Source organism: Occallatibacter sp. (genome assembly GCF_035317045.1).
GTDB lineage: Bacteria > Acidobacteriota > Terriglobia > Terriglobales > Acidobacteriaceae > Telmatobacter.
This window is the reverse complement of sequence record NZ_DATHHT010000032.1, coordinates 1-45,199: the sequence shown is the minus strand read 5'-3', so window position 1 is coordinate 45,199 and position 45,199 is coordinate 1. Positions and strand designations below refer to the sequence as shown.

34 protein-coding genes are annotated in these 45,199 nt (G+C 59.1%); 21 read left to right on the top strand and 13 right to left on the bottom strand.

The annotated features are described in order from the left end of the window. Positions 1-124: 124 nt before the first annotated feature. Positions 125-1,675 (bottom strand): S10 family peptidase, encoded by a 1,551-nt coding sequence (locus VK574_RS15695; protein ID WP_472800803.1) that lies wholly within the window; start codon positions 1,673-1,675, stop codon positions 125-127. Positions 1,676-1,745: 70 nt separating this feature from the next. On the opposite strand from VK574_RS15695, the gene VK574_RS15690 reads away from it, so the two are divergent. After that, complete coding sequence (locus VK574_RS15690; protein WP_472800802.1) at positions 1,746-2,822, top strand: TonB family protein; 1,077 nt, start codon at positions 1,746-1,748, stop codon at positions 2,820-2,822. Between the two features lie 91 nt (positions 2,823-2,913). Next, positions 2,914-3,444 carry a peptidylprolyl isomerase gene (locus VK574_RS15685; RefSeq protein ID WP_472800801.1) on the top strand — a complete coding sequence of 177 codons (531 nt, stop codon included), beginning with the start codon at positions 2,914-2,916 and terminating at the stop codon, positions 3,442-3,444. A gap of 16 nt (positions 3,445-3,460) precedes the next feature. On the opposite strand, the gene VK574_RS15680 is transcribed toward VK574_RS15685, so the two are convergent. Further along, the gene (locus tag VK574_RS15680) at positions 3,461-5,587 is read right to left on the bottom strand and encodes a RecQ family ATP-dependent DNA helicase (RefSeq protein ID WP_472800800.1); all 2,127 of its coding nucleotides are present in this window, start codon (positions 5,585-5,587) and stop codon (positions 3,461-3,463) included. A gap of 144 nt (positions 5,588-5,731) precedes the next feature. Here VK574_RS15680 and VK574_RS15675 point away from each other — a divergent pair, with 144 nt between their 5' ends. The 3 genes from VK574_RS15675 to VK574_RS15665 all read left to right on the top strand — a co-directional run bounded on the left by VK574_RS15675 (position 5,732) and on the right by VK574_RS15665 (position 8,143). Then, a complete protein-coding gene (locus tag VK574_RS15675) occupies positions 5,732-6,124 on the top strand; it encodes a DUF302 domain-containing protein (RefSeq protein WP_472800799.1) in 393 nt (130 codons plus the stop codon). Between the two features lie 275 nt (positions 6,125-6,399). Further along, positions 6,400-7,149, top strand: coding sequence for a Crp/Fnr family transcriptional regulator (locus VK574_RS15670; protein ID WP_472800798.1), 750 nt, complete (start codon positions 6,400-6,402; stop codon positions 7,147-7,149). A 277-nt stretch (positions 7,150-7,426) separates the two neighbouring features. Then, the gene (locus VK574_RS15665) at positions 7,427-8,143 is read left to right on the top strand and encodes a hypothetical protein (RefSeq protein ID WP_472800797.1); all 717 of its coding nucleotides are present in this window, start codon (positions 7,427-7,429) and stop codon (positions 8,141-8,143) included. 331 nt (positions 8,144-8,474) lie between these two features. Here the strand turns inward: VK574_RS15665 and katG are convergent, their stop codons facing one another. Further along, positions 8,475-10,736: a catalase/peroxidase HPI gene (katG, locus tag VK574_RS15660; protein WP_472800796.1), complete on the bottom strand. Its 2,262-nt coding sequence runs from the start codon at positions 10,734-10,736 to the stop codon at positions 8,475-8,477. A gap of 238 nt (positions 10,737-10,974) precedes the next feature. Between katG and VK574_RS15655 the strand changes: the two genes are divergently transcribed. The 4 genes from VK574_RS15655 to solA all read left to right on the top strand — a co-directional run bounded on the left by VK574_RS15655 (position 10,975) and on the right by solA (position 18,186). Then, positions 10,975-11,895, top strand: a complete 921-nt coding sequence (locus VK574_RS15655) for a LysR substrate-binding domain-containing protein (RefSeq protein WP_472800795.1) — start codon at positions 10,975-10,977, stop codon at positions 11,893-11,895. 309 nt (positions 11,896-12,204) lie between these two features. Continuing rightward, positions 12,205-16,056 carry a chromosome segregation protein SMC gene (smc, locus tag VK574_RS15650; protein WP_472800794.1) on the top strand — a complete coding sequence of 1,284 codons (3,852 nt, stop codon included), beginning with the start codon at positions 12,205-12,207 and terminating at the stop codon, positions 16,054-16,056. A gap of 220 nt (positions 16,057-16,276) precedes the next feature. Next, on the top strand, positions 16,277-16,915 hold the full coding sequence (locus VK574_RS15645) for a DUF1801 domain-containing protein (RefSeq protein ID WP_472800793.1): 639 nt from the start codon (positions 16,277-16,279) through the stop codon (positions 16,913-16,915). A 134-nt stretch (positions 16,916-17,049) separates the two neighbouring features. Beyond that, positions 17,050-18,186 carry an N-methyl-L-tryptophan oxidase gene (gene solA, locus VK574_RS15640; RefSeq protein ID WP_472800792.1) on the top strand — a complete coding sequence of 379 codons (1,137 nt, stop codon included), beginning with the start codon at positions 17,050-17,052 and terminating at the stop codon, positions 18,184-18,186. A gap of 241 nt (positions 18,187-18,427) precedes the next feature. Here the strand turns inward: solA and VK574_RS15635 are convergent, their stop codons facing one another. Then, positions 18,428-21,163, bottom strand: coding sequence for a M16 family metallopeptidase (locus VK574_RS15635; RefSeq protein WP_472800791.1), 2,736 nt, complete (start codon positions 21,161-21,163; stop codon positions 18,428-18,430). A gap of 312 nt (positions 21,164-21,475) precedes the next feature. On the opposite strand from VK574_RS15635, the gene VK574_RS15630 reads away from it, so the two are divergent. Further along, positions 21,476-21,856: a hypothetical protein gene (locus VK574_RS15630; RefSeq protein ID WP_472800790.1), complete on the top strand. Its 381-nt coding sequence runs from the start codon at positions 21,476-21,478 to the stop codon at positions 21,854-21,856. A 164-nt stretch (positions 21,857-22,020) separates the two neighbouring features. On the opposite strand, the gene VK574_RS15625 is transcribed toward VK574_RS15630, so the two are convergent. Further along, positions 22,021-22,542, bottom strand: coding sequence for a DUF3738 domain-containing protein (locus VK574_RS15625; RefSeq protein ID WP_472800789.1), 522 nt, complete (start codon positions 22,540-22,542; stop codon positions 22,021-22,023). 877 nt (positions 22,543-23,419) lie between these two features. Between VK574_RS15625 and VK574_RS15620 the strand changes: the two genes are divergently transcribed. From VK574_RS15620 to VK574_RS15600, 5 genes are read left to right on the top strand one after another with little or no spacing between them, the layout of a single operon-like run. Continuing rightward, positions 23,420-24,319 carry a phosphoribosylaminoimidazolesuccinocarboxamide synthase gene (locus VK574_RS15620; RefSeq protein WP_472800788.1) on the top strand — a complete coding sequence of 300 codons (900 nt, stop codon included), beginning with the start codon at positions 23,420-23,422 and terminating at the stop codon, positions 24,317-24,319. A gap of 2 nt (positions 24,320-24,321) precedes the next feature. Then, a complete protein-coding gene (locus tag VK574_RS15615; RefSeq protein ID WP_472800787.1) occupies positions 24,322-24,873 on the top strand; it encodes a CvpA family protein in 552 nt (183 codons plus the stop codon). Positions 24,874-24,929: 56 nt separating this feature from the next. After that, positions 24,930-25,217 carry a helix-turn-helix domain-containing protein gene (locus tag VK574_RS15610; protein ID WP_348261622.1) on the top strand — a complete coding sequence of 96 codons (288 nt, stop codon included), beginning with the start codon at positions 24,930-24,932 and terminating at the stop codon, positions 25,215-25,217. 17 nt (positions 25,218-25,234) lie between these two features. Continuing rightward, positions 25,235-25,972, top strand: a complete 738-nt coding sequence (locus tag VK574_RS15605) for an HAD family hydrolase (RefSeq protein ID WP_472800786.1) — start codon at positions 25,235-25,237, stop codon at positions 25,970-25,972. Beyond that, positions 25,969-27,900: a hypothetical protein gene (locus VK574_RS15600; RefSeq protein WP_472800785.1), complete on the top strand. Its 1,932-nt coding sequence runs from the start codon at positions 25,969-25,971 to the stop codon at positions 27,898-27,900. The genes VK574_RS15605 and VK574_RS15600 overlap by 4 nt, the downstream gene beginning before the upstream one ends. A gap of 75 nt (positions 27,901-27,975) precedes the next feature. Here VK574_RS15600 and VK574_RS15595 read toward each other — a convergent pair whose 3' ends face one another. From VK574_RS15595 to VK574_RS15570, 6 genes are all read right to left on the bottom strand, one after another. After that, positions 27,976-28,959, bottom strand: coding sequence for a DsbA family protein (locus tag VK574_RS15595; protein ID WP_472800784.1), 984 nt, complete (start codon positions 28,957-28,959; stop codon positions 27,976-27,978). A gap of 43 nt (positions 28,960-29,002) precedes the next feature. Beyond that, positions 29,003-30,646 (bottom strand): NAD+ synthase, encoded by a 1,644-nt coding sequence (locus VK574_RS15590; RefSeq protein WP_472800783.1) that lies wholly within the window; start codon positions 30,644-30,646, stop codon positions 29,003-29,005. 154 nt (positions 30,647-30,800) lie between these two features. After that, positions 30,801-32,318 (bottom strand): sugar transferase, encoded by a 1,518-nt coding sequence (locus VK574_RS15585; protein ID WP_472800782.1) that lies wholly within the window; start codon positions 32,316-32,318, stop codon positions 30,801-30,803. A 524-nt stretch (positions 32,319-32,842) separates the two neighbouring features. After that, positions 32,843-33,742 (bottom strand): ABC transporter ATP-binding protein, encoded by a 900-nt coding sequence (locus VK574_RS15580; RefSeq protein ID WP_472800781.1) that lies wholly within the window; start codon positions 33,740-33,742, stop codon positions 32,843-32,845. A 4-nt stretch (positions 33,743-33,746) separates the two neighbouring features. After that, positions 33,747-34,427: a molybdenum cofactor guanylyltransferase gene (gene mobA / locus VK574_RS15575; RefSeq protein ID WP_472800780.1), complete on the bottom strand. Its 681-nt coding sequence runs from the start codon at positions 34,425-34,427 to the stop codon at positions 33,747-33,749. Next, entirely contained in the window at positions 34,424-35,794 is a 1,371-nt protein-coding gene (locus tag VK574_RS15570) for a dipeptidase (RefSeq protein ID WP_472800779.1), read from the bottom strand. The genes mobA and VK574_RS15570 overlap by 4 nt, the downstream gene beginning before the upstream one ends. A gap of 86 nt (positions 35,795-35,880) precedes the next feature. Between VK574_RS15570 and VK574_RS15565 the strand changes: the two genes are divergently transcribed. Further along, complete coding sequence (locus VK574_RS15565; protein WP_472800778.1) at positions 35,881-36,663, top strand: acyloxyacyl hydrolase; 783 nt, start codon at positions 35,881-35,883, stop codon at positions 36,661-36,663. Here the strand turns inward: VK574_RS15565 and VK574_RS15560 are convergent. Then, positions 36,660-37,001 (bottom strand): rhodanese-like domain-containing protein, encoded by a 342-nt coding sequence (locus tag VK574_RS15560; RefSeq protein WP_472800777.1) that lies wholly within the window; start codon positions 36,999-37,001, stop codon positions 36,660-36,662. The genes VK574_RS15565 and VK574_RS15560 overlap by 4 nt on opposite strands. 260 nt (positions 37,002-37,261) lie before the next feature. Here VK574_RS15560 and VK574_RS15555 point away from each other — a divergent pair, with 260 nt between their 5' ends. The 4 genes from VK574_RS15555 (at position 37,262) to VK574_RS15540 (ending at position 43,092) form a co-directional block, all read left to right on the top strand. Continuing rightward, positions 37,262-39,076, top strand: a complete 1,815-nt coding sequence (locus VK574_RS15555; protein WP_472800776.1) for an ABC-F family ATP-binding cassette domain-containing protein — start codon at positions 37,262-37,264, stop codon at positions 39,074-39,076. A gap of 83 nt (positions 39,077-39,159) precedes the next feature. Then, a complete protein-coding gene (locus VK574_RS15550) occupies positions 39,160-40,560 on the top strand; it encodes a sigma-54-dependent transcriptional regulator (RefSeq protein WP_472800775.1) in 1,401 nt (466 codons plus the stop codon). A 91-nt stretch (positions 40,561-40,651) separates the two neighbouring features. Continuing rightward, the gene (locus tag VK574_RS15545; RefSeq protein ID WP_472800774.1) at positions 40,652-42,556 is read left to right on the top strand and encodes a sensor histidine kinase; all 1,905 of its coding nucleotides are present in this window, start codon (positions 40,652-40,654) and stop codon (positions 42,554-42,556) included. Continuing rightward, positions 42,553-43,092: a hypothetical protein gene (locus VK574_RS15540; protein ID WP_472800773.1), complete on the top strand. Its 540-nt coding sequence runs from the start codon at positions 42,553-42,555 to the stop codon at positions 43,090-43,092. Before VK574_RS15545 ends, VK574_RS15540 begins: the two co-directional genes overlap by 4 nt. A 68-nt stretch (positions 43,093-43,160) precedes the next feature. Here the strand turns inward: VK574_RS15540 and VK574_RS15535 are convergent, their stop codons facing one another. After that, entirely contained in the window at positions 43,161-44,018 is an 858-nt protein-coding gene (locus tag VK574_RS15535) for an NAD(+)/NADH kinase (protein WP_472800772.1), read from the bottom strand. Positions 44,019-44,134: 116 nt separating this feature from the next. Between VK574_RS15535 and VK574_RS15530 the strand changes: the two genes are divergently transcribed. Further along, entirely contained in the window at positions 44,135-45,199 is a 1,065-nt protein-coding gene (locus VK574_RS15530; protein WP_472800771.1) for an IS630 family transposase, read from the top strand.

The following is a 45,199-nucleotide window of genomic DNA, read 5'->3' as shown; positions in this document are numbered from 1 at the left end:
CTGACCTGGCCCGCAAGCTGCTTCGCTACATCAATGCCTACTCCGCAAATGCTCGGCCTTTTCAATGGAAATACTCAGACCCAACTCGACGCATCCGCAGTAACGAATTCACTCAGACAGGCCACTAGTGCTTTGCGTACATGTCCATTACGTCTTTGCGGAGGGCGATGCGGCTGTCGGTGCGGGTGTAGAACATGTGGCCGCCGGGGAATTCGTGCACGGAGATACGGGATGGATCACCCATGAGAGGCATCTGTTCCGCAGTGAGCACCGAGCCCATGAAGGGGCAGGACAGGTCGTTCCATCCGTGGACGATCATGACGCGCAGTTTGGGGTCAGCAGCAACGGCTTCGCGCAAATCCGGCACCGAGCCGCGACGCAGTTCTTCGTCACGGTTCCACTGACGGCCCACGTCATAGGAGAGCGCGTTGTAGCGGGCATCGACCTTCCAACCCACGGTGCGCGTGACGAAGTCGACCATGGCGGTGGTGAGCGGGGCAACGATGCTGGCGAGGAGGGGATCGTTGGCGCGCTGCTCGGGCGCAAAGGGGAAGGGATCAAATGAAGTCACGTTGGAGTCGTAGACGGAACCGAGCTTGCCTTCTTCGCGATGGACTTCGCGGAGGTAGGCGCCCGTTTCGATGCGTCCGCCGGAGAACTTGACGAACGCGGGATCGAGGCCGGTGAGTTCGGTGACCTTGGCGATCATCTTCTGCGTGGCGGCTTCGTCGGCGTGGCCCTTGATCAGAGTAGTCGCGTATTCACCCTGGGTGTAGGCGATGACGTCGGCCATGGCTTCAGGCGTCAGCTTCTTCTCGCGTTCGAAATGGGCAGCGGTGATGGAGGGCAGCGTCATCATCCATGGAAGAGGCGAGAGGTCGCCGTCATTCTCGATGGTGGGGTTGAGATAGGGCGAAACGAGGACGACGCCGTTCATGGCGACGCCGAGCTGCGATTGCAGATAGTGGGTGATGCGGGGTCCGCGGAAGCCACCGTAGCTCTCGCCGACGAGATATTTGCGCGAACTGAGGCGGTCGTTTTTCACGAGCCAGTCGTAGACGATGCGGGAGAGATATTCGATGTCGGGCTGGGTGCTGTAGAAGAGCTTTTTGGCGTCGGCTTCGGGGACCAGCGAACGGCTGAAGCCCGTTCCGACGGGATCGATGAAGACGAGGTCGGTGAAGTCGAGCCACGTGCCGGCATTGTCGATGAGATTGGTGGGATCAGAGGGGCTGTCGCCTTCGTTGCCGGCGTCAAGATGCTTGGGGCCGATAGCGCCGAAGTTGAGATACACCGAGGACGCGCCGGGGCCACCGTTGAAGGCGAAGGTGACGGGTCGATTTGCGCCTTCCACGGTGTAGGCGGTGACAACCACGTTGCCGGCGATTTTGCCGTCGCCGTCGCGGACCGGGAGCGCACCGACGTTGACGGTATAGTGCAGCGGCTTGCCATCGAGCTGGATGGATTGCTGGGCGTGCGCCTCGGGGGGCAGAGGGGGCAGGCCGGCTTTGTCGTCGGCCGGTTTGGGAGCGGGCTTGTCTTTGTCTTTATCGGTTGCGGCTGGCGCCTTGTCGGCCTGCGCTACAGCGGGCACAGGTGCGGTCCCAAGGCACAAAAGCGCGAACGCCAGAAGAGCGAGGCGCCCGGGGAAGTCTTTAAGGTGTGCAAAGCTCATTCGATAAACATACATGGCCGGTGGCGGGCGCTGGCAACCGAGACGCGGGATGATTTACCCTCGAAGCTGCATGAGACTCAGAACTAACTTGTTGATTTCAACCTTTGCGATCGCAGTCGCGACGATTGCTTCGCATGCGCAAGACGCTCCAAAACCGGTGGAACCGGCGCTGCCGGATGCGCCGCAGGCCACTGCGGCGGCGATGATTCGGCCCAATGGGCCAACCATCGTAATGGATACGTCGATGGGACGGATTACGTGCCAGTTCTTTCAGAAGGAGGCGCCGAAGACGGTCGCCAACTTTATCGCGCTCGCCCAGGGCACCAAGGACTGGACCGATCCGCAGACCAGCAAAAGGATGCACAACAAGCCGTTGTATGACGGGACCACGTTTCATCGTGTGATTCCGGAGTTCATGATCCAGGGCGGCGACCCGGCGGGAACGGGTGCGGGCGATCCTGGATTCACGTTTGAAGATGAGTTCAATCCGGATTTGAATTTCGATGTGCCGGGGCGGCTGGCGATGGCGAACTCTGGTCCGAATACCAATGGCAGCCAGTTCTTCATCACCGAGATACCGACGGAGCATCTGAACCAGAAGCACACGATTTTTGGGCAATGCGACGAAGTGAGTGTCAACCTGGTGAAAGCGATTGCGCGCGTGCAGCGTGACGAGAACGACAAGCCGGCAACGCCGGTAGTGTTGAAGAAAGTAACGATTGTTCCGGAGGGTCAGGCAGTTCCGCCGGGTTCGGGCGCCGAGAGGGAGCAGAACTCCTCGATCCAAGTCGCAGGCATGAAGGCCCCTCAAGAAGGTGAATCACTGTTTCAACAGAGCGAGCCCCCTTCGAATGCCGTCAGCATTTCGGCGGGCGTAGCGCAGGGTCTCCTCGTTTCGCATGCAGCGCCTGTCTATCCACCTGAAGCCAAGCAAGCCGGCATTTCCGGGACCGTAGTACTGGCCGCCTTAATCGGACCGGATGGAGCGGTGACGTCTCTTAAACTCGTTAGCGGGCCTGCGCGCTTGCAGGCAGCCGCCATCAATGCCGTCAAATCTTGGCGCTATCGGCCTTACCTGCTCAATGGTCAGCAAGTCGCGGTGAGGACACAGGTCAACGTGGTCTTCTCACTCGATTCGCAACAATAGTAAGCACTCGGCGGCAGGCGCAGATAAAACTTCTATCACCCATAACGCCGCCGGCCCGCCCACTCAGCTAATTCGGTCAAAAGGAGTATTTATGGCACAGGCACTAGGAACTTATGCAACTTTCAACACGAGCGAAGGCAAGATTGTTGTTCGTCTCTTTGAGTCGGACGCGCCGATTACGGTGAGGAATTTCATCGAACTGGCCGAAGGCTCGAAGGAGTGGGTCCATCCCACGACGCACGCCAAATCGACGAGCAAGCTTTTTGATGGAACGATCTTTCACCGCGTGATTCCGGACTTCATGATCCAGGGCGGCGATCCAGCGGGAACAGGGATGGGCGGTCCGGGATATCGCTTTGAAGACGAGACGAGGGGCTCGAAGCACAGGTTTGACAACAAGGGCAAGCTGGCGATGGCGAACTCAGGGCCGAATACGAATGGCTGCCAGTTCTTCATCACCGTGGCGCCAACAGATTGGCTCACGGGAAAACACACGATCTTCGGAGAAGTCGTCGAAGGTCAGGAGATCGCGGACAAGATTTCGAAGGTGCCGCGAGGTGGGCAGGATAAACCTAAGACGCCCGTGGTGCTGGAGTCGGTGACGATCGAGCGGGTGGCGTAAACGAAGTTTTCAGTTGTCAGTTTTCAGTGATCAGTTTGGCTCCGCAGATCTCCAGGATCGCGGGGCCAAATTTCTCCACCTTCGCCGAGCCGATTCCATCGATCTCAAGAAGCTGGCGCGGATTGCTCGGGCGAGCGAAAGCGACAGCTTTGAGCGTGCGGTCGTGGAGGATGCAGTAGGACGGGACGCGCAGGCGTTTGGCTTCGCCGGTGCGCCATTCTTTCAGCCTCGCGGCTAGAGCTTCTCCTTCGGCTGGCAACGTGATAGGAACAGATGGCTGGCGGGCAGAGCGCGGCGATTGCGCGGAGATGCCATTCGTGCTGACGGCGTTTGCGCTTCCTTTTTGATTTGAAAGTTTGCGAGTGCGCTTCCGATTGTCGGCACCGGCGAATTCTTCGGCGATGCCGTCGCTTAGCAGCAAGTCGACCTGCGCAGCGGAGCGCGTGGCGAGACCGGTTTCGGTAAGGCTCACTTTGCGGTAGCGGCGGACTTCGCCGTCTTTTTCATATTCGGCGTCTTCGATGGCGATGAGGCGGGCGCGTGACATGGCGCCGAGCACGGCATCGAAGTCGTCGCGCGTGAGGCGGCCGGAGGGATCGACTGACTTTTGCAGCGTTCCTGCCGCTTTGTAATCGACAGAGCGGAGTTCGTCGAGGATGGACTGGGCGAGTGAGCGTTCGGCATTGGTGGCACGGCGGAAGAGGCGAAGGATCGCTCCCGCGGGATCGCAGATGTCGCAGACGCCGCAGGATTGCGCGGCATCCTCTTCGTCGCCGAAGTGGCGAACGAGAGCGGCCATGCGGCAGTCGCTGGATGTTGTGAAACGTAGAACCTTTTCGAATTGCTCGGCACGGTGCTGGGCTTGGACGGAGTAGGTTTTCTTCCATCCGGGAGCGCCGAGGCTGACGTTGCCGGAGAAGTCGACACGGGCGCCGCCGTGGATTTCGAGTTTCTCGAGGGCCTTGTCGAATTCTTCCTCCGTCAGCTTCGAAGCTGTGCGGAGGTCATCGATGGAGCGCGCCTCTTCACTGAGCATGCGGAAGATCTGGTGGAGATGGTCGGTAGGTGGATAGTCGCGATTGAGGAAAAAGTCGTGGGTCCGCTGGTCGGCATAGGAGTGCATGAGGAAGGTGCGGCTCGGTGCTCCGTCGCGGCCAGCGCGGCCGATCTCCTGGTAGTAGCCTTCGAGGGTGCCGGGGAGTCCGGCGTGAATGATGGTGCGGATGTCGGCCTTGTCGATGCCCATGCCGAAGGCGATGGTGGCGACGACAATCTCAAGCTGGCCTGACTGGAAGGCGCTCTGGACGCGCTCGCGGGTTTCGGCATCGAGACCAGCGTGGTATGCGGCAGCGGGCATCAGCTGCGACAACTCCTCGGCGAGACTCTCAGACTGCTTGCGCGATGTGGCGTAGACAATGGCGGGACGGCGATCGCGGTGGGCAAGAAGCGAGCAGATGGCCCTGGCGCGTTGCGGCACGGAGAGTTCGACGACCTCGATGGCCAGGTTGTGGCGGCGAAATCCGTGGATGAAGCGCGCGGGATTTGTCATGCCGAGTTGCGCGGTGATGTCCGCCTGCACAGTTGGCGTCGCGGTTGCGGTGAGGGCGAGAACGGGCACGGAACTTGAACCACTACGCAACGCGGGCAGGTGCTGGCCGAGCATGCGGTAATCAGGGCGAAAATCGTGGCCCCACTGCGAAATGCAATGCGCCTCGTCGATAGCAATGAGCGTGGGCGGACGCTTGGCAAGCATTTCAGGAAAGCCGGGAACGCGCAGGCGCTCGGGCGCGATGAAGAGAAAATCGAGCGTGCCGGCAAGGTAGTCGACGCATGCCTGGCGGGAAATGGAGCGGTCAAGGCCGGAGTGGATGCGCGCTACGCGCAGGTTGAGTGCGGCAAGCTTGGCGACCTGGTCTTCCATGAGCGCGATAAGCGGCGAGATGACGAGCGCGGTTCCGCCGAGGGCAACGGCGGGAAGCTGGTAGCAGAGCGACTTCCCTGCCCCGGTGGGCATGACGAGGAGCAAATCGCGGCCCTCAATCGCAGCGCGGCAGACGGCTTCCTGGTTGGCGCGGAAGCGCGCAAAGCCGAAGACCGATTGCAGAAGCTGGACGAGGTTTTCCGGGTTGGAAGGAGTGGTCAAAACGAAAATCGGACCTGAGCGAAGGCGAACGTGTCTCCTTCAACTTTACAGAAGCCCTGAGCAGCGCGTCCCGACCGCTATCACAAGGTACAGTGACGAGTCTGGTACAACAAATTCGTGGTCCTGATTACCAGCGGAGGCGACGTGACGGAATCAAAGAATGGACTTGTATCAATTGGAGCCGTGCATTCGGTGGACGAGACCGTGGAGAAGCTCAAGGGGATTCTTATGGCAAAGGGGGTGACCGTTTTCGCTGTTGTGGATCACAGCGGAGAGGCGGCGAAGGCCGGCCTGCAGATGCCGAATACGAAGCTGCTGATCTTCGGAAGTCCCAAGGCGGGGACGCCTGTGATGCTGGCGGCGCCGAGTATCGCAATCGACCTGCCGCTGAAGATCCTTGTGGCGGAAGACGGAGCGGGCAAGGTTTGGGTGTCGTACAACAGCACGCAGTTTCTCGCGGAACGGCATGGCGTGCCTTCGGAGCTGATGAAGAACTTGGCGGTGATTGAAGCTCTGGCTGCGGCAGCCGCTGGTTGAGGCGAGCCCTCGCAAAATGCTCATGATACTGAGTCGTAAGATACTCTCAACAGATTACTTATATCGGAATCGTGAGAATGGACTGCCGGGGAGCGGAATGCCGCCGGAGCGATCGCAATCAACCTGTGTCCGATAAGCGACATAAGTGTGCAAAACGATACAGTTTTTTCACTACAATCGTGGAACAATCTACCTTACGTCAGGTGTATCTCGACCTCGTAAAGGCGTTTTTCGGTTGCCTTCGCAGTCGTCATCTGACCTGAAAGATCTCTCAAATGAATGGATTGGCTCTAGCTACATTCGATCTTGAAACCTTTCTTGAGACATCAGGAATCGGTCGAAAGACTGTCGAGCTTAAAGCTAAGCAATCTTTTTTCTCGCAGGGCGATGTCGCCGATTGTGTGTACTATCTCCGAACAGGTCGCGCGAAAGTCACGATTGTCTCAAACGAGGGAAAAGAAGCCACGATCACAATGTTAGCCCCTCACGACTTTGTGGGGGAGGAGTCGCTCGCCTCGGTGGGCGGAAGGCGTCTGACCACAGCGACAGCCGTCACGGCGTGCACCGCGCTTAGAATTGACCGCGATGAGATGATTCGCGCCATGCACGGCGAGCATGAGTTTTCAGATTTGTTTCTCAAGTTCCTGCTGATGCGGGGTATACGCACTCAAGCCGACCTGGTCGACCAACTGTTCAACTCCAGCGAAAAGCGACTCGCCAGGGTTCTGCTGCTGATGGCGGAGTTTGGCAAGGCCGGTGAACCGGAGTCTTTAATTCCAAAGATTTCGCAGGAAACCCTGGCGGAGATGATCGGCTCGACACGGTCCCGCGTCAGCTTCTTCATGAATCGCTTTCGCAAGCTCGGGTTCATCGAATACAACGGCCGCATTCAGGTCAATAAGTCGCTGCTGAACATAATTCTCCACGACAAGTTGCCCGGCGACAACGCGGTGAAGCCACGGATCCTTCGCTTCCCGTCGAAGTCGAAGCGGACCAGACACAACAAACCCTCAAAACAGGCCTGAATTTAGACTGCGCCGAATTTGCCGGTAGAAATGCTTGTTTTCATCTCCCTGGTAATTCGGTTGAGACGCCGTCTTTATTTTCGAACACACAACTGAATTTCACATTGGCTTGCAGTCAGGATCTCTACTCAACATGGTCGTGAAACCGTCCATGCGTTCCTCCCCTGTCGATCAACACGCCACGATGAACGAGCTTTCTGTTACTTCCCTCTTCGTGCGCGCGCGGTTAGTATTCGTGTGATTCGCATTATCCCAGGAAAGAGCGGTGAGTTTGGTGATGCGTCGTTTTGTTGATTGGTATTGGTTGATGGCTTCAGCGATTGCGCTGATGGCTGCGGGCGCTGCGGGCGCGCAAAATGCGGATTTTCTAAAGAGCTACAAGGGAACTCCGTTTCATGACAGCAAGTACAACGGCGGGGCGCAGAAGATTCCGGGGACCGTGATGTGCGCGTATTACGACATGGGCGGCGAGGGCGTGGCGTTTCACGATGCCGACGCGAAGAACAACGGGAGCGGCGCGCTGAATCCGGCGAATGGAACTTATCTGAACGAGTTTCGGATGAACGAAGGCGTGGATACTTCGTATACGAAATTCGGTCTCGATCCGAAGATCGACGACAACCCATATGACAAGGTGACGCCGCCGGCAGGACTGCTCTACGTGGGCTGGACGGAGCCGGGCGAGTGGTTAAACGTGACGGTGGAAGTGGCGGAGACAGGTGAGTACACGGCCGATCTGCTTTATACGTCGAATCGTGGCGGAACGATTTCGCTGGATGTGAATGGCGTGGCGGCGACGGGGCCGCTCATGATTGTTTCGACGTACGATGCGGCCGACGCGGTGGCGTGGCGGCAGTGGCATCACTGGAATGTCGCGAAGGACCTGGTGCGAATTCATTTGAACAAGGGCAGGAATGTGCTGACAGTGCATACGGTGGCACAGGGGCAGATGAACTACGCGACGCTGGAGTTTAAGAGAGTTCGCAGTTCTTAGTTCTGAGTTCTTAGTGAGTAGGTGAGTAGTGAGTCGTGGACGGGGGCGGTCTAGCTCGATGAATGGGTAGTTGATTTTCGGTCGGAGCAAGGGCAGCCGGTCAGCTTCCCGCTCACGCCGGAAGTAGCGAGTTAGCAAGTTAGCGGGCAGGGCTGTGGATGGGGTTCGTGCTATCCCACCCTTGAATCACAAGACGATTCAAGGATGGGGCACCCAACGTTGTGGTTACCAAAACAAGAGCAACCGCAGATCCTTCGACTCCGCTGCGCTCCGCTCAGGATGACGGCGGAGCGCGGGGTGTTGCGGAATAATGATCGCGGCGGAGTGATTGTTAGTCGCCGGCTACGGTTTCGGCTACGGGGTGGGTGGAGGGAGGGTTGGCTTCGATCTTCCCTTCCCTCAGCAGATCGAAACGGTCTGCGTTCATCACCTTGTTCCAGACAGCTACAAAGTCATGCACGAAGGCTTGCTTGGCGTCGCTGCTGGCGTAGACCTCGGCGATGGCGCGGAGTTGGGCGTTTGATCCGAAGACGAGATCGACGACGGTGGCGGTCCACTTGAGTTCACCGGTGTGGCGATCGCGGCCTTCGAGCACGTCTGGAGACTTTTCTGACTTCGCCCACTTCGTGCCCATGTCGAGCAGGTTGACGAAGAAGTCATTGGTCAGAGTCTCGGGGCGCTTGGTGAAGACACCATGTTGGGAATGCGCGACGTTGGCACCGAGAGCGCGCATGCCGCCGATGAGGACGGTCATCTCAGGTCCCGTGAGGCCGAGAAGCTGCGCCTTGTCGAGCAGCAATGCGGCGGCATGTTCCTCGACTCCCTTGCGGGCGTAGTTGCGGAAGCCATCAGCAATTGGCTCGAGCACGGCGAAGGACGCGGTATCGGTTTGCTGCTGCGAGGCGTCGGTGCGACCGGGTTCGAAGGGAACCTTGACGCTATAGCCAGCTTTCGTTGCCGCAGATTCGACAGCCGCACAGCCAGCGAGAACGATGAGATCGGCAAGTGAGATTTTCTTGCCGCCCTTCTGCGATGCGTTGAAGTCCTTCTGGATGGACTCGAGCTTCGAGAGCACCTTGGCCAGTTCGGCGGGCTGGTTGACTTCCCAGTTCTTCTGGGGCTCGAGACGGATGCGCGCGCCATTGGCGCCGCCGCGCTTGTCACTGCCGCGGAAGGTTGAGGCAGATGCCCATGCGGTGTTGACTAGCTGGGAGATCGACAAACCCGATGCAAGGACCTTGGACTTCAACGCAGCGATGTCCTTGTCGTCGATGAGTTCGTGGTCGACGGCGGGAACGGGATCCTGCCAGATCAGCTCTTCCTTTGGAACGAGCGGGCCGAGGTAGCGGGAGATCGGACCCATGTCGCGGTGGGTGAGCTTGAACCAGGCGCGGGCAAAGGCGTCGGCGAGCCTGGCAGGGTTCTTGAGGAAGTCGCGCGAGATTTTTTCGTAGATCGGATCAACGCGCAGGGCGATGTCCGAGGTGAGCATCATGGGCTGATGACGCTTCTTGGGATCGTACGCGTCGGGGACGGCGTCTTTGCCGGCGTCACCCTTCGGCTTCCACTGATGGGCGCCTGCAGGACTCTTGGTCAGTTCCCACTCGTAGCCGAACAGGGTTTCGAAATAGCTGTTGTCCCATTTGGTTGGCGTGGGGGTCCATGTGACTTCAATGCCGCTGGTGATGGTGTCGGCACCGATGCCGGTACCGAAGCTGTTCTTCCAGCCGAGTCCCATCTCCTCAAAGCTCGTGCCTTCGGGCTCCGCGCCGACGTGGCTGGCGGGAGCGGCGCCGTGGGTCTTGCCGAAGGTGTGGCCACCGGCGATGAGTGCAACCGTCTCTTCGTCGTTCATCGCCATGCGGGCGAAGGTTTCGCGGATGTCGCGCGCGGAGCCTGCGGGGTCGGGGTTGCCGTTCGGACCTTCCGGGTTCACGTAGATAAGACCCATCTGCACGGCGGCCAGGGGGTTTGCCAGTTCACGATCGCCGCTATAGCGCTGGTCGCCGAGCCACGTGGTCTCGGGGCCCCAATCGGTGTCGGTCTCGGGCTCCCAGATATCGGCGCGTCCTCCGCCGAAGCCGAAGGTCTTGAGGCCCATTGAATCCAGCGCCACGTTGCCGGCGAGGATCATGAGATCAGCCCAGGAAACTTTGCGGCCATACTTCTGCTTGATGGGCCAGAGCAGGCGGCGGGCCTTGTCGAGGTTGACGTTGTCAGGCCAACTGTTGAGAGGCGCGAATCGCTGCGCCCCGCGGCCTGCACCGCCGCGACCGTCGTGGATCCTGTAGGTGCCGGCGGAATGCCAGGCCATGCGAATGAAGAGCGGCCCGTAGTTGCCGAAGTCTGCAGGCCACCAATCCTGAGAATCGGTCATTAGGGCATGAAGATCTTTGGTCACGGCATCCAGGTCAAGTTTCTTGAACTCCTGGGCGTAGTCGAACTCCTTTTCCATCGGATTGGAGAGCGAGGAATTCTGATGCAGAATGCCAAGGTTCAATTGATTGGGCCACCAGTCCCGGTTGCCCTTTGCGCCTGCGGATGTGTGCTTGATTGCGCCGTTCGAGAACGGGCACTTTGCTTCGCTAGACATGATGTCTCCTGATGTTGCTTGCTAAAGGATTGCTGGTTCGGTAGGAGGTTTCCGGGAGAATCCCGGCATAAATACTTCGCATTCAAGGGTAAGATATCGCCGCGGGGATCGATATGACAAATCAATTGTTTCTTTGATGATGATTGGTGCAGTCTATGATGAAAAGGGCAGCGGAGTTAGGCGCGCTGCGCGGGGTTAGCTGGGTTAGCGGAACAAGGCACAGCGGCGGAGTTAGTAAATGAATTTGCAGGAATTGCGTTATTTGGTTGCGATTGCGGAGTATCGGCATTTTGGGCGGGCGGCGGAGGCTTGCAACGTAAGTCAACCGACCCTGAGCAGCCAGATCAAAAAGCTGGAAGACGAGTTGGGCGTGACGCTGCTGGAGCGGACGAACAAGCGCGTAGACATAACTCCGGTGGGGAGCCAGATTCTGGGACATGCGAAGAGAGCCCTGGCTGAAGCGGGACAGATGGAGGCAGTGGCGCGGGCAGCGCGCGATCCTCTGGTGGGACCGCTGAAGCTGGGTGTGATTCCGACGGTGGCGCCGTACCTGATGCCCCTGATTCTGAAGCCGCTGAAGCAGGGGTATCCAGGACTGACGATTGAGTTGTGGGAGGATCAGACGCGGGCGCTGGTGGATTCGCTGAGAAATCACAAACTGGATGCGGCGCTGCTGGCGACCGAGACGGATGCGCCAGAGATTACGGAGATCAAGTTGTATGAGGAACCGCTGCTGGCGGCGCTGCCCCGAAATCACAGGCTGGCCGGTGCAAAGCGGGTGGATGAAGAATCGCTGACGGATGAATTGCTGGTGCTTGCAGAGGGCCACTGCCTTGCGAACCAGGCGCTGGCGGCATGCGGGGCTAAACATGGCGGGCATGGGCTTGGTCATGCGCGAAGTGGCCTGCAGGGATCGATGCAGGCGGCGACGCTGGAGACTTTGGTGAATTTGGTGGCCGCGGGATATGGGGTGACACTGATTCCGGCGCTGGCCGCGGGGTCGCTTGGGCAGAGGGGAATTGTGCTGCTGCCGTTGGCGGGACGGACGCGGCGGACGATCCGGCTGGCGAGCCGGCCGGGGTTTCCGCGGGCGCAGGCGCTCCGGGCAATCGAGAAAGTGATCCGGAAGGCAGTAAATTTTTCGGCGAGTTTACGGTGATTTTCTGGTGCAATTGGGTCTGTGGAAAACTCGGGTGAAACTCAATAAAAGTAGGACAATTTCCGAGAAAAGCCTAAAATACTCGAAGAAGATGGATTCGGGACCCCCTTATCCACAAAAGAACCTCTCCCCATGATTGACCCTGACTTTTAGGCTCCTTAGAGTCTGTAATCGAAGAGGGACAATCGCCCCAGCGACGAAGACCTGTCGTCGGGGACCCGGTCTTTCCCTTCTGGCAGGTGTGCGGCAAGTGCCGCGAGTGCCGATGGCTGAGTTGTACTGTTCGTATCCCGCTGACCCGGAGTGAGCATGCTGAAACTGAAAAAAATCCACATCCTCGGATTCAAGAGCTTTTGCGACCGCACCGAACTCACCGTGCCGGGAACCGGCATTGCAGTGGTGGTGGGGCCGAACGGGTGCGGAAAGTCGAACATCCTGGATGGAGTGAGCTGGGTGCTGGGCGAACAGAGCGCCAAGAGCCTGCGCGGCGGCAGCATGGCGGACGTGATCTTTGCCGGGACGCGTGAACGGAAACCGCTGGGGATGGCCGAGGTGACCATCACGATGGTGGATCCGGAGGCGTACGAAGGGCCGATTCCGGTGGAGCCGGATGTGGTGGTGGAGCACGAAGGCCCGACGGACTGGGATGAAGACGCGTTGCGGCGGCAGAAGGCTGCGGAAGCGGAAGAGATTATCGCGTCGGAGCAACCGGGGCAGATTCTGGACGACGAAGAGGGTGCTACAGACAGCAGCATGCAGGCGCAGGGACCTGAAGCCGAGGGAGGAATTCAGGCGAGCACGGGCGGACCGCAGCCGGTGATGTTGAAGATTCGTCGCAGGAAGTTCAATCGCACGCCGCAGAAGGGCGAGGTAGTTATCACACGGCGGTTGTTCCGGACGGGAGAGAGCGAATATCTGTTGAACGGAAAGCTGTGCCGGCTTCGCGATATCCAGGACATCTTTATGGGTACGGGCCTGGGGCCGGAGAGCTACGCGATTATCGGGCAGGAACGGATCGGGCAGTTGTTGAGTTCGAAGCCGCACGACCGGCGGGCAATTATCGAAGAGGCTGCGGGGATTACGCGCTTCAAGACGAAGAAGCGGCTGGCGGAACTGCGCCTCGAAAGTGCGAAGCAGAACCTGGCGCGCGTGGACGACATTTTTGAAGAAGTGACGCGGCAGATGAACAGCCTGAAGCGGCAGGCTTCAAAGGCGGAGCGATTTGCGCAGGTGCGCGATGAGTTGCGCGGACGGCTTCGCGTGGTGCTGGCGAGCCGCATGGCGCTGATGGATGCCGAGCAGGCGCGGTTGGAGCAGGAGATTGCCGCATTCGCAGAGAAGATTGCGAGCGGCGCTATCGAGATTGGAACGATGGAGACCCGCCAGCACTCGCTGACGGAGCGCGGATATGAGCTGGATCGCGAAGGACAGGAAGCGCAGAATCGTGCCAACGCGTCGGCTGTGGAATTGGAGCGGGCGGCGGCGCGCGAACGCAGCAATGCAGAGCGTGTGACGGAACTCGAGGCAAGGCTGGCGGCGGCCGCCGGTGAGCTGGAGCAGACGCGGACGCAACTGGGCGGAATTGCCGAAGAGCGCGAGCAGCATCGGGCGTTTCTGGAGACGGCGGCGGGAGAGGCGCGGGCGTTTCACGAGAAGGTGGAGGACCGGCAGCACGCAGCGCGGACAGCGGCGGATGAAGTGTTCAATGCGGAGCGAAAGCTGGAAGGAGATCGCAGGCATGCGATGCACCTGCTGACGCTGGCAGGCAATGCGCGGAACAGTACGTCGCAAACTGAAGAGAGTCTTGCCGCGCTCGAACGCGAGGCCGAGCGGCTGAATGCGGAAATGAGTCAGGCGCGCAATGAGCAGGAGAGCCTGGGCGTGCAGAGCGGACAGGCGCGACTGCGGTTTGAGTCGGCTGCGGAAACGCTGAAGCGGCTTGAGAGCGAGATTGCGGAGCTGCGCGAGCAGCTGCAGATTCGGCGCGCGGATGAAGGCACGGTGCGGACGCGGGCAAACCAGTTGCGCAGCGAACAGGCGACGGCTGTTGGGCGGAAGGAATCATTGGAGTCGCTGATTCGCGATCACAGTTATTCGACCGAGACCGTCAGGCGGCTATTAAAGCCCGGAGCGCTGCAGAATGGGTCGACACCGGTGGGCACGCTGGCGGACTTTATCGAAGTAAGCGGCGAGCACGAAGGAGTGGTCGACGAATTTCTGCGGGATGAGCTGAATTATGTTGTCGTAAAAAGCTGGCATGCGGCCGAAGAGGGCGTACGCGTGCTGAAGTCGGGCGTCGACGGGCGTGCGACATTCTTGATTCACGATAGCGCGCAGGCAGGTCTGTTTAACGATGCGGAGGACACGATCACCGGGCCGGGCGTGACTCCGCTGAAAGACGCCGTGCGCGTGCTCAACGGATTTGGGCGGTCGCTCGAGACGATTCTGCCGAAGCTGCGCGACGGATATCTTGTGGAGACGGCGGCACTGGCGCAGAGCCTGGCGAACGAGCACACGCATGCTTACTTCCTCACGCCGGGGGGTGAGTGCTTCCACAATGCGACGGTGACAGGCGGCAAGCCGGCGAGTGCCGGTCCGCTGGTGCTGAAGCGCGAACTGCGCGAGACGGAGATGCGCCTTGGGCTGCTGGAGCGTGATCTTGGTCAGGCAGAGTTGGAAGCTGCGACCCTGACAAGGCAAATCGAGGAAATGACGGCATTGCTTGAGGCGCGCAGCGAAGAGCGGCGGCTGGCGGAACGTGATGCGGCAGACCAGGGCGCGGCGCTGAAGCAGATGGAGAACGAAGGGCAGCGCATCGAGCGGCGGCTGCAGGAATGGATGCTCCAGGCCGGGCGGAACAAGGAAGCGCGGGAATCAAAGCATACAGTGATCGAGCAGAAGCGCGAAGAGGCGGTGCGGCTGGAAGGCGAGCATGCGACGGCCGAGGCCACACTGGAGGAGCAGCAGAACCGCCTGACAACGATGCGACAGACGCGCGAGACGCTGCAACATGAAGCGGCGAAGCTGACGGCGGAGCTTGCGGGCTTGGAAGAGCGGCGGCGCGGCGCGGAGATGGCGTTTCAACGGATCGACCGGCTGCACAGCGATCTCGAACGGCGGGTGCTGGCAATTGAACAGCAACGCGCGGCGGCGGAAGCTGAGAGGGAACAGCGCATCCGGGAGAGTGCGGAGCTGGCGCAGCGCCAGCAGGAGCTGATCGCGCTGAGGGCCGAGGTGCTGACACTGGCAGAGACAATTGCAGCACAGGCGCATGAGATTCGGCAGCAGCTTGCGACGATGGAGACGGAACTGAAGACGGCGCGCGCGTCGCTGGACCAGTTGCGCGAAGATCGCAGCGGCAGATCGAACCAGGCGGCGAAGCTGCGTTCTGACTTGGAGCATCTAGAGGCGAGCTGCCTGGCGGAAGTGAATGCCGAGGCCGCCGCATTGCGCGCGGATGCTGAGATTGTGCGCATCGCCGATGAAATGCTGGCCGTTGAGGAAGAGACATGCCGGACGCTCCGGCAGAAGATCGAGCAGATGGGTCCGGTAAACATGATGGCGCTGGAGGAATACAAGGAGACGGCGGAGCGGCACAGCTTCCTTGAAGCGCAGCGCACGGACCTGATGGAGTCGATCGAGAACACGCAGGCGACGATCAAAGAGATCGACCAGATTTCGCGGACGAAGTTTGACGAGGCGTTTGCGCGTATCAATGAGAACTTCGGGCAGGTGTTCACGCGGCTGTTCCACGGCGGGCAGGCCTTCCTGCGACTGACGGATGTAGAGAACCAGGCGGAGAGCGGGCTGGAGATTGTGGCATCGCCTCCAGGGAAGAAACTGCAGAACGTGCTGCTGCTTTCGGGTGGAGAGAAAGCTCTGACGGCGCTGGCACTGCTGGTGGGCATCTTCCAATTCCAGCCGAGCCCCTTCTGCGTGCTCGACGAAGTGGACGCGGCGCTGGACGAAACAAACGTGGGCCGGTTGGCGGATCTGCTGCACTCACTGAGCAAGGAGACGCAGTTCCTGCTGGTGACGCACTCGAAGCGCATGATGCATGCCGCGGACATGATTTACGGCGTGACTATGCAGGAGCCGGGCGTGTCGAAGGTGGTGAGCGTCAAGCTGGGCGGGCAGGAGCAGCAGCGGGCTACGGCGTAGACGCTTCCCGGTATTCATTCGCGTTTTCGTTGCTTTCCCCGGTCTCAGAAGCGAGACCAGGGGCACCCAGCGCTTTTGTCAGTCTGGGCTTTCTCCTGTCTCAAAGGGGAGTGTTCTGGTATTCCACCCTTGCGACAAATACCTCACAAGGATGGGGCACCCAACCCTGTGCTTGATCGGACAAGTTACACTGTTCCCAAATCCTTGCAGGAGCGAGACAGTGAGCCCAACATCCTCCTTTGATCCGCGCGTCGATACGTATATTGCGAAGGCGAGACCCTTCGCGCTGCCGATTCTTTTTGAAATTCGCGAACTGGTGCACAAGGCTTGCCCCGGGGTTGTGGAGACGATGAAGTGGAGCCGGCCTTTTTTTGAATACAAAGGCGCCATTGTCGGCAACATGTCGGCCTTCAACGAGCACTGCAGTTGGGGTTTCTGGGGCGAAGAGATTTCCGCGGTGCTGCGTGACATGGATATTCTGAAGCCGGGCGCGATGGGGTCTCTTGGCCGCCTGACCAGTGTGAAAGATATTCCTCCCAGGAAAGAGATGCTCGGCGTGTTGAAGCAGGCAGCCGCGTTCATCGACAAGGGCGAGTACACAAGCCCGATTGCTGCGCGGCAAAGAGTGGTGAAAGCTCCGGCACCGCCAGTGAAGGCGCCTCCAGAGTTTGCAAAGGCGCTGAAGGCCAACAAGAAGGCTGCGGCGGCATTCGCGGCATTCAGTCCGAGCTGCAAGAAGGAATACGTGGAGTGGATTGCGGACGCCAAGCGGGCGGAGACGCGGGACAAGCGGATCGAGACGGCGATCGAGTGGATCGGCGAGGGCAAGCAGCGGAACTGGAAGTACCAGAACTGCTGAGGCGCCGCCCTGACGCGCACGCTTGGCTTCTTTTCCGGGGCTGAAGCCCAGATTGCAGCCGAAGTTCGCGGCACGACTGAAGTCGTGCCCTGACGCGAAGGTGGTTTTACATCGGCGACATCGGATTGAATCGCATGGCTTACGACGTCATTGTTCTTGGACTTGGCGCGATGGGGAGCGCGGCTGCGCAGCATCTTGCGGAGCGGGGCAAGCGCGTACTCGGGATCGAGCAGTTCACTTCGCCCCACGACAAGGGGTCGTCCCATGGCGGATCGCGGATGATACGCCAGGCGTATTTTGAGAGTCCCGACTACATTCCGCTGGTGCTGCGCGCTTACGAATTGTGGCGAAAGCTCGAACGAGATACGGACACACGCCTGCTACACATCACCGGCGGGATGAACATTGGTTCGGGAGATGGGGAGTTGGTCAGGCGCACGATTGCGGCGTCAACGCAGCACTCGATTCCCTTCACGGTGTTGGAAGGACGCGCGATCAACGTGCGGTTTCCGGAAGTGTTTCCGCTCACCGGAGATGTTGCGGTGCACGAGACGAATGCCGGATATCTGTTCCCGGAGGAATGCATCCGCGCGCAGCTGGCGCGGGCTTCGCGGGCCGGTGCAGAACTCAGATTTGAAGAGAGCGTCGTGGCGTGGTCGGCGGCGGGAGATCGTGTTGAGGTGCGGACCGACAAGGGCTCCTACAGCGCGGGTCACCTGGTGATTACGGCGGGACCGTGGGCGAACGAGGCTCTGGATGGGATTGTTCCGCTGCGCGTGACGCGGCAGGTGATGGCGTGGATTCAGCCAAGGACGGGTGTAAGGCCGTTTTTGCCGGATCGCTTTCCGGTGTTTCTTTGCGAGGATGCCCGCGGCGGGGCGCATGGATACGGCTTTCCGGCGATTGACGGGCCGGAGGGCGGGATGAAGGCGGCGATCCACGGGAGCGCCGATGTGTGCACGCCGGAGAGCGTCGACCGCGAAATTCATGAGCGGGACCTGCGAAGGATCGTGGATCAGTTGCGGATGCGCATACCGGCGCTGGATGGCAAGGTGGTGCGGGCGCAGACGTGCCTTTACACGATGTCACCGGATGAGCACTTTGTGATCGGGGCGCATCCGCGGTTTGCGTCGTGCTCGATTGCTTGCGGTTTTTCAGGGCATGGATTCAAATTTGCCTGCGTCGTTGGCGAGATACTCGCGGACTTGGCGATGAGCGGATCTACTTCGCATCCGATCGGGTTATTTTCGCCACTGCGGTTTGCGGGGTGACAGATCGTGCTTTCCCACCCAAGCGGAGCCTGGATGGGGCACCCTCGTTCGTGCCGACGTCTGAATTTTCAAGGCAGATTTTTCAACTTCGCTGCTCTTCGCTCAACATGACAATTCTTGGGGGATTTTCGGGGAAGCGAGCTAGATTCCCAGGTCTCAGAAGCGAGACCTGGGGCACCCAGTTTGGAAATTACCGATGTCGGTATGACCGACGCCGAAGTGCGGCGATTGAGTGTTCGCGCTATTGGTAGGCGCCGGCTTTTTTGAAGTCACCACCTTTGACGATGGTGAAGGTAGCGGGGTCGACGTGATGTTTGAAGGCGTCATTGACCTGCTGCGGAGTTAGTGCGGCGACGGCGGCTTCGAGTTTGGCGTCCCATTGCATGGTGCGGCCCAAGTGCTCTCGGCTGATGAGGAGAGCGGCGATGGAGCCTTCTTCAGAGCGCTGGACGGTGCGTCCATCGAGCCAGGTCTTCTTGGCTTTATCCACTTCGTCGGCGGTGAATCCGTCCTTGAGAGCGAGGGCTAACTCCTCGTTGAAGTCGGCTTCAACTTTGGGCATGTTCTGCGGGGCGGCGATGGCGAAGCCGGATAGAACTGCGGAATCGTCTTCGGTGGGGACCTGGAACTGTGCGCCGGCGCCGTAGCTGAGGCCGTCCTTGACGCGGATGCGGCGGAAGATGCGCGAGTTGGGAGAGCCGCCAAAAACCATGCCGGCGATGGTGAGCGCGGGATAGTCGGGATCGGTGTCTTTCATTTTGAGCGGCATGCCGGAGAGGAAGAGTCCGTTCTGTTTGTCGGGTGTTTCGATCTTGTGATTGACGGCCTCTACTTTGGTGTAGGGATCAGGGACGCGCTGGTAATGGCTGGGGCTCTTCCAGTCGCCGAAGAGCTCAGTGACGAGCTTGCGCATCTGTTCGGGATCGAATTGGCCACTGAGGACGATTTCGCCCTCGCCGGGGCCGTAAAACTTCTGGTAGAACGAACGCACATCGTCGAGCGTGACCTTCTTGTTGTCTTCGATTTGTTCGTCGAGGGTTGAGACGTAGTGGACCTGGCCGCGCGTGTACTGCCCGTTGAGGTGGCGAAAGAGGTCGATCTGAACGAGGTTATTGGGTTCGGTCTTGCCGGCCTCAGCACCTGCGATACGCTGCTGGCGAACCTGTTCGAATTCGCTTTCGGGGAAGGAGGGCTCGCGGAGGAGTTCGCGCACGAGGCGAAGGGAGTCGGCGAGGTTTGCGTCGAGGGTGCGGATGCTGGCGCTTGCCTGGTCGACCCCGCCGTTGACGCTGATCTGCGCTTTGAGGTGGTCGGTTTCGTCCTGGATCTGCTGACGGTTTTTGTTCTTTGTGCCGCGCATCAGGAGCGAGCCGGTGATTTCGGCTGCGGCGCCTTGGCCGTAGAGGGATTTTTCGTCTCCGAAGTGGAGGTTGATGCGAGCCACAACGGTGCCGCCGCGCGTCTTCTTGGGGAACATGACGAGTTTCATGCCGTTGGGCAACTTGGCGCGGATGACGCGGGCTTCAATGTTCTGCGGAGTGGGATCGAAGGTTTCGCCCTGTGCGATGGCGGCGCCGCCCTTGTAGTCCTTGAAGACGACGGCGGGGTCTGGGGTCGCGGGAATTTCCGCACGGTCGGGAGTGGTGGTTGGGATGAATTCGCCCTCGGTGCGATTGGACGATTTGAAGTAGGCTTTGGCGACACGTGTTACATCATCGGGAGTGACCTTGGAAACTTCATCGCGGTTTAGAAACAGTGTGCGCCAGTCGCCCTGGCCGATGGACCTGCCGAGAATGATAGAGACGGTTTGCGAACTCGTGAGGGCAAGCTCGATGTTCTTCAGGATGCGGCCCTTGGCACGATCGACTTCTTCTGCCGTGGGAGGATTGGCGGCAAAGCCTTCGACAACTTTGAGAAGGGTTTGCTGAGCGTCGTCGAGGGATTGGTCGGGCTTGAGTTGCGCGAATGCCTCAACGACTCCGGGGTCGTGCATGGCTTCGGTGCTCATGGAGGCGGAAACGGCTTTTTTGGAGTCGACGAGTTCCTTATAAAGACGGCCGGTTTGCGGCGCTCCAAGGATCTGCGAGGCCACCTGGAGGGCCGCTATATCGGGGTGAAGCGCAGCGGGAACGTGATAGACAACCACGACGGCCTGAATGTTGCCGACGCGGCGAAGGATCACGGAGCGCTCGCCCTCCTGGGTAGGCTCTGAGACATAGGGCTGCTTCAGTTCGCGATCTGGTTTGGGAAGAGCGCCGAGGGTTTCAGCCACCATGGCGAGAGCCTTGGATTCATCGAATTGCCCGGCGATGACGAGATCGGCATTGTCTGGCTGGTAATACTTTTTGTAGAAGACTGCGAGGTTTTCGGCGGGCACCCGTTCAACGTCGGTACGGTTGCCGATAACGGTTTTGCCGTAGTTGTGGAAGTTGAATGCGGAGGCGAGAACGCGTTCCTCAAGAACCTCGACCGGATTGTTTTCGCCGGCTTCCATTTCATTGCGCACGACGGTCATTTCGGTATCGAGATCTTTTTTGAGCATGGGAATGCGCGCCATGCGATCGGCTTCAAGACCGAGAGCCCAGTGAAGATTGTCTTCGCTGGCGTTGAAGGTCTCAAAGTACATGGTCTGATCGTAGTCCGTCGTGCCGTTGAACGAACCGCCTGCCCTGTCAGTTAGTTCCTTGAACAGTTCGTGGCCGGAGGTCGAGGTCTTGAAGGTCATGTGCTCGAGCAGATGGGCCATGCCGGTTTCGCCGTAGCCCTCGTTGCGCGAACCCACGTGATAGACGACGTTCACTGTGATTTTGGGCTTGGAGTTGTCTGCGAAAAGCAGGACGTGAAGTCCGTTGGGGAAGGCATATTCGGTGACGCCCTCGATGGATGTCACTTTCTGAACGCCGGCCGGCAGGGTCTGTGCGAGCGACGATGCGGTAAGAACGGCAACGGATGTGACGAGGAGGAGGAATCTCTTCAAGCCCATGTTTTCTGCCTCTCAGTGGATTTTCGAATTATAGCGAGTAAAGGCAAGGAATGAGATGTGCAGTCTTCGTACGATCGGAATGGAGAAGGGCTGGGAAGCAGAATGCCTGATCAACAAGCGTTGACCGATCGGCCACGATCTGCCTGTTTTAGGAGTTCTATGGGATAAAAGTTGGCGATGAGTCGCCGGATGTTGCTTAACGGGTAATTGCCGGTTAGACGGTGCACATCCAGAATCGAAAGTTATCGCCCAAACGTTTGATGTGTTGGATGATCCATCGCTTCTTTGAAGGCTGCCCCGTCGCCAATGGCTGCGACCCGCGGCGGTAGCAGTAATTGGATGGCGCGGGCTTCTTCGCACGTCTGCGCGGGCGAGGCGATATTTCCCAGTTGCAATTCGCTGCGCACCGGATCACAATCTTCGCACCAATCACGCCTTCCGGAATCTCCTACCGCAGCCGTGATTCCGGTGAGCCAAATGGACACGCGGCACGTTTTCAAAATCGCGGCTATTCAAGGGCGGATTGAATTCTGCGAGGCCGAGCGCCGTCGGATTTTGAAGATGGTGGCGAGTTGCCAAGTAGACCTCGCGTGGATTTCTGACCGTATGGATTGCATCCAAAAAGACCTGCGCCTACTCCACCGGGATCTGGAGGTGCAAGAAAAGCAGGCGGAAGAATGGAACTGATTGACTTAAACCCCTTTTGTTAGCGGCTTGACGAATTGGATCGTGGGCGATACGGAAATAACCCCCGTTTTGCGTTTCAGGGTTACTTCCGCATAGGCGGTGAATCACCCGAACGCCTCAAGGTTCCATCCCCGGTCCCCAAAGGCGAGGGACCGGAGGCACCCTCATTGTGGTTTGGATAAGATCACAGAAACCGGGGCCACCCGCCAACGGTCGGCCAAAGCATTTTGCAGCATGGTCTGCACCATCGGGTTTTGCCCCCTGAGTCCACGCTGGCTGATTCTTTGCCAATCGGGCAGGTCAGCTCCGCCTACCTTTCCGACAACGTCGTAATTGTCGTTCCACACCCAGCCCTGCGCTCCAACGATGCGATTCTTTGATACCGGAAGCATCGGAACATAGGCCATCACGATCGTCCATCCTAGTGGCAACCCGATTGCTTCGTATTGATCACCGCCCGGAACGATTTGCAGGCGACGCTGACCAGGGTCAGCGTTGCTTGCCCGGATGGAAACCACATCGAAGGCGAGATCGGAATGAACCGTCACATCTCCGTCTGCGGCGGATTTAGCCGCAGGCGTGTTGACCGCCTGAGAGACGCCTGAAGTCACTGCGACAGAAAGGGAGATTCCAATCAGGAAAATGGTTCGACCTGCCTTAAACAAAAATGGGCGGGGATTTAGCATCAGTAGCACTTCCGGTCGTGTAGTGGGCAATCCAGAAATGACATTTTGGTCAACATATTTCGCTGCCGACTGAATTGGTCTTACTTACAACGGCGGATTTTCTGCAAACTTTTTGTGGAACACTGCAAATTTAGAGGGGGGGTGGGGGGGTACCCACTTCCGCCTGATTGATCCGCAGGGCGAACATTCTTCGGCTACGATGATTGTGCCTTAAACTCGCGTAATTACCTGCAAGACTCCGCTGGGAATTTTGTGTTTGGAATGTTGAGGTTGGAGCGCACGGTGGCGATGGGGCACTTGACAGTAGCAGGGTGTGCAACATTTTCGGCAATCGCCGGGCTATTTTTGGCTCAGAAGTTATTGCACTAGCGGTCGGCAATTGCTCATTTTGGATGAACGGGCAACAGGCATGTCGACAGAGATGTTTTCAGAAATTGCGAAATTGCGGCGACCGATTTTTGTGTTGAAAAAAATCGCCTCCGAAGGAAATCTTCGCTTCGGAGGCGCTTGCTTTGGAATACTAAGAAAGTACACAAGATGAAGACGGGGGACCAGTAGCTGGCACTGGAGGTCGGTAGTACACAGCTACTGGCGATCCCAATAAAACGAAGCTAGCCGCGGCTTCCCCTTTCCACTGCCGCCTCGTGCCGCCCGGCTCAAAGGAGTCTATTTACTGGCTCCCGAACCTTGGTGACAAATGCAGTTTCGCTCAACTTCGTTTGGCGCTCCGTGACGGCTGTCACAGGGTATTGTGGAATTCCCGGCGCGAATCGTATCCGGCTATCGCGGCGGTAAATATTCAGTGGTTTGGGGGTTTGACAAAGCGAGGCGCGGGCAAGAAAATCGGAGATTCACGACGCCGAGGCAAGATCCTTCCATGACAACACTCTTGAAGACAGATTTAGGCACGATTCCGCTCATCGGCCGGGGCAAGGTGCGCGATTTGTATGCCGTAGGCGATGCGCTGCTGCTGGTGGCGACGGACCGCATCTCGGCATTCGATCATGTGCTGGGCACGGGAATTCCGGGCAAGGGCAAGATTTTGACGCAGATTTCGCTGTTCTGGTTCGACCTGGTGCGGGAGATCGTGCCGAATCATCTGATTGCCACGAAAGTTGCAGATTATCCAGTCGAGTTGCACGCCTATGCAGAGCAGCTTGAGGGCAGGTCGATGCTGGTGAAGCGCGCGCAGATGTTTCCTGTGGAGTGTGTAGCGCGGGGATACCTTGCGGGGTCGGGGTGGAAGGAGTACAAGGCCGCGGGGACGGTAAGCGGGATCAAACTGCCGGCGGGATTGCTGGACGGATCGCGATTGCCGGAGCCGCTGTTTACTCCTTCGACCAAGAGCCAGGACGGAACGCACGACGAGAACATTTCATTCGCAGCCGTAGAGAAGGCGGTAGGTGCGGATGTGGCGCATGAGCTGCGGCGGCTGACGCTGGCGATTTATGAGAAGGCAGGCAGGCACGCAGAGTCGCGGGGGTTGATCCTCGCGGATACGAAGTTTGAGTTTGGAATGACGCAGGACGGCATTGTGCTGGCGGACGAAGTTCTGACGCCGGATTCATCGCGATTCTGGGAGGCATCGTTGTGGAAGCCCGGCGGGGCGCAGCCGAGTTTCGACAAGCAATTTGTGCGCGATTACCTGGAAAGCATTCACTGGAACAAACAAGCTCCCGCGCCGAGTCTTCCCCAGGACGTGGTGGAGCGTACACTGCATAAATACCTTGAGGCATTTCGCCGGTTAACGGGGCGGGACCTGGACGCACAGGCATGAGCATGAACGGATTGACGATGGTCGATTGGATCATCGTGGTGGTGTTGGCGGTGGCGGTGCTGGCAGGCATTGCGCGAGGATTCTTTCGTTCGGCATTTTCGTTGGCTGGGTTGATCGCAGGACTGGCGCTGGCGTCGTGGAATTACTGGCGGCTGGCGGCAATGCTGAAGCCTCTGATCCATTCGGCAGAGGTGGCGAACGCAGTCGCGTTCCTGGTGATCGCGCTGCTAGTCATGGTGGTTGCGGCGATTCTTGGTTCGATCCTGGCCAAGGTTTTTGAGAAGGTGGGGCTGGGTTGCCTGGATCGTTTGGGCGGCGCGGTTTTCGGTTTTGTGGAAGGGATCGTATTGGTGTTGGTGTGCCTTCTTGTTACGGTTGCCTTCTTTCCAGAAACTGTGTGGTTGACGGAAGCAAGGCTGCCGCGTTATTTCTTCGGTGCACTCCATGTGAGCGTCCACGTTACACCTTCGCGACTGGGCGACCGTGTGCGCAAGGAATTGCAGACGCTGGAAGCGGAATCGCAGAAGCTAATCAACGACCAAAAGGGCAAATAATTTTTCGCGGGCTGAAGCCTGCCGGTTGTGGCAATCTAATAGAGCAAGAGGTTGACGTGAGACGAGACTTGGACAGCCTGGTAACACAGATGCATTCCACCGGAATTCGCTATGAGGATGCGGTGAAGGAGTTCAAGAGACAGTATCTGCGCGAAGTGCTGGCGGCCAACAAGGGAAACCAGTGCAAGGCTGCAGAGGAGCTGGGTATCCACCGCAACACGCTCAGCCGGACGATGGCAGAACTGGGCATCAGCCTGGCAGAGATTCGCGCCGGGCTCAAGCGTCCGCCACGCAGTGAACGTCCTATATTCGGAGCCGCACGCCAGGGTATACGCCAGGGCTAAGCCAGCTCCGCATCGGCATGCAGACAACTCAACAGAACAACGAAGCGCGAACTGCAATCAAGAGCGGGTTTGCCTGGGATGGGCAGGACGCGTACTTGTTCGATATCGACGGCACGCTTTTGCGGAGCCGCGACCGCGTACACATGGACAGCCTGCCCGCGACAGTGCGGGAGGTGATGGGACTCGAGGTCTCGCTCCAGGGTGTGTCACTGGCAGGAAACACCGATACGTCGATCCTGCGCGAGGCCTGCGCTTTGGCAGGCGTTCCAGCGGCCGTGCTGGAGCCGCAGATGGCGGCGATACTTAAGGGTATGTGCCAAAACGTGGCGGACAGACGAGATCAGTTGCAGCCGATTCTGATGCCGGGCGTGGAAGAGACGCTGAAGCATCTGGCGGACCGCGGCGCGACACTGGGCGTGGCCACGGGTAACCTGGAGATGATTGGCTGGATCAAGGTGGAGCGCGCGGGACTGCGCGAATGGTTTCGATTCGGCGGGTTCAGCGACCACTTCCCTGTCCGTTCTGAGTTGGTGGGGCACGCCGCAAAGAAGGCACGCGAGCTGGCGGGAGCAGAGGCGAGCATATGTGTGGTGGGCGACACACCGCGGGACATTGAAGCGGCACATGCCAATGGGCTGGCGGTAATCGCGGTCGCCACCGGGCACTTTTCGTTTGAGGAGTTGCTGGAGCACGGGCCTGAAGTATGCACGACGACGCTGGCTGATCTGTTGGCAGCGACGCGAGGCAAGGCATGAAGATCATGCGGGCGGATTTTGCGGCAATGATTGCGATGCTGTTGATGGCGGTGCCGGGATGGGCGCAGCAGACGCAGACGCCTGCGCCGTCGAATGCCGCGGGGAACGGCGCTCAAGCCGAGCAGGCGAAAGAGAAGGCCCCCAAAAAGAGAATTACGGGAAGCGATCGCAGGCGCGCAACGAAGCTGTATCTGCGGGCGACGAAGCTCTTCGAGAAGCAACAGTATGACGAGGCCGTACGCGATTACGAAGAGGCGGCGGAACTGGATCCGGGAAATCCGAATTATGGCGCGGCGACGGAGGTGGCGCGCAGTCATGAAGTCACGGACCTGATCCAGACGGCGGCCAAGGCGCGCATCCGCGGAGACAAGACGGCCGAGCAGGCGGCATTGCAGAAGGCGGCGGCACTGGAACCGCACAACATCGAGGTTGCGGCGCACCTGGATGAGATGGCCGCTGATGTGGCGGCAACGCAATCGAAGCCGGTGTACGAGCAGGGGGTGGATTCTCTGGGGCCGGCTCCAATGCTGGAGCCGGTGGCAGGCACGCACAGTTTCCATTTGAAGACGGATCGCCGCACGGTGATCCAGACGGTGTATCGGTCATTCGGAATTGAAACGTCAGTGGACCAGAGCGTGACGGGGCCGCCGTTGCGCTTCGATATGGACGCCGCGACGTTTACGCAGGCGATACAGGCTGTAAATATGGCGACCGATTCGTTCACGGTGCCGCTGGACGCGCATCGCGCGCTGGTAGCCAGAGACACCCGGGAGAATCGGCAGCAGTACATGCGCGAGGAGTTTGAGACGGTCTACCTGGGCGGGATGGCAACGGCGGAGATGACCGAGATCGGAACCCTGGCCAAGAATGTGTTCCAGTTGCAGCAAGTGGTGGTGCAGCAGAGTTCGGGAACGCTGACCATTCGTGCGACAACGGACAAGCTGAACGCGTTCAATGCGACGCTGCGCGCACTGCTGGATGGACGAAGCCAGGTGCTGCTGGATGTCCGGTTGATCCAATTGGCGCACACCAACCAACGCAACACGGGCGCGCAGCTGCCGCAGCAAATCACTGCATTCAATGTATTCGCGGAAGAGCAGTCGATTCTGAATCAGAACCAGGCGCTGGTGCAGCAGATCATTTCATCGGGGCTGGCTTCACCGGGCGACACGCTGGCGATTCTGGGAATTTTGCTGGCGTCAGGACAGGTTTCGAGTTCGCTGTTTCAGAACGGCATCGCGCTGTTTGGCGGGGGGCTGACGCTGTCGGGCCTTTCGCCGCCACCCGCGACACTCAATCTGAGTTTGAACTCTTCGGAGTCGCGGGAACTGGACGACATTCAAATGCACCTGGGCGACGGCGAAGAGGGCACGATCAGAAGCGGATCGCGATATCCGATCCAGACGTCGCAGTTTTCAAACCTGGGTTCGTCGGGAATCAACATTCCCGGGCTGACGACAGCGGGAACTTCGGGAAGCCTGAGTTCCCTGCTCTCGCAGCTGAATTCGGGGGCGCAGACGATTCCGCAGATTGAGTACCAGGACCTTGGACTAACGTTCAAGGCAACGCCGCGCGTGGTGCGCAACGGTGATGTGGCGCTGACGATGGATTTGAAGATTACGGCACTGGGAGGTTCGTCGCTGAACGGGGTGCCGATCCTGAACAATCGCAGCTATTCTGGCGTGGCGACACTGAAAGATGGGTCAGGCGTGGTGATCGTTAGCCAGGTGGACAAGGAAGAGAGCCATGCGCTCAGCGGGTTACCCGGGCTGACCGAGATTCCGGGGCTGAACACGGTGACGGACACCGATGTACAGAGGAATTATGCCAGCTTGCTGATCATCATTACGCCGCATGTGATTCGCGGGACACAGGCGCCGGGACACTCGCCGATGTTGCGGATCGAGCGGGGGCAGTCGACACCGTGACGGGGTTCCCATTCATGCACAAATGGCGCGCATGAATGGGAACATGGAACTCCTCGGTGGGCTTTCAAAGCACAACTACTGGGCGATGCCGTCCAGTTTGGATTGATACTCGATGATCTGCTTCAACGTTTCATAGGGCGCGTTGGCAGGAACTTCGCGACCGTTGATGACGAGTGTGGGCACGGTGGCGATGTCGAGATCCTTGCTGAGCTGGATGGAAGATTCGACGGCTGTCCTGGTTTCAGGCAACGCGGCGCAGGCCGATACTTTGGCTGGGTCGAGGCCTGCCTTGGTGGCGGCGCTATTCAGAGTAAGGGTGGCGCCATCGGCTGTCGCGAGGCCATCCTGCCCGTCGAATACCGCGGAAGCAAACTGGAAGAAGGTAGTGCTGCCGGCCAGCTTCGCGACACATGTTCCATATTCCGCTGCCGTCAACGATTGTGGATGAATCGAGACGAGCGGATCGTTCTGGAAGACAATGCGCGCCTTGGGAAAATCGGTAAGGAGCTTTTCCATGTTGGCCTGCGCAGCTTTGCAGTGGGGACACTGGAAGTCTGCGAACTCGACGAGTTCGAGATCCTTGGTCGCCGAACCGCGATACGGGCCGTTGGCGCGCTCCTGGAGCGTGGAACGGTTCTCGGCAAAGGGACGATCGCCGAAGGGGACGATCTTTTCGCCGACGATAATGTGCTTTTGGTCGGGCGTGGTGAAGAAGGCGAAGCGATAGGGTTGCTGCTTGCCGGTCTTATCGCCGATGAAGACGATGACCTTGCTGATACCCGCAAGTTGCGTCTTCTGGATTGCCTGGACCTGCCACATGGCGTTGGCATCGAAGCCGAGATTGGCCTGCATGAAGGCGTTGACGACTTCCTTGGTGGGCGAGGTGGCGTTAAAATCAGCCGGATCGGGCGGGGGAAACACGGGGGCCTTTGCTTCTGGCGCTGCGGGAGCGGGTGCGGGTGTGGCGGGAGTTTGTTCCTGCGCGATGGCGTGATGGATGGGAGAGAAGAGCATGGCCAGCGTGATAACAGCGGCCAGTCGAGCGGCATTACGAATCAAGCGAATATCTCCTTCAGCGGCGGGAAGACTCCCAACCTTTAGCTTATACCTGCACTTTGACGGCAATGGGAAAGCGTCGACCCATGCCGAATGACTTCGACGTGACCTTGAGAACGGGGGCGGCCTGCTGGCGTTTGTACTCCGAGCGCTCCACCAGGCGCACTATCTGTTGGACGAGTTCGAGGGGAAAACCATTCTTCTGCGCGATGCACTCAGGAGTCTCATAGCGCTCAACGTAGGCCTCGATAATCGGATCGAGGACATCGTAGGGCGGCAGCGAGTCGGTGTCCTTCTGTCCAGGGCGCAATTCGGCGGAGGGAGGTTTCTCGATGATCGGAAGCGGGATGACTTCGCGCTCGCGATTAAGCCAGCGGCAGATTGCGTAGACGCGCGTTTTGATGAGATCGCCGATGACGGCGAGGGCGCCGACCATGTCGCCGTAGAGCGTGCAGTAGCCAACGGCCATTTCGGATTTGTTGCCGGTGGTGAGCACGAGCGAGCCAAACTTGTTAGAGAGCGCCATGAGCAAGTTGCCGCGAATGCGTGCCTGCAGATTTTCTTCAGCAAGTCCGGACTGTGTGCCTTTGAAGAGCGGCTCGAGAGCCTGCGAGTACTGGTGGAACAGGTCGCTGATGCCGATGAGTTCGAAGCGAATGCCGAGGTTAGCGGCAAGGGCGCGGCTGTCGTCGATGGAGCCCTGCGAGGAGAAGGGGCTGGGCATGCCAATGCAGAGGACATTTTCCCTGCCGAGGGCCTCGGCGGCAATGGCGGCGACGAGTGCGGAGTCGATGCCTCCGCTGAGGGCGATGAGGGCTTTGCTGAAGCCGCATTTGCGCACATAGTCGCGGGTGCCGAGGACAAGAGCGCGCCAGGCGGCCTCGGTGTCATCTTCAAGCGGATCGCGAATCGGCTGCGCGTCGAAGGGATCGACGATCACGAGATCTTCTTCGAAGGATTTTGCCTGGGCAATGAGTTGGCCGTGGGCGTTGAGGGCGAGAGAGGAGCCATCGAAGACAAGGCTGTCGTTTCCGCCTACCTGGTTGCACATGATGACCGGGATACGGTCGCGGTGTGCGATGGCGGCGAGCATCTCGCGGCGGACCTTGCGCTTGGAATGCCAGAAGGGCGAAGAGGAGAGGTTGATGTGGATGGCTGGACTCTGACGCATCAACTCTTCGAGCGGATCGAAGGAATAGAGACGGCGCGGCCAGAAGTTCTTGTCGTTCCAGGCATCTTCGCAGATGGAGATGGCGAGGCGCACGTGGTCGAGTTCGACGACCCGCTGCTGGCCAGAGGGCAGGAAGTAGCGCTGTTCGTCAAAGACGTCGTAGAAGGGCAGCAGGCGCTTGTGCTGCTCGAGAAGGACCTGACCGCGGTCGAGAAGAACGGCAGCGTTGACCGCCGGCTTCCCGGCGTCAGGTGGGGCGGGCAAGGCGACGCCCGCGATGAGCGCGGTAGGCAGGTTGCGCGTGGCTTCGGCGAGTTCATCGACGGCCTGGCGGCAACGGGCTAGAAAGCTCGGTTTCTCAAGGAAGTCGGCCGGAGGGTATCCGCAGATGGCCAGTTCGGAGAAGACGGTGAGTCGGGCGCCCAAGTCGGCGGCGCGACGGGTAACCGTAAGAATCTTTTCAAGATTACCGGTGAAATCCCCGACCGTGGGGTTGATCTGGGCCAGTGCGATCTTCACATGTCCAGTTTAAAGCAGAGGGGGGAGAAAGAGGGACTAGGGAGTAGGGAGTAAGTGTAGGGATAGGGAGTTGCGGCTTGGCGGGTCAGCGGTGCTTCGCGCCGATAGCAAGTCAGCAGGTTGGCGGTGTGATCGAGTTCGCTGCTTTGCAGGCTTAGGAGCCGGTGCCGGAGAAGACTACGCCGATGGTGCGGACGATGATCTTGATGTCGAGCCAGAGACTCCAGTTTTCGATGTAGGTTACGTCGAGGGAGACGTAGCTGTCGAAAGAGGGATCCTGGCGGCCCTGCACCTGCCATAGGCCGGTAATGCCGGGTGTGACATCGAGGCGGCGAAGGTGATTGAGCTTGTACTCCATGACTTCGCTCGCGAGCGGCGGACGAGGGCCGACAACGCTCATGTCGCCACGGAGGACATTGATGAACTGCGGCAACTCATCGAGCGAGTACTTGCGGAGGAGGCGGCCCAGGCGGGTAATGCGGGGGTCGTTGGTGATTTTGAACAGGACGCCATCGCGCTCGTTCATGTGCATGAATTCGGCGCGGCGCTGATCGGCATCGCGCACCATGGTGCGGAACTTGTAGCAGCGGAAGACGCGGCCTTTCTTGCCGATGCGCTCGGAAGCATACAGAACCGGTCCCCTGGATTCAAACTTGATGACAAGGGCGACGAGCAGCAGAAACGGCGAAAGAGCCAGGAGCAGGAGTCCCGCGAAGAGGATGTCGAGGACGCGTTTGAGCACGAATCCGAGTTCGGGAACGTGGCCGCGATGCAGTGGGATGGTCGGGAACTGGCCAATGTATTCGACTGGGCTGTTCCAGGCGAGGCCCTGGTAAAGATCGGGAACGATGCGTAGATCGACGCCGTGCAGGCGGGATTTCTCGAGTACATCCAGAACTACCCCGCGCTCGGAGGGGCTGGTGAAAAAAATCTCATCGACGAACTGCTTACGGGCGTGCTGAAAGAGCGTGTCGAGGGTGCCGACAACATCGCCGCTCGAAGACATCATCTGCGACGAGGCACCCGGAAATTCGATAAACCCTTTGAACGTATAGCCGAGGTGACGAATGCTCTCAACGTGATGACGGAGGGCGTGCGCTTCGGCACCGGTGCCCACAATGAGGACGTTGCGGGTGTCCTGGCCGCGTTCGAATCTGCGATACATCAGGGTCCGGTAGATCAGGCGGCGCAGGCACAGACAAACCGTGACCAGAACCAGCGTCATGAGAACGACGCGCCTGGGAATATCTTCGGCCCGAACGAGATAGAGGGTCCCGGTGAGCAGCAGTCCGGAGGTGAAGCACACCTGCACTGTGAGGCGTTGTTCGTGCAGGAACGAACTCAAGCTTTTGGGTGAGTAAAGATGGAGCCGCCGACTGGAGATGACGAGGGTGACGGCAAAAGCGCAAAACAATGCCAACAATATCCACATGGAGCGGCCGTGAAAGAGCGTTCCGTTGTAAAACTCACGCGCTCCAACGACGGGGCTGGTGTGTCGTTCGTAAATTGTGGCAATGATGGCGGAAACAAGAACGGTGAGGACGTCAAGAAAGATCCAGAACTTGACTTTGCCTTGCGAGCTGCGTGACGAATCCCGCGCGGTGTCTGTCGACCAATCGGATTGGGCCGCTACAGACGCTGAGACTCTTTGCCAGAAATCGGATGTCGCCATATCCGTCCGCTAACCTCGGAAGCCCAAAGCTACTGTTGGAAAGTGGGGGTGGTGGTTTCTAGATTGCAGGAAACGATGGGAAGCCGAACACCTGCTGCTGGCACGATGAGTACTGACGATTGGAACACTCCAGTTTATGAAAGGTTGCTCAATATGCAGCTGAAACGTCGTTACCGTCATTACTTTGGTGACGTGAGGCGTGCGGCTTCCGCAAGGATGGAATCCTGTTGTTTCTTCTTCGCAGATGATTGCGAAGCGCAGAGATCTCTGGAGCACCCAAACCTCACACTGAGCGTACTGCTTCGGTTAGAAAATTGTGTCTTTCGCGGGTCATTCAATTGCAACTTCTACGGGGCGACAGCGTGACACAAAGGCAACGAGTGAGGTGCAAAGGACCTTCAACAAGGAATCGTCTTGCCAATTGCGGGGATCTTCCTGCCGGTTTGAACCACTTGCTCTGCTTAACCAGGGAAAATTGCCTGCATCTGAATTATGAAGAACTCTGGTTATAAAGTCATCAACTCTTAAACTGAAGGTAACACATAGGCATCGAGGGTGAGGAACTGCTGAATGTTGGGATCGGGAGAGGCAATGAAGTCCCGGAGGGGCCCAAAAAAGGCTGCCCGCCCCTCGTCCAGGAAGAGCACGGAATCGGCGAGCCGTTCGGCGAATCGCATATCGTGGGTGACGATAATGCTTGTAAATCCAAGCTGTTGCTTGAGTCTCTGGATGAGGCCGCCCAATCTGCGCGCGATGATGGGATCAACCATTGTTGTGGGCTCATCATAAAGAACAATCTCGGGCTGCGAGGCGAGCGCACGTGCGATGGCGACGGCGCGACGGCGTCCTGTGGACAAACTGGCAGGTAACGCATCAGGTACGTCCTCAGCCCCGACGAGACCCAAAAGACGGTCAACAACCTGCTGGACCTGGTCCTCTTCCTGCCCGCCCCGTTCGCGCAGGGGGAAGGCTACATTTTCACGAACGGTGAGCGAGTCGAAGAGCGCTCCATTCTGAAACACCATGGTGACGCGCTTACGCACCACCTGCATTTCCTCTTCGGTGTAGGCATTGATTTCCTGCCCTTCGACGCGGATGGAACCGACCTGTGGCTTGAGAAAGCCCATGAGGATGCGCAGTGAGACGGACTTGCCGACTCCGCTGCGGCCGAGAATGCAGAGGGTTTCGCCGCGATTGACGCTGAAGCTGACGTTGTCGAGGACCTTGCGTTCGCCGAACCACATGGAGACATGCTTGAAGGAGATCAGGGGCCAGGTTGTGGGCTCTTCGTCTTCGTCGGTTGGCGCGGGTTTGCCTCCAGCGATATCAACCAGCAAGTCCCGCGGTATTTCGGGGACGTCGGGGATCGGCACATCCGAAGATGGAACCCCGGTGGGTTCGGCGTTGGAGTCTGGAGAAGCCACGAGATCAGATTACTTGAACATGGCGCCCGGCGAGCAGAGCTTCTGCCTGAAGGAGATCCTGAGGAGTGTTGATATTGAGGAACCAGACTCCCGGGGGAAGTGCCTGAGGACTGGAGACCTGGCCGGCCTGAAGTAGCAACTCAACGGGCAGGACGGAGAAGGGTCTGGAGAGAATATCCGCCGCGGCACGAAAGGCGCGCAACGAGTTGCGGTCGTTGGAATTGAGACTCGATTGGAGCGAGGGGAGTGCGGCGGTGTCGATGATGGCCGGAAAGGTCTGAATGAATCCGGCAACGGAGACGACGGTGACGGCGGATTGGGCGACGGTGGCGTGATGGATCAGATAACCGATCAGGCTCGCGGGCAGGAGCGGCAGATCGACGGGAAGGAAGAGGGCGCGAGGAGCGGAAGAATTTGCGAGAGCGGAACAAATGCCGGAGAGGGGGCCGAGGCTGGACTGGTTCGGGTCGTCCGGCAGGGTCGGGGCAATCGAGGAAAGGTCGCTTTTGGCGCCGGCGATGCGGGGTTCGAGCCCAGCGGAACGGAGGAGGTTCGAGGCATGTTGAACGAGAGGGACACCGGCGAGGAGGGTGAGTGCCTTGTCGTGCCCCATGCGTCGAGATTGACCACCGGCGAGGATGAATCCATCCACGACCGCAGGGATGTGAAGGTGCGGCAGGCTCAACGGCCCGCCTCCTCCAGGAATCGGATCAGGGAGCGGATGCCGAGTTCGAAGTTCTTGAGATTGAACTTTTCGTTCGGAGCGTGGATGTTGTCGTCGGGAAGACCGAAGCCCATCATGACGCTGGGCAGGCCGAGGTGGCGGTCGAAGTCGCCAACGATGGGAATGGAGCCGCCGGAGCGGATGAAGACCGTGTCTTTGCCCCACACTTCACTGAGAGCCTGGGTCGCGGCCTGGATGTACTGGTTGTTTACGGGGATGAGGCAGGGGTCTCCCGAGTGGATGAGGCGGACGTCAATGTCGACACCGGTGGGAGCGATCTTCTCAACGTAGCTCTTGTACTGGGCGAACGCCTTAGTCGGGGTCATGCCGGGGACAAGGCGCATCGAGACCTTGGCAATAGCCTTGGCGGGGATAACGGTTTTGGCGCCAGCGCCTGTGAAGCCGCCGGGGATGCCGTGGACGTCGAGGGTGGGACGAGCCCAGGTGCGCTCGAGGACGCTGTAGCCGCTTTCGCCGACAAGCTGGCGTGAACCGACTTCGGCGATGCGGTAGTGCTCCTCGTCGAAAGGCAGGCTCCTCCATGCCGCGAGTTCTTCGGGGCTGGGCGGGATGATGTCGTCGTAAAAGCCGGGGATAAGGATGTGGCCGTTCTCGTCTTTGAGGCGGGCAATGATCTGCGCGATGGCAGTGAAAGGATTGGGAGCAGCACCGCCGTACATGCCGGAGTGGAGGTCGGTCTTGGCGCCGCGCACTTCGAGCTCGGTGTAGATCATGCCGCGCAGTCCAACACAAAGGGTGGGCAGGCCAGGAGCGAAGAGTTCTGTGTCGGAGACGAGGGCGAAGTCGGCTTTGAGGTTGGCAGGTTTTGAGGCAACGTAGTCCGCAATTCCCTCCCCTCCCACTTCCTCTTCGCCTTCGAAGAGGACGCGGACATTGAGGGGGAGAGATTTGTTGGAGGCGAGGAGCGCTTCGAGAGCCTTGACCTGCATCCAGACCTGGCCTTTGTCGTCGACGGCGCCGCGGGCGTAGAGGTTGCCGTTGCGCTCGGCGGGTTCAAACGGCGGCGAGAGCCACTCATCGATCGGATCGGTGGGCTGGACATCGTAGTGACCGTAGATGAGGACGGTGGGCTTCCCAGCAGCGTGCAGCCAGTCGCCATAGACGAGCGGATGACCCTGGGTTTCGATGATGCGGACATTTTCAATGCCGATGCGTTTGAGTTCGGAGACGAGGAACTCGGCGGCACGGCGGCAATCGGGTTTATGTTCCGGGAGCGTGGAGATTGAAGGAATGCGCAGGAGGTTCTTGAGTTCATTCAAAAAGCGCGGGTGGTTCTCAGTGGCAAATGCAACGGCGGGCGAAGACATAAAAAGTGCTCCCCTATAATCGATGTCGCAGTCAAAACAAAAGTATAGGCGCTGCAATCAGTCCCGTCCTCCGAAAGGGCTTTCTCTTGCCGAAAAACGAGCGTGTCCGCCTGCGGCGGCGCAGTTTGGCCGGCGTCATCATCGTTCTCGCAATGATTCTTTTCGTCGGAGGCACAGCATCTGCGCAGGAGAAGAAAGAAAGCTATTTTGCGAGGAAGAACACATTTGGGGTCTTCACTGCATACTCCAATGATTCAAGCCATATTCTTCTTGGCGAAGCGGAGAACCGCAGGCTGTTCCTTCTGGGTGCGAGCTACAGCCGGCGTCTCATTCTCAATCACGTTGTGAATTTGGAATACAACGGTGAAGTGATGCCGCTGGCTCTCGAGAGCGACCCCACCTCTCACTTTATTCTCCAGTGGAACCCGCCAGCGCCGCCGGTGCCGCCGATCAATGAGACCGTGGTCCCTTATACCGCTTGCCACACTTCATCGGGAACGGGTACAGCTACGTTCAATGGCACTCCGTATACCTACACATACTCGAACACCTGTGGGCGTCAATGGACTGCGGGGGAAGCAATGTCTCCCATGGGGCTGCAATTGAACTTCCTTCCGCGCAACAAGACGCAGATCTTTGTGATCGGCCACGGCGGATACATGTATTCCACGCGAGCAGTTCCTGTCGAAAGTGCGGGTTCGTTCAATTTCACATTTGACGCCGGCGTTGGCATCGAATTCTATCGATCGAAAACTCGGTCGATACGCGCGGAGTATCGCTACCATCACTTTTCAAACAAGGACACCGCGACCGTGAATCCCGGCGTGGATAACGGGATCTTCCAGGTCACCTATTCGTTCGGACGCTAGTAGCGCGGAACCTTCGGATCCACTTCATCAGACCATGCGTCAATTCCGCCGCGAAGGGACTGCACGTTTTCAAAGCCCTGATTGCGAAGCCATGCCGCGACATTGAGCGATCGCTGGCCATGATGGCAGAGGACCGTCAGATGCACTTCGGGATCGAGCTCCTGGTGGGCGCGGGCTGGAACGTCGCCCATGGGCATGAGGGTGCTGGGTTCGATGTGCGCCGTGGAGTACTCCCAGGGCTCGCGGACATCTATAAGGCGGGTCTTGTTTTCGCGGAGCAGCGCGGCGGTGTCGGCTGGCGAGATTTCGAATTCGAGCATGGGTTCAGTGTAGGACACGGGACATTCCCAGGAGCAACCGCAGCGTGGATGGCTCTGCGCGACACCCGGAAAGGATGAAAATCGCTGCTGGTTAGATTGTGCTTTCCCACCCAAGCGGAGCTTGGATGGGGCACCCTCGTTCGTGCCGATGTCTGAATTTTCACCGCAGTTGTTACGGCTTCGATCGCTGCGCGACCCGCGTTCAACATGACAGGAACCCGGAGCGGCATGTTTCGAAAAACGGTCACGGTCGGAGCTGGACGGTAATCTAAAGAGAGATGCCACCGATTTTGAATGCACAGACGATTACGAAGCAATTTGGGGCCAAGCCTCTTTTCAAGGACATTTCGTTCACGGTAGAGGATGGGGCGCGGATCGGGCTGATTGGACCGAACGGCGCGGGGAAATCAACGCTGCTGGCGATTCTCGCTGGGGCGGTTGAGCCGGATGTGGGTGAGTTGGCGGTGCGCAAGCGGGCGCGGGCAGCGTATGTTCCGCAGGATTCGCGATTTGCGGCGGGGCTGACGCTTCGGCAAGTGCTGGAGACGGCGCTGACGTCCGCGCACGTGAATGAAGGCGAGCGCGAGGGGCGGCTGCGGGAACTCTCAGGCCGGGCGGGATTCGAGGACCTGGCGGCGGAGGCAGCTTCGCTTTCGGGCGGGTGGCGCAAGCGCCTGGCAATTGTCGAGGCGCTGGTGAGTCATCCTGAAGTGCTGCTGCTGGATGAACCGACGAATCACCTGGATCTCGCTGGGATCGAGTGGCTGGAGGAGTTGCTCGCCGCGGCGAATTTTGCCGTGGTGACGGTGAGTCATGATCGCTATTTTCTTGAGGCGACGTCGAGCGAGATTATCGAACTGAACCGCGTGTACGCAGAGGGCCTGTTTCGGGTGAAGGGCAACTTCAGCCGTTTTCTGGAGGAGCGGGAGGCGTATCTGGAATCGCAGAGCAAGCAGCAGGAAAGCTTGCGCAACCGGGTGCGGACGGAGATTGAGTGGCTGCGGCGAGGGCCCAAGGCGCGGACGACAAAATCGAAGGCGCGCATTGATTCGGCGAACGAGATGATCGGGCAGCTTGCGGCGATGGATTCGCGGACCACGGTGAACTCCGCGGGGATTGATTTTGAGGCGACCCAGCGGAAGACGAAACGGCTGGTGGAATTCAATGACGTGGCTTGCGACATTGGCGAACGCAGGCTGTTCAGCGGACTCAAATTTGTTCTTACTGCCGGTTCGAAGGTGGGGCTGGTGGGGCCGAACGGGAGTGGGAAGACGACGTTCCTGCGACTGTTGCGCGGCGAACTGGAACCCGCGGAAGGGAGCATTCGCCGGGCGGATGCGCTGCGGCTGGTGTATTTCAGCCAGATGCGCGAACTGGATGAGAGTCTGACGTTGCGGCGGGCGCTGGCGCCGGAGGGAGACGGGCTCGTGTACCAGGGACGGGTTGTGCATGTGGCAAGCTGGGCGGCGCGGTTCCTGTTTACGGGCGAGCAACTGAATCAGCCGGTGCGGAATTTGAGCGGCGGCGAGCGAGCGCGCGTGCTGATTGCGAAGCTGATGCTGGAGCCGGCGGATGTGCTGCTGCTGGATGAGCCTACGAACGATCTGGATATTCCGACGCTGGAGATCCTGGAAGAAAACCTGTTGGAGTTTCCGGGAGCTCTGCTGCTTGTGACACATGACCGCTATCTCCTGAATCGGGTGGCTTCGACCGTGCTTGGGCTGGATGGCGATGGGCATATCGGGCGGTTTGCGGATTATGGGCAGTGGGAAGCGTGGATGGAAGAGCAAAAGACAGGGATCAGGGATCAGGGATCAGGGAGCAGGGAGCAGAGAGGCTCACCCGAGACCGAAATCCAAACGCCGGCGAAGAAGAAGCTTTCGTATCTGGAGGCACGGGAGTTTGCCGCGATTGAGCAGCGGGTGGAGGAGAGCGATGAGCGTCTGGCGGCGGCCCGGGGACGGGTGGAAGACCCGGCAATTGCCTCGGATGCGGCGGCGCTGCAGGCGGCCCTGGGGGAACTGGAGTTGGCCCAGGAGGAAAACGACGTCCTCTACGCCCGCTGGGCCGAATTGACCGATAAGGCGGTCTAAACTGGATACACTCGGGAGCGGGCCGAAGTCATGAAAGCTGGACTTCGACGCCGCATGGCGAAATATTTGCATCGAAAGACGATATGCACAACCCGGTAAAGGTATTGATTGTCGAGGACGAACCCCATGCCCTGATGGGACTGGCGGAGCTGATTTCCGGCTGGGGATACCAGACGGAGACGGCGCGCGACGGCATCGAGGGCTGGGAGAAGGCGCTGGTGTGGAGTCCGGCGATTGTTGTGACGGACTTGAAGATGCCGCGGATGGACGGGATCGGACTGCTGACCAAGCTTGCAGAGAGCGCGAACTCGAATATAGCGGTAGTACTGCTGACCGCGCAGGGGTCGATTCAGCTTGCGGTGGATGCGATGAAACTGGGTGCTTACGACTTTTTGCAGAAGCCCGTGGATGCGACGCGGCTGCGGACAATCCTTGCGAATGCGACCCGGCAGCGGGCGACGGAAATTGAGCTGGAAGTTACGCGCAGGCAATTGCGGAACACCGGCATCCTGGGGTCGATGGTGGGCAGTTCGAAGGCGATGCGGGAGATTTTCGCGCTGATTGAACAGATCGCCCCTTCGAATGTGTCGGTGCTGATCACAGGCGAAAGCGGAACCGGCAAAGAGATGGTGGCGCGGACGCTGCACGATTTAAGTCCACGCAAGGGACGTCCGTTCCTGGCGGTGAATTGCGCGGCGATTCCTGAAACGCTGATCGAGAGCGAGATCTTCGGCCACGAGAAGGGCGCATTTACAGGCGCGGCGGAGCGGCGAGCGGGATGCTTTGAACTGGCAACGGGTGGCACGCTGCTGCTGGACGAACTGGGCGATATGCCGATCGGTACGCAGGCCAAGTTATTGCGCGTCCTGGAAGAGCGGAAACTGCGCCGTTTAGGAGCGCGCACCGAACAGGATGTGGATGTGCGGGTGCTGGCAGCAACGAACCGCGATCCGCAGGATGCGGTGGCGGGGGGACATTTGCGCGCAGATCTGTTTTACCGGTTGAATGTGTTTCACATTCATATGCCGCCGCTGCGCGAACACATGGAAGATCTACAGGTAATGGCCGAGGCCATGGTGAACGAGATGAATCAGAAGCATACGCGGCACGTCTCGGGGCTCTCGGACCATATTCTTGATCGGATGCTGGGGTATGATTGGCCAGGCAATGGACGCGAACTGCGGAATACGATTGAGCGCGCGGTAATCCTATGCCCGGACGGGACTCCGCTGGATGTATCGCACCTACCGCGGACATTCGGCACCCCGCAACTGCCGGTGGCAGCGCGGGCAACCGATGCGAATGTTGTGTCAATTCGCGTGGGAACGACAGTGGACGAGGCGGAGCGTATGTTGATTTTGAGAACGCTCGAGTCAACGGGACAGAATAAGACCCGCGCTGCCGAGATTCTGGGCGTAAGCCTGAAGACGCTGCACAACAAGCTGAAGGAATACAACCACTCGCGGGAAGATCCGGCGGCATAAAGCGGCTTGCAGGCGAATGTGAGCTGGCTGCGAACAATTTTCGGCGCCATCCGATTCGAGCGTTGTGGTTCGGCTTCTGTGTTTGAAAGACATGCGACTGAAGACAAAACTCGTTCTGGCGATTACGGGGTTAGTTTTTCTGATCGCGTGCGTGCTGTCGATGGTGTACGTGAGTCACCTGGTCGATGCGGCCGTTCAGCAGTCGGACGATTCGAATCTCATGGTGGCCGATCTGGTGCGCTCCACCTTGCAGAATACGTTGTTGGAAGAGCTGAAAGACCAGACGATCGACCCCAACGATCAGGACAAGCTGCTGGAACTGGTTCAGGAAGCGATCAAAGGCAGCGCCTCCCTGAGTGCAACCCTCGACTCGACCAACATGTACTCCACGACTGAATATGACGTGAACATCGTGGATACGAAGTCGCGCATTTTGCTCAGCACCTTTCCTGACAATAATGGCAAGGTGTTTCAGTGGCGGCCCAAGTATAGCGACCTGCTTGCCGCCGATCCGATCACCAAAATGCGTGAAATCTATGGGCCGGCCAAGGTGTTTGACATCGTGGCGCCGCTGGATCGCAATAGTCAGCCTTTCCTGAGCGTGCATGTGGGTGTGCGGACGACGCTGCTGCAGGCGGTGTATGAGCCATCACTGAAAGAAGCGTTTGAACTGATGGCGTTTACGCTGGGAACAGCGCTGGTTGTGGCGTTTCTGTTGAGCAACCTGGCACTGCGGCCCATGGAAGAGATCAGCATGCAACTGGACTACTGGAATCCCACGCTGGGTGAGGGCCAGAGCGAGAAAGGCGAAGCGCCCCGGCTCGATACCGCGGAAAGAGTGTCGACAAAGATTGAGCGGATCGGGCAGCGCATGCGCAACGTGGAAGAGGTTTTCTCGGCATTGAAGGAAAATCTCGACCAGGTTCTCGGAAATCTTCAAGACGGCATCTTGTTGTTCACGGGGGATGGTCGGGCGGTGCTCGTGTCTGAAGCCGCGCAGCGCTTCCTTCATGTGGAGAGCGACAACATCCTTGGTTTGCAGGCTCGCGAAATCTTCGACAGTTCCACGGTGCTGGGACGAGCGCTTCGCGAGGCCTTCGACGCCGGAGTCACGCTGGTGCAGGAAGAAGTCCAGACAGAAACAGGGCGCCGGATACAGGCGTCAGTGGATTTCATCTACGATGACCACACGCGCATGGGATTGGGGGCGTTGGTCACGCTGCACGACCTTGAATCCGTGGAGCAGATCGAGTCGGAGTTGGAGCTTTCGCGCCGCATGTCGGCAATCGGCAGGCTGACAGCGGGCGTGGGGCATGAAGTCAAGAATCCTATCAACGCCATCGTGGTGCATCTAGAGCTGCTGAAGAACAAGCTGGGCGGAGATCATGCGCCGGCGACACGGCACCTGGAAGTGATCGACGCGGAGATCCACCGGTTGGATCGCGTGGTGCAGACGCTGGTGGATTTCTCGCGTCCCGTAGAGTTGCGGCTGCAGGAACAGGATCTGCGCAAGTTGATTGGCGATGTGCTGGCACTGGCGGACGAAGAGCTTTCGACGCGGAACGTGAAGCTGGAAGGACGGCTCCCGGCGCACCCGCTGATCGTGAATGTGGATGCGGATCTGCTGAAGCAGGCGGCGATCAACGTGATTCTGAATGGCGCGCAGGCGATGCCGAATGGCGGACTGCTGCGCGTGACGCTGGAAGACGACCGCAAGATGGCGGTGCTGAAGATTGCGGATCAAGGGATTGGAATTCCGCCGGAGATTCGGGAGAAGATTTTCGATCTTTATTTCACAACAAAGAGCGGCGGCAGCGGCATTGGGCTGGCAATGACGTACCGTATTTTGCAGTTGCACCATGGAAGCGTCGACGTACAATCGACAGTAGGCCGTGGCACGGAATTCTCACTGCGCATTCCACTCGCCGCCACGGAATGGGGACGCCGGCATCTGCAACCGGCCATTGTGGAAGAGACAAAGGGGTTGGAGACATGAAGCTGAGCGCCGGGAGCGCTGCATGGCTGTTGTTGCCGCTGCTGCTGACGGGGTGCTTTCACAAGACCCAGATCGCGCAGAACCAGCCGTTCGCGCCGCCAATCGAGGACACGCCTCCGCCCAAGCCCGAGCCTTCGCCCACCAATCTGCCTCCGCCCGAGGTTTCGATACCCGTGCAGCCGGAGCCGCAAGTCCCTGTTCCAGCGGAACCGGTAAAGAAGCCCGTGAAGCACAGAAGGCCCGCGAACACGAATCCGCAGGTAGCGTCGAACGAGGCGCCACCCGTTCCGGCGATCGGAACACTTTCCACCGGCGATGCGCCGAACGTGCGGCAGCAAACGGATGATTCGATCGCATCGACCGAGAAGACCTTGAACGGCATCACCCGCAAGCTGAACGACCAGGAAGCGAAGACCGCCGCCCAGATTCGCCAGCTTCTGAAAGAGGCGCGCGAGGCGCTCACAGCTCGAGATGCGGGTGGCGCCCTCAACCTCGCGAACAAGGCGAAAGCGCTCCTGGACGAACTGCATCCGTAAAAGGAACTTCCCTTCCCTTTTCTTCCATCAGGATTTGCGAATTGCGATCGGGCGTGCGCGATGCCGCGTTAACGCTCGCCCCAACTGAGCTTGCTGCGCAGGGCGTCGAAGAAGCCGCTTTCACTAAGGCGGATCAGGTTAACCGTGTAAGCGGAGCGCTGGCAGCGGACTTCGTCGCCAAGGTGAAGCTCGAACCCCGTTTGCCCATCGACGGTGAGAAGGCATTGCGTGGGGACGCCTTCGACGCGCACCGTAAGGCGCGCATCGCCGCGCACCACGATGGGGCGCAGCGTGAGCAGATGAGGACAGATGGGCGTGACGACGAGTGCATCAACGTCAGGAGTCAGGATGGGACCGTTGGCGGCCAGAGTGTAGGCCGTGGATCCGGTCGGCGTGGAGACGATGACGCCATCGGCGCGGAAGCGGGCCACTCTTTTGCCATCGAGTTCCACGGCGAAGTCGCCCATGCGTGCGATGTCGCCTTTGGAGACAACGACTTCATTCAGTGCTTCGAATGCCTTGACGGGCACGCCGTCGCGGAAGACTTCAGCGTGGAGCATGTTGCGCGCATCAAGGGTGTGGCAGTTGTCGCACCAGCTTTCGAGCGTGGTGTAGAGATCGGCGAGGCGCACTTCGGTCAGGAACCCGAGAAAGCCCAGGTTGACGCTGAGGATCGGCGTTCCGGTTGCGGCGAAGATGCGCGCCACGGAGAGCAAAGTGCCGTCGCCGCCAAGCACAATGACCAGTTTCGGCTTGTGGGAGGGCAGGTCTGCACGATCAACAGCGGGGGCAGCATCGGTATAGGTAGCGCCTTCGCAGTCAAGCAGAGGCTCGTAATCATGCTTGCGGAGCCAGCCGATCAGTTCGGGAAGCAACTGGGCGAGTTCCTGCCTTCGTGGCTTAGAGACGATCGCTACGCATGTCATGCGGTCTCAGTGTAAATGGCAGGGGTTAAGACGGGGACCAGGATTAGGACTAGGACTAGAGACTAGTGGCCTGTCCTTGAGTAAACGTTACTAGTTGGGTTGGCATCTAAGATGTCATGCCGATCAATGAGGTAGTGCTGAGCGAAGAGCAGCGTGTGGAGTTGAGCACCATTGCACAATCCCGTTCTCTGCCCGCTGGTTATGTGTTTCGCGCACGATTGATTCTGATGCTCGCTGAAGGTGCATCTTTCACCACGATCAAGCGACAACTGCACACCACAGCGCCGACTATCAGCCGATGGAAAGCGCGGTTCCTTGAATCGGGTATGGATGGACTGGATACTCATCACCCGGGCCAATCTGCCTGCGTTCTGACCCCGGCTTTGCGGGCCAGGATTCTGTCGGCTACGCGCAAGAAGCCGACGGATGGATCGACACAATGGAGCTGCCGCAAACTGGCGGCAGTCCTGGGGATTAGCAAATACGCTGTCCATCGCAGCTGGAAAGAAGCTGGACTGAAGCCGCATCGGCTGGAGCGTTACATGGCCAGCGACGATCCGGACTTTGAATGCAAAGCTGCCGACATCATAGGCTTGTACCTCAATCCGCCCCGCCATGCGGCGGTGTTCTGTGTGGATGAAAAGACCGCCATCCAGGCGCTGGATCGGCTTGACCCGGTACTGCCCCTTTCCCCCGGACGTGCCGAGCGCCACGGATTTGAGTATTACCGCCATGGAACGTTGTCCCTGTACGCAGCCCTGGATACGGCCAGCGGGAGGGTTCACGGCAAAACCACCGCGCGCCATACCAGCCGCGAGTTCGTTGCTTTCCTCAAAGAAGTTGTCTCGCGGTGCCCCAGGCACAAACAGATCCACATCATCCTCGACAATCTCTCGGCTCACAAAACCACCTTGGTGCGTGATTTTCTGCAACAGAATCCCCGCGTTCACTTCCACTTCACACCTACTTACTCGTCATGGCTGAACCAGGTCGAACTATGGTTTGCCAAGATCGAGCGGGATGTGATCGCACGCGGCATCTTTACTTCCGTCTCTGACCTGGCCCGCAAGCTGCTTCGCTACATCAATGCCTACTCCGCAAATGCTCGGCCTTTTCAATGGAAATACTCAGACCCAACTCGACGCATCCGCAGTAACGAATTCACTCAGACAGGCCACTAG

Coding starts and splice junctions, on each gene's coding strand:
- VK574_RS15695 (WP_472800803.1), bottom strand. CDS start 1,675: ATGAGCTTTGCACACCTTAAAGACTTCCCCGGGCGCCTCGCTCTTCTG.
- VK574_RS15690 (WP_472800802.1), top strand. CDS start 1,746: ATGAGACTCAGAACTAACTTGTTGATTTCAACCTTTGCGATCGCAGTC.
- VK574_RS15685 (WP_472800801.1), top strand. CDS start 2,914: ATGGCACAGGCACTAGGAACTTATGCAACTTTCAACACGAGCGAAGGC.
- VK574_RS15670 (WP_472800798.1), top strand. CDS start 6,400: ATGAATGGATTGGCTCTAGCTACATTCGATCTTGAAACCTTTCTTGAG.
- VK574_RS15665 (WP_472800797.1), top strand. CDS start 7,427: ATGCGTCGTTTTGTTGATTGGTATTGGTTGATGGCTTCAGCGATTGCG.
- katG (WP_472800796.1), bottom strand. CDS start 10,736: ATGTCTAGCGAAGCAAAGTGCCCGTTCTCGAACGGCGCAATCAAGCAC.
- VK574_RS15655 (WP_472800795.1), top strand. CDS start 10,975: ATGAATTTGCAGGAATTGCGTTATTTGGTTGCGATTGCGGAGTATCGG.
- smc (WP_472800794.1), top strand. CDS start 12,205: ATGCTGAAACTGAAAAAAATCCACATCCTCGGATTCAAGAGCTTTTGC.
- solA (WP_472800792.1), top strand. CDS start 17,050: ATGGCTTACGACGTCATTGTTCTTGGACTTGGCGCGATGGGGAGCGCG.
- VK574_RS15630 (WP_472800790.1), top strand. CDS start 21,476: ATGGCTGCGACCCGCGGCGGTAGCAGTAATTGGATGGCGCGGGCTTCT.
- VK574_RS15625 (WP_472800789.1), bottom strand. CDS start 22,542: ATGCTAAATCCCCGCCCATTTTTGTTTAAGGCAGGTCGAACCATTTTC.
- VK574_RS15620 (WP_472800788.1), top strand. CDS start 23,420: ATGACAACACTCTTGAAGACAGATTTAGGCACGATTCCGCTCATCGGC.
- VK574_RS15615 (WP_472800787.1), top strand. CDS start 24,322: ATGAACGGATTGACGATGGTCGATTGGATCATCGTGGTGGTGTTGGCG.
- VK574_RS15605 (WP_472800786.1), top strand. CDS start 25,235: ATGCAGACAACTCAACAGAACAACGAAGCGCGAACTGCAATCAAGAGC.
- VK574_RS15600 (WP_472800785.1), top strand. CDS start 25,969: ATGAAGATCATGCGGGCGGATTTTGCGGCAATGATTGCGATGCTGTTG.
- VK574_RS15585 (WP_472800782.1), bottom strand. CDS start 32,318: ATGGCGACATCCGATTTCTGGCAAAGAGTCTCAGCGTCTGTAGCGGCC.
- VK574_RS15570 (WP_472800779.1), bottom strand. CDS start 35,794: ATGTCTTCGCCCGCCGTTGCATTTGCCACTGAGAACCACCCGCGCTTT.
- VK574_RS15555 (WP_472800776.1), top strand. CDS start 37,262: ATGCCACCGATTTTGAATGCACAGACGATTACGAAGCAATTTGGGGCC.
- VK574_RS15550 (WP_472800775.1), top strand. CDS start 39,160: ATGCACAACCCGGTAAAGGTATTGATTGTCGAGGACGAACCCCATGCC.
- VK574_RS15545 (WP_472800774.1), top strand. CDS start 40,652: ATGCGACTGAAGACAAAACTCGTTCTGGCGATTACGGGGTTAGTTTTT.
- VK574_RS15540 (WP_472800773.1), top strand. CDS start 42,553: ATGAAGCTGAGCGCCGGGAGCGCTGCATGGCTGTTGTTGCCGCTGCTG.
- VK574_RS15535 (WP_472800772.1), bottom strand. CDS start 44,018: ATGACATGCGTAGCGATCGTCTCTAAGCCACGAAGGCAGGAACTCGCC.
- VK574_RS15530 (WP_472800771.1), top strand. CDS start 44,135: ATGCCGATCAATGAGGTAGTGCTGAGCGAAGAGCAGCGTGTGGAGTTG.